The organism is Marinifilum sp. RC60d5 (genome assembly GCF_052400665.1).
In the GTDB taxonomy this organism is placed as follows: domain Bacteria; phylum Bacteroidota; class Bacteroidia; order Bacteroidales; family Marinifilaceae; genus JBQTGK01.
Genome location: NZ_JBQTGK010000016.1, coordinates 1 through 45,893, shown reverse-complemented (window position 1 = coordinate 45,893; position 45,893 = coordinate 1). Strand labels below are relative to the sequence as shown.

The window sequence follows — 45,893 nt, the reverse complement described above, 5'->3', positions numbered from 1 at the left end:
ATTGCTTCACTGCGTTCGCAATGACAGTGCAAATTACCCGTCATTGCGAAGGAGGAACGACTGCGGCAATCCGTTAGCAAAGAATAAAGAGATTGCTTAGCGCCTTGCAATGACATACAAATTACCCGTCATTGCGAAGGAGGAACGACTGTGGCAATCCGTTAGCAAAAGGAATGAGATTGCTTCACTGCGTTCGCAATGACAGTGCAAATTACCCGTCATTGCGAAGGAGGAACGACTGCGGCAATCCGTTAGCAATAGTTAAGAGATTGCTTCGTACCTCGCAATGACATACAAATTAACCGTCATTGCGAAGGAGGAACGACTGCGGCAATCCGTTAGCAAAGAATAAAGAGATTGCTTCGTACCTCGCAATGACAGCGAAGGAGGAACGAGCGCGGCAATCCGTTAGTAAAGAATAAAGAGATTGCTTCGTACCTCGTAATGACAGAAAGGAAAAAAAATGAAACAAGGATTCGTATACATACTAACTAATAAAAATAACACCACGCTTTATGTTGGGGTAACTGCTAATTTGCAAGAGCGTATAGCACAGCATAAAGAAAAGCTCGACAAAAAATCGTTTACAGCAAGGTATAATTTGAGTAAGCTAGTGTATTATGAAACATTTCAAACGATAGGCGATGCTATAAGTAGAGAAAAACAATTAAAGGCAGGCAGTAGGGCAAAAAAAATAGAATGTATTGAAAGTATAAATCCCAATTGGCAGGATTTATACGAAAACATAATGTAAACAATTTATGCACCAATCAGAAGCTATATTAGAAAATAAACTAATCAAACAATTAGTTGATTTAGGCTACCAATCTGTTAAAGTAATGGATGGTGATGTACTTGTGTCTAATTTAAAGAGTCAGCTAGAAGCTTTTAATAAAGCCAGCTATACCGATAAGGAATTCGACGGCATCCTAAACCATTTGGCAAAAGGTAATGTGTTCGAAAAAGCCAAAACCCTACGAGATAGATTCAGCTTTACCCAGGACAATGGCGAAATTGCCTATGTTCGCTTTTTCGATTCCGAAAACTGGAACAAGAACCTATTTCAGGTAACCAATCAGGTATCGCAAGAGGGCTCTTTTAAAAACCGCTACGATGTTACCTTGTTGGTGAATGGTTTGCCACTGGTTCAAATAGAACTCAAGCGCAGAGGTCTGGAAATTAAAGAAGCCTTTAATCAAATTAATCGTTACCAAAAACATTCGTTTTGGAGCAATCATGCCTTGTTTCAGTATGTACAGTTGTTTGTAATTAGCAATGGCGCAAACACCAAGTACTTAGCCAATAACGAATTGCAATCGGTCAAACAAACCTTCTTTTGGGCCGATGCCAACAACAAAAACATTACCGAGTTGGATGCTTTTGCTGCTGCATTCCTCAATCCCGATCATCTGGGTAAAATGATTGCCAACTACATTGTTATCAACGAAACGCATAAGGTGTTAATGGTGCTAAGGCCTTACCAGTACTTTGCTACCGAGGCCTTAATTAAGCAGGTAAAAACCTGTACCGATAATGCCTACATCTGGCACACCACAGGTTCGGGTAAAACCTTAACTTCGTTTAAAACCAGTCAGATTTTAATGGATTTGCCCGAGGTGTACAAAGTGGTGTTTGTGGTCGATCGTAAGGATTTGGATTATCAAACCATGCAGGAGTTCAATTCTTTTAAGGAAGGAAGTGTTGACTCTACGGACAACACCACCAGCTTGGTGAATCAGTTTTTGGGCAAGTTTAAAGATAAAAAGGGCGTACGCAAAGAATCCGATTTAATTATTACCACCATTCAGAAACTTAACAATGCCATTTCGGATCGTTACGCTAAGCAATTGGCGCATCTGAAAAAGGAGCGTTTAGTTTTCATATTCGACGAATGTCACCGTTCTCAGTTTGGCGAAACCCACGAGAGAATTACCAAATTCTTTGCCAGGAGCCAATTGTTTGGTTTTACAGGAACACCTATTTTTGCTGAGAATGCATCTAAAAATGATAAGGGAAAGCGAACCACCAAAGATTTATTTGGCAAGTGCTTGCACAAATATGTGATTACCGATGCCATACGCGACGAAAACGTCTTGAAATTTGGTATAGAATATTACAGCGTTTTTAAGCATAAAAACAAACCACAGTTCGACCAAATGGTTGAAGATATCAATAAAAAAGAAGTTTTTGAAGATCCTCAATATCTCGAAAGTGTTGTCGATTACATTATTGCCAATCACAATAGAAAAACCTTTAGTAAAGACTACTCCGCCATTTTTGCGGTAAGCGATATCGATGCAGCCATTGCCTATTATGAGCTATTCCAACAAAAAAAATTGGCAGGAGAGCACGATTTGCGCATTGCCACCATTTTTACCTATGGAGCCAACGAGGAGGATGAAAATGCCCAGGATTATTTGCCTGATTTTGAATTTGCTCAGGCTGCTGAAGCACAGGTGGCATATCAATCGAGCCACTCAAGAGATAAGCTGGAAAGCTTTGTTGGGGATTACAACAAAATGTACAACACCAACTATACCACTAAGGACTCTAAGCTTTTCGAAGGCTATTTTAAAGACATCAGCAAGCGTTTAAAGGATAGAGAGAAAACCACATTTAACGATGAAAAAGATCGATTAGACCTTGTTATTGTTGTTGGCATGATGTTAACGGGTTTTGATGCGAAAAAGGTCAACACCTTGTATGTGGATAAGAACCTAAAGCAACATGGTTTAATACAAGCCTTCTCGCGTACCAATCGTATTTTTGGCGAGCAAAAGTCGCAAGGTAATATATTGTGTTTCCGTAATTTGAAACAAGCTACCGACGATGCCATCACTTTGTTTTCGAATAAAGAGGCTATCGAAGTGGTTGTGATGCCCGAATATAAGGATATCGCTAAGCAGTTTGATGAGGCGTTTAAAGGTTTAAAAGAAATAGTACCTAGCTACCAATCTGTAAACGAACTAGAAAGCGAAGAAGAGGAAGCTGCTTTTGTGCAAGCCTTCCGAAGACTGATGCGTAACCTCAATGTTCTGCAATCGTATACCGATTTCGATTGGGACGATTTGCCTTTGGATGAGCAGGAGTACGAAGACTACAAAAGCAAGTATCTCGATTTGTACGAAAAGGTAAAACGGGAGAAGCAAAAAGAAAAGGTTTCGATTTTAGATGATATCGATTTTGAATTGGAATTGATCCACAGAGATCGTGTGAATGTGGCCTATATCATTAAGCTACTAGCTAAGTTAAAGCTTAGCGATCCAACGAGTGCCAAAGCTCAGAAAAAAGCCATTGTCGATTTACTGGGGGGCGATGTGATGCTGCGTAGCAAACGAGAACTCATCGAAAAATTTATTGAAGAGAATCTGCCGGCGATTCACGATGCTGATAAGATAGAAGAGGCGTTTGATCAATATTGGCAAGACCAAAAAGTATTGGCTTTGGGTAAAATCTGCGAAGACGAAAGTCTGGATAAAGCTCAGTTTAAATCCTTAATCGATACCTATATCTATAGCGGACAAGAACCCATTCGCGATGATGTTTTTAAATGTTTAGACCACAGACCTAGCATATTGAAAGCAAGAGAAATAGGCGTAAGAATCCTTAACCGAATGAAAGAATTTGTGGAGGTTTTTGTTCATGGCATGGTGGGGTAGAAAAGTGTTACTTACAATGTTTTAAGTCAAAACCATAAATTAGTTTTCCTCGATTTTCAATTCACAACAAAGAAGGTTTGTACCTGATTCGTTTTGTCACGGTCTATTGGATCGATGTTTTTGTTCGTGAGCACTATTTTGCGGCAGTAGCCAAAAGTGTAGAAATTTGTTGCGCGAACAAAGGAATGCTTATTAAAATCTATCAGGCCGATAAAAGAAGTGCAAAAATGCTTTGTAAGCATGATTTCGGATTAGTTGTTGCAATGTAGTATTGCGTGTATTGCATAAAAAAAACACCCAATCGTTAAATTGGGTGTTTTTATTGGGGGTGGGCCCACATGGGCTTGAACCATGGACCCCCTGATTATGAGTCAGGTGCTCTAACCAGCTGAGCTATAGGCCCTCGAAAAACAAAGAAAATAAAACTGATGTTTTGTCTTTGTTTTCGGTGTGCAATATTACATATTTGTATTGAATAATTCAATAAATAAGAGAAAAAATTTATGCAAAAATACAATTCAATCCCCAATATAATCTTCGATTTCGGAGGTGTTCTTATGAATATTGATCCTCAAAAGGCAGTTGACAGTTTTCAGCAAATTGGTTTAGAGGATGTTCGCTTAATAAAGAGTGAATATCAAAAAAATGGTTTATTCGATAAACTTGAAAAAGGAATTAGTAGTGCCGACCAATTTAGATTCGAAATTCGTAAGCATATTAGTCGAAAAGTAAGCGATGAAGAGATTGATTTAGCCTGGAATTCCATGTTACTTGATCTTCCTTTTGAGAGATTAGAGCTTTTAAAGCAATTAAAAAAGAGCCATAGATTGTTTCTATTAAGCAATACAAACATCATTCATTGGACTGCTTATATGCGAAAAATTAAAGAGACTCATGGGGTTTGTTTGTCCGACTTTTTTGAAAATGATTATTACTCGCATAATATGGGGCTTCGTAAACCTGATCCTAAGATTTATTCTACAGTTTTGGAAATGGAAGGTTTAGTAGCCGGGGATACTTTATTTATCGATGACATGATCGCAAATGTTGAAGGAGCAAGATCGGTAGGAATGAAGGCACATTTTCTGGATTTGGAGAATGGGGAAACAGTATTAGATTTATTTGAGAGGAGTTAGATCGGTTATCTTTTTTTGAAACTGTCCATGCTATTATCGTAATTTATATAGTACAAGCCAGATTGATGACCTTTTAAATTGATTTTAGCCCCATAGCCTTTTAAAATAATAGCCCCATAGCTATCATATATTTCATATAAAGTCGAGTCTGAAAACAGTAAAACATCTTTTATTTTTTCAGGGCCATAGCTAACTTTTTTTTGTTTCGACTGATAGATGATTGGTGAAGAATATCGGGGTATTCCACTGTAGTCGATCTGGCATAATCGAAAACTATTTTTACCAAAATGCAGTCGAACATTTACTTCATACTCATTGCTTTTACGATTTCCTTTGCCATCTATTTTACCAACAGTAATCCATTTGTTCCATCTAAATTGCTGTACAATAAATGGTATCGATCCTATTTCATTAGAAGTTGTCCAATGTAGGGTGCCATTCTCATCTACGTTTGATTTTTGTACGATAAAAGATGATGTTGGCTGAATTACTTCCGGATTCATTATTTTGGGAAGGCATCCATTTTTATAGTAGAGGATGACTGTTATTTTATCTCCAAACTCAAAATTGAATTGCCCTAAATCGATTTCGAATGCACTACTGTTAATTTCGTCTGAAGAAGTTTGTCCGTTGATTGTTATTTCGTATACGCAAAATCCAACTCCCGAATCGGCAAAGTTATTCATTACATACAAGTTCTTTCCTAAATATACTCCGCTTAATTCAAATTTATCGGCATAGGCGAATGAGATCAGGAAGCTGAAAAATACAAGTAGGACTCTTTTCTTCACACTAATAATTTTATGATTAGGTAGTTGTGCAAGTTATAAAATTATGTGAATAAAAAAATCAATTTATCTTTTATTCTTTATTATCGTTAATCCAATCGCCATTGTTTTTAATTATTTCTTTTAGCTCTTCAATCGCTTTATCGCTTGCAATATTTTTTCGAACGACTTCATGACCTTTGTAAAGCCATACTTTTCCAGGTCCTGCTCCTACATAACCATAATCTACATCTCCCATTTCGCCCGGACCATTTACAATGCATCCCATAACCCCAATTTTTAAGTGTGTTAGGTGAGCAAATTCTCTTTTAACCTGAGCAACTACATCTTGTAATTTAAATAAAGTTCTGCCGCAACCCGGACAGGATACAAATTCAGTTTTACTGGTTCGAACTCTTGCAGCTTGCAATATTCCGAAAGCGGTAGACAGAACATCTTTCGGATTGAGTTTTCCGTCGTTTTTAATCGATATTCCATTGCCAAATCCATCGAAAAATAAAGCTCCTAAATCTGCAGAGGCTTTAATTTGCAGATCTTCCAGATGTACTTCCGGAAAATATCTTTTAAAAATAATTGGAGCATCGCAATTGGCCTCAATTAAGCGCAAAGCAAATGCTCTTTGTTCTGCAAATGCATTTTTATGATTCGATTTACAGATGAGCACTACTTTTTTATTTGCATTTACATTGGCAATAAACTCGTCGGTAAGATCGCTATACGAGCATTCTACAAAATGAATATCGCAGCAAAAAGCCAATGGGTTAAGACGCATGAACGCTTTACTTTGAAATAAAGGGTACGATTTGTCGGTAAACTGATCAGTCTGTTGCCAGCATTCCTGATCTACAATTAGTTTAAGATCTTTTGGATAGTCAGCAAATATTGGGTCATATCCGTTTACATAAATAAAATCGGCGGCAAGCTTTCCTTTTTCCCATTCAAAGTTATCCTGATTAAGTACATAACCTGCCTGTTCGGGTAAATCAGCGGTTAGGAATTTCTCATGGCTTAAATCAGAAATTACTACAGGAACTTTTTTACGACCAATATTTTGAACCATACACGTGTTTCGCTTATAAAAATCCAGTAGGTTTATATTTGTATTTTTAAGGGGCGCAATTAAAGTATGATTTTCTTTTTCGAGTACATAATCAACCAGTTTTTTTCCAACGGGAGATTCAATCTCAGGATTTTCGGTGAGAGAAATTCTTATGGTATCGCCAATGCCATCGTTTAGTAATGCTCCGGTTCCTACTGCCGATTTAATTCGTCCATCTTCTCCTTCTCCAGCTTCGGTTACTCCTAAATGTAAAGGAAAATTCATATTCTCTTTTTCCATTTCCACAATCAATAACCGAACGGTTTTTACCATCATAACCGTATTGCTCGATTTAATAGAAATGGCAACATCCATAAAGTTCTGTTCTTTACAAATGCGTAAAAATTCTAATGTCGACTCAACCATTCCCTGCGGTGTGTCACCATATTTAGTCATTATCCGGTCGGATAAAGAACCATGATTGGTTCCAATTCGAATGGCCGTATTAAACTCTTTACAGATGGTAAGAAAAGGAATAAAGGCCTCCCGAATTTTTTCCAGATCTTCACGATATTGAGCTTCGTTGTATTCCTGACTTTTAAAATCAGCTCGTTTATCTACAAAATTTCCAGGGTTAATTCGAACTTTATCAACATATTTAGCAGCAATAGAAGCTGCCTTTGGATTAAAATGAATATCAGCCACTAAAGGTGTATGATAGCCTTTTTTAAGCAATTCGGCTTTTATAAATTTTAAACTCTCGGCCTCTTTAATCCCTTGGGCGGTTAATCGTACATATTTAGCACCCGACTCAATCATTTTTATTGTTTGTTCAACACTGGCTTCAATGTTATTTGTATCGGTGTTGGTCATCGATTGAACCTGAATAGGGTTTTTTCCTCCCAGGGGAGTCGTTCCAATGTTTACTTCGCTCGATTTGCGACGAGTGTAGTTAAAAAGATCGTTACAAAACTGTGTATGCTGTGAAAAACTCATTTCCTTTGATTTGAATTGAATCACAAAGGTAGTTATTAATTAAGAATTATGATTTCTTTCGAAAAAGAAGAGAAGAATTAGTAAATTCATGCTCAAATTGTAGGAATCAGGTATTTTATATTTTTTAAAACAATACGTGTAACGAGTAAGTGCTTATAACTCTAAGTATTTGAGGCGTTTTATTTAAAAGTACTTGTCAATAATTTATTGTATGTCGATAAAAGTTCAGGAAGTAAGCAAACGATACGGAAAACAAAAAGCACTCGATAATGTTAGTTTTGAAATTCACGAGGGCCAGGTTGTAGGATTTTTGGGTCCTAATGGGGCGGGAAAATCTACGATGATGAAAATTATTACAGGTTACATTCCTCAATCTTCAGGAATCGTTGAACTTAATGGCATTAATATAGAAGAAAATTCTCTGGAGGTAAGAAAGCAAATTGGTTATTTGCCAGAGCATAATCCCCTTTATTTGGAAATGTATGTGAAGGAGTATTTAGATTATGTTGCATCGATATATAAATTGGGTAAGATCAGGAAAAATAGAATTGCCGAAATGATTGATTTGACCGGTTTGGGCTTGGAACAGAATAAAAAAATAGCTTCTCTTTCGAAAGGATATCGTCAGCGGGTAGGTATTGCACAGGCTTTACTACACGATCCTAAAGTTTTAATTTTAGACGAACCCACAACAGGATTAGATCCAAATCAGCTAATCGAAATTAGAAAACTAATACAGGATATTGGTAAAGAGAAAACAGTAATGCTTTCGACTCACATTATGCAAGAGGTTGAAGCCTGTTGTCAGCGTGTTTTAATTGTAAATAAAGGAAAACTTGTAGCAGATAAAAATATTGAATTCCTAAGCTCCAATATCGAATCTAAATTTATTAGTGTTGAATTTGATACAGAAGTATCATTAGCTCAGCTTGAACAGATTAAGTGTTTAGATGAAGTTACCTATTTGGGAGAAAATAAATACAATTTTCTATCGAATAAGGACATCAGAAAAGAGATATTCAATTTTGCTGTGGCAAATCAATTTGTAATTCTGGAAATGAAATCTCAGAATAAAAATCTGGAAGATATTTTTCATGAACTTACCTCTTAATTAAGACTCTCAGCTCTTAATTGAGGTGGAAGTGCCTGTTTTTCAGCTTCGATTTTTGGTGAAATATTGTAAAAGCAGAGACTCAATTTTGTTTCTTTCCAAAATAATTACTTCCTTTGCGCGAAATATATGTGGAAAGATTTGGCTGCTTGCAACCACGGAAAAAAATGCTAAATGGTGAATCACATGCTTTTCTGCATGTTTACAATCGACCATTGCTTTCCCGTATCGTTTACACCATTATTTTTTATAATGGAGACAACAAACAACAAAATTGATAGTTTTTGTTTGCAGGCTTATAGCTTATAGGTAAACAGTTTGTAACTAAAAAATATCAGTTCAACTAAATTATTATTAAAATATTATGGGATATTTATTCACATCAGAATCAGTTTCAGAAGGACACCCAGATAAAGTTGCTGATCAAATATCAGATGCTTTATTGGATAAATTTTTAGCTTTCGACCCAAATTCGAAAGTTGCTTGTGAAACGATGGTTACTACAGGGCAGGTTATTCTTGCTGGTGAAGTAAAAACAACAACCTATATCGATGCTCAGGATGTAGCTCGCCAGGTAATTAATCGTATTGGGTATACCAAAAGCGAATATCAGTTCGATGGCGCTTCTTGTGGTGTATTGTCGGCAATTCACGAACAGTCTGACGATATTAACCGTGGGGTCGATCGTGAAGATCCTATGTCGCAGGGTGCCGGAGATCAGGGAATGATGTTTGGTTATGCTTCTAAGGAAACCGATGATTATATGCCTTTGTCTTTGGAGTTATCGCATCGTTTGCTAATTGAGTTGGCTGCCATTCGTCGCGAAGAAAGACAGATGACTTATCTTCGTCCCGATTCTAAATCGCAGGTAACCATTGAGTACAACGATAATGATATGCCTGAAAGAATTCATACCATTGTGGTTTCTACTCAGCACGACGATTTTGGCCCTAACGATGAGCTAATGCTTGCTAAAATCAAGAAAGATGTTCGTAATATCCTAATTCCTCGTGTAATTAAACAGTTACCGGAGCGTGTTCAGGCAATGTTCGACGAAGATTTTATTTTGCACGTAAATCCTACCGGAAAATTCGTAATTGGCGGACCTCATGGCGATACAGGATTAACCGGACGTAAGATTATTGTTGATACTTATGGCGGAAAAGGGGCTCATGGTGGTGGTGCTTTTTCAGGAAAAGATCCTTCGAAAGTAGATCGTTCTGCGGCTTATGCTTCTCGTCATATTGCAAAAAATATTGTGGCAGCTGGTGTTGCCGATGAAATACTAGTTCAGCTTTCTTATGCAATTGGTGTTGCCGAACCCGTAGGTGTTTTTGTCGATACTTATGGAAAAGCAAATGTATCTTTAAGCGATGGTGAAATTGCCGAAAAAATTAAAGATCTATTCGATTTACGTCCTGCAGCTATCGAACAACGATTAAAATTACGTAATCCTATTTACGAAGAGTCGGCGGCTTATGGTCACATGGGACGTACTCCTCGCATGGTTACCAAAAAATTCTATTCTCCATATTCTGGAGTTATCGAAAGGGAAGTAGAATTATTTACCTGGGAGAAATTAGACTATGTAGATAAAGTGAAAGAAGCTTTTACTTTGTAAACAACTAATAGAATATATAGTGAAGCCATTCCTTACGAGGAGTGGCTTTTTTTATTATAAATGGATTTAATTATCAAATAAATGGAATCTATTCTATAAAAAATAGAATATAATCACAGATAAATGTAATCAAACCACAGAAAAGTAGAATCAAACGACAGATTAATAGAATGTAACTACGAAAAAGTAAATTGTACTACTACTAAATAGGATATCACTTATTGAAAATGGAAGTTAACTAGTAGTTAATAAAGATAATGCATAAAATATGGTGTAAATTCGTTAAATTGTAGACCAGAACCTATTAAAAGATAAAATAATGAAAGTTTCGTCTAAAGAATCTACCTCTTTGCATGTGAACGATTTAATCATAGAGGAGATGAATCGGCAAGGAGTAAGCGCTGTTGAATTGTCTAAAAAACTAGGAATTAACGTAAATACAGTTTATCAAACATTGAAGCGAAGGAGCATTCATACAGATAGACTTTGGAAGATATGCGAAATTCTGCAGGTAAATTTCTTCAAGATCCTTGCCGATAAAGTAAATATTGAAAATCCGGTTGATGAACAATTGGCAATACTTGAATCTGAAAATAAAACCTTGAAAGAGGTAATAAAGATGTTGGGAGGAAAAGGTTAAAATGATTAGGTGTAAATCTTATCTCCACAATTATTAGAACGACTCATGAAGTTGATAAAACGGAAATTTATAATGGAACTGAAAAGGCACTGAAGAAACAAATGATGAATACTAGTAAGATTCAAATCGGTAAATAAGCATCTTCAGAGCTGAAAACCACTGAAAGGGTACCGTGTTTCTTTGTGGTTAATTTTATCTTTTCACCTTTGCTTTCATCGGATAATGTTGCACAGTATCTTTAATACTCTTTTCAATTGGGATAAACTCAAAGTTTAAAGCTTCTTTTATTTTTTGATTGGAGTAGTTGTGAATATTGTGAGCCGATTGGGCATTTTCTTTTGTAAGGCCAGCGGACTTAAAAAGAAAAATCTTTTTCAAATAGGCCAATCGCCATGCAATTTCGGTCATTTTTCTAGTGGCATATTTTGTAGGGCCTTCAATCCCAATATATTTTGCGATGGTTTTAAATATGAATTCGAAAGAACAGTCTTCGCTGTTTAAAATAAAGCGTTCGTTTACAATATTGCTTTCCATTAATTCTATCATGGCGCGGCTCACATCTCTAACATCAACATATCCGGTAACGCCTTTTGTGTAGTATTTTAATCCATTACCCACAGCATTAAAAAGTTGAGAACTGCCCTTTTCCCATTGTCCGGGCCCCAGAATAATTGATGGATTTACAATTACAGCATCCAAACCTTCTTCAATTCCTCTCCAAACTTCCAGTTCCGATTTGAATTTACTTACAGAATAACTCGAGTGTTTCTCTTCCGGACTCCAGGCCGTGTTTTCTGTAGTGGTATTCTCACCTTCTTCGGGTGAACCCAAAGCAGCTACAGAGCTTACCATGCAAAACTTTCGAATAGTAGCATCTAAACAGGCATTGATTAAATTGCGGGTTCCTTCAACATTAATATCCAACATGTTTTTTTTGTCTTCCTTTCGGAACGATACCAAAGCAGCACAATGATAAACTTCTTTTATTCCTGCCAAAGCATCTTTCAATGAAAAAATGTCTAACATATCTCCATCAATCCATTCAATTTTATCGAACAAATCATTTTGATTGTCTGTATAGTACGAAAAAGTAGTGCGAACCAATTCAATACTACTGTTAGCTCTTTTTAATGCACGAACTTTTTTTCCTTTCGACAGTAAATTAAATAGTAAATGTGAACCAATAAGGCCGGTTCCTCCGGTAACTAAAATCATGCTTAATAGGTTAATAAGGGATGAAACGCCAAGTCGCGAAGACGCAATAAAGAATACATCTTCGCGTCTTGGTGTCTTCGCGTTCTATTTTTTTGTGTTTTATTTTTTCCAGTTCATTAGAATTGTTTGCTTCATATTGTCGTGTACACTCAAAGGTACAGGGCTGGTACCAGCAACCGATTCGATAATTTTCTTTTGCTCATCGGTATAATCCTTATCCGGAAAAGTAAACTCAACAATAACTTCGGCAACTCTGCGAGGATCGCTGGCCATAATTTTGGTAATGTCCAGTTCGGTTCCAGCAATGTCGATGTTGTTATCACGGGCAACAATTCCCATAATTGTCATGATACAGGAACCAAGCGAAGTTGCCAAAAGATCGGTAGGCGAAAAAGCTTCTCCTTTTCCCTGATTATCGGTCGGAGCATCCGTAAAAATTTTAGTACCCGATTGCAAGTGAACACATTCTGTTCTTAAATCACCCAGGTATTTTGATTTTATAGTTGTCATGATATTTTGATTTAAAATTTAAAGCTAAATATATCTAATAATTCCGAATTATAAGTAAGATGCTTGAACTACAAAACGATCATCATTGATATGCTGATTAAAAACTGTTTAGCACTCTGAATATGTAAAAAATATGATCGTTGAATCTTCTATTTTTTCTATATTTGTAAACTTTTTGTACCAAATACGAATTTGAATTGGGTACAATGACCATAAACAATGCGTTGAATTAGGTTTAAGTTTTAGAATCTGATTGATGTAAATGTGAATCAAAAATAGCGAATACTAGATAAAATAAATATAAATGAGCACGAAATTTCCAGAGCACAAAGGGCTTGATCTATCCCAGATCAATAAAGACATACTAAAGGATTGGAACGAAAATAAAACGTTCGAAAAGAGTTTGGAAACTCGAGAAGGTAATCCTTCTTTTGTTTTTTACGAAGGACCTCCTTCAGCAAACGGAATGCCGGGAATTCACCACGTAATGGCTCGTGCTCTTAAAGATATTGTTTGTAGATATAAAACTCTTAAAGGCTTTCAAGTAAACCGTAAAGCAGGTTGGGATACTCATGGTTTGCCTGTTGAGCTTGGTGTAGAAAAAGAGCTCGGAATTACAAAAGAAGATATTGGTACTAAAGTTTCGGTTGACGAATACAACGAAGCATGCCGTACCAATGTAATGAAATATACCCGCGAGTGGGAAGATTTAACTTCTAAAATGGGGTATTGGGTAAATATGGATGAGCCATATATTACGTACGATAATCGTTATATTGAAACTCTTTGGTGGTTGTTAAAGCAAATGTTCGAGAAAAATTTGCTTTACAAAGGATATACAATCCAGCCATTTTCTCCTGCAGCAGGAACAGGTTTGTCAACTCATGAGCTGAACCAGCCGGGATGCTACAAAGATGTAAAAGATACCACAGCAGTTGGTATGTTTAAAGTTGCACGCAACGAAAAAAGTGAATTTATATACGAAGGAATTGATTGCGATGCCTATTTTATTGCCTGGACAACGACTCCATGGACATTGCCATCGAATACTGCTTTGGCTGTAGGTCCTAAAGTTGATTATGTTCGTGTTCGTACCTTTAATCCATACACAGCCGAACCTTGTGTTGTTCTTATTGCGAAGGATTTATTTTACAATTTCTTCGATAAAAAATACGAAGGTCTTGAGTTAGGAGAATACAAAGCAGGCGATAAACGCTTAACTTTTAAAACTCTTTCTGAACACAAAGGAACCGATTTAGAGGGAATTAAGTACGAGCCTATTATGCCACTGGTTAAGCCCGAAGGCGATGCTTATCGTGTAATTCTTGGCGATTTTGTAACTACCGAGGATGGTACCGGTATTGTTCACATTGCTCCTACTTTTGGTGCCGATGATGATAGAGTTGCAAAAGCAGCTGGTATTTCTCCATTAATTCTTCGTGACAAAGAAGGTAAAATTCAACCAATGGTTGATCGTACCGGAAAATTCTTTTTAATTGAAGATTTAGATCCAGAGTTTGTAAAGAACTATGTAGATGTTGAGGCTTATGGTGAGTATGCTGGTCGTTTTGTGAAGAATGCGTACGATCCTACTTTAACAGATAAGGATGCAACTTTAGATATTGATATCGCAGTAGCATTGAAAAAAGATAGCCTGGCATTTAAAGTGGAGAAACATGTTCACAACTATCCTCATTGCTGGAGAACTGATAAACCCGTATTGTATTATCCATTAGATTCATGGTTTATTAAATCAACAGCAGTTCGTGATCGTATGATCGAGCTAAATAAAACCATTAACTGGAAACCACAATCTACTGGTGAAGGTCGTTTTGGAAAATGGTTAGAGAATCTTCAGGATTGGAACCTTTCTCGTTCTCGTTACTGGGGAACGCCATTGCCAATTTGGGTAAGCGAAGATCGTTCAGAAATAAAATGTATTGGTTCGGTTGCAGAATTAAAGGCTGAGATTGAAAAATCGATAGCCGCTGGTTTTATGACTGAAAATATTCTGGCTGATTACGTAGAAGGAGATAATAGCAAAGAGAATTACGAAAAATTCGATTTACACCGTCCGTATGTCGATGGTTTAATTCTTGTGAGTGAGACTGGTCAGAAACTGGTTCGTGAACTCGACTTAATTGATGTGTGGTTCGATTCAGGTGCAATGCCTTATGCACAGCAGCATTATCCGTTCGAAAATAAAGAGAATTTTGACAAGCTGTTCCCAGCTCAGTTTATTGCTGAGGGAGTAGATCAAACTCGTGGATGGTTCTTTACTTTGCATGCTATTGCAACCATGTGCTTCGATGGGGTTGCTTTCGAAAATATTATTTCTAACGGATTGGTGTTAGATGCCAAAGGTAACAAGATGTCTAAACGTCTTGGAAATGCTGTTGATCCATTCTCAACTATCGAGAAATATGGTTCTGACCCATTGCGTTGGTATATGATTACAAATGCACAACCCTGGGATAACCTGAAATTCGATTTAGGTGGTGTTGAAGAAGTTCGTCGTAAATTCTTTGGTACGCTTTATAATACTTACAGTTTCTTCCAATTGTATGCTAACATCGATGGATTTAACTATTCAGAAGCTGATATAGCAATGGAAGAGCGTCCTGAAATTGATCGATGGATTCTTTCCCTTCTTAATTCATTAATTAAAGAGGTAGAAGAATGCTACGAAGCTTACGAACCAACACGTGCTGGTAGAGCAATACAGGATTTTGTGAATGAGAACCTTTCGAACTGGTACGTTCGTTTGTGTCGCAAGAGATATTGGGGTGGCGAGTACGATGCCGATAAGATTTCTGCTTATCAAACGTTGTACAAGTGTTTAGAAACGATCTCGGTTCTTGCATCACCAATTGCACCATTTTATATGGATCAGCTGTTTAACGATTTGAATTCTGTAACTGGTCGTTTTACCGAAGAATCTGTTCATCTAGTAGATTTCCCTAAATACGATGTAGAGGTGATAGATAAAGCATTGGAAGAGCGTATGGATATGGCTCAGAAGATTTCTTCTATGTCCTTAGGTTTACGTCGTAAAGTGAAAATTCGTGTTCGTCAGCCATTGCAGAAAATCATGATTCCTATTTTAGATGAGGCAGTTATACCTCAGCTGGAGGCAATTAAAAGCATTGTTCTTTCAGAAATTAATGTGAAGGATATGGAGTTTATTACTGATACTTCGGGAGTATTAGTGAAGAAAATAAAGCCTAACTTTAAGACTTTAGGTCCTAAGCATGGTAAAATTATGAAGCAAATTGCTGCTGCTATTGGTCAAATGACACAGGAAGATATTGTTGCATTTGAGAAGGCCGGAAGCTACGCAATTACTGTTAATGAGCAGAATATCGACCTTAGCATGGAGGATGTTGAAATTATATCTGAAGACATACCAGGATGGTTAGTTGCCAACGAAGGGAAACTTACTGTTGCAATGGACGTAAACATTACCGACGAGTTAAAACAAGAAGGAATTGCTCGTGAATTTATCAATAGAATTCAAAATCTAAGAAAAGATAGCGATTTTGATGTGACTGATAAAATTAAGCTGGAGATCATGAAGCATGATTCTATTAACGATGCGGTTCTTGCTCATAAAGAATACATTGGAAGTCAAACTTTAGCTGTTAGCGTTGAATTGGTTGAAAAATTAGCCGGGAATGATGCGAAAGCAGTAGAGATTGAGCAGGGTGTAGAGAGTTTTATTAGAATTGAAAAGATTAGTAAATAATCGATTTTTTGTTATCTTTAGACAACCATAGAAAACTTTAGAAACAATGACAGAAAAGAAGCGATATACAGACGAGGAGTTGCAGGATTTTAAAGATTTGATTCTTGAAAAACTAGCAAAAGCCAAAAAAGATTTTGAGACATTAAAGGCAGTCATTTCAAATAGCTCAGGAAATGATATTGAAGATACTTCGCCTACATTTAAGGTGTTGGAAGAAGGAGCTTCGGTCTTGTCTAAAGAGGAGGCTGGGCGTTTAGCACAGCGTCAGGCAAAGTTTATTTCTCATCTGGAGGGAGCTTTAATTAGAATAAAGAATAAAACGTATGGTATTTGCCGTGAAACTGGAAAGTTGATTAGCAAAGAGAGGCTAAGAGCTGTACCGCATGCTACATTAAGTATAGAGGCTAAGAAAAAGCAATAAATTATTCTAAAGAATATAGAAAATGATTGGAAGAATATTCTTCCAATCATTTTTGTTTGGAACAAAAGCTTTTCATTTCTTTATCAACGAAAAGTAAAAAATAAACATTTAAAGATAAGATATGTCGTTATTTAAAAAATCGGTAGCACTAATTGTGGTACTTCTGATTTTGGATCAGACACTAAAAATTTGGATTAAAACCAATATGATGTTGGGCGAAGAGTTCTCTGTTTTTGGGAATTGGTTTCTGATTCATTTTATCGAGAATAATGGAATGGCATTCGGTATGGAACTTGAAGGCGAGTGGGGAAAAATAGTACTCAGTCTTTTCCGTATTGTTGCAGTTTGCGGAATTGGTTGGTATCTGCGTGATATTTGTATAAAGAAAGCACCATTGGGACTAATTATATCTATTTCTCTGATATTTGCCGGTGCCATGGGTAATATCATTGATAGTGCTTTTTACGGATTAGTATTTAATGATAGTTATTATCAGGTGGCAAGTTTTTTACCTGACGGTGGTGGATATGCGAGTTTTTTACATGGAAAAGTAGTTGATATGTTGTATTTTCCATTAGTTGAGGGCCGATTTCCAGAATGGTTTCCAATGTGGAGCGGAGAACATTTTATTTTCTTTCGACCCGTTTTTAATGTTGCCGATTCGTATATTACAATTGGAGTAGCTTTTATCCTACTGTTTCAACGAAATTATTTTGTGAAAGAACATTAGAATATGATATAAAAAAGAAAAAGCCCTAAAGGGCTTTTTTTTATGACTTAGCTTTGGCGGCTTTTCTTTTTCGCTGAGCTCTAAAGTAGTTAATCTGACTTCGTAAACTCCAGATACCTCCCAATATAACGATTAGAAAAATCCATTGTTTTCTACCCCAGCTTATATCGCCAAGAATTCCTTTTGTAAGCATTACTAATGAAGTAATAATAAGTAGCGTAGTAAGTAAAGCTGCTACATGACCAATGGCCGAATTTTCGTTTCTAATGCCGGGTGTGCAGAGATATAATATTACTCCAAAAAATAAAGGAATAAGAGCGGTGAATTGCCAATCTCTTACTTGGTAATATCTGGCAAGAAAACCAAATGCTCCTACCAGAATTAAAACTAAAGAATAAACTTTATTAATTTGATATGCTTCTTTCATGTTATTTGTTTATTTTTATTTAGAAAAAATCTAAATAAAAATAAACAAAAACTCCCGAACAAACAAAATGGATTTTAAGTTTTTACAAAGAAGAAAGGCTGCCCTCCTGGACAGCCTTTCTTTGACAACCTTAAAACTCAACCATGAATTGATTATCGTACCGCTACTACCAGGTATTTCGAAGATTTCCAAAATTCAACCGGATCCAGGATAGTAATACCTTCAACTTTTTCAACTCCCTCAACCTTATAAGAGTTACTTGGATGACTGGTTACTAAACTAATCTTCTTCCCGCTTACCGGGATCGTGGTAGTTTTGGTGATATCAATTTTCTTAAATTCACTTGTATTAAAATCTTTACTAAGAACGGCGGTTTTACCAATGCCAATAAAGCCACCATCTTTTGTAATTACTTTCTTTTCTTGTAATTCTTTGTTGCTACCGCACACATAAAAGCCTGTGTTTAATTCTTCTATTTTTGCTTTTATCTCTTTAGTTTTTTCTTCGTTCTCAGTATTTAATGCTAAAACGGTTCCATTTAACTCGGTTACCTGACCATTAAGATTTTCAACTTCGATATTTAATTTGGAAACTTTTGTATTTAAAGCTATAATTTCAGTTTCCTTGTTACTTATTTCAGTCTTTAAACGATCTGTGAGTTTTCGTAATTTCGAGTTTTGATACCAGCTATTATTTAACTTGTTATCTAAATCGGCAATTTTTTCTCTGTTTTGCTCCAATAAGTTATTTATTGAAGTTATGTCACTTGCAATTTTTTGTTTTTGTGATTTATTTGGATTCTCAGAATTAACTGCAATTATTTTTTCCTTCTTTTTAATAATCTCAAGATTCTCTTCAATTGTGTTTAAAGATTCGATAAAATCATTCATCGTTGAATCTTTTTGTTTGGCCATTGAAGTTAATTGTTGATTTTGCTCTTTTAACTGTTTTAATTCTTTTTGATTACAGCTAATAAAAAAAGGAATAATCAATAATGCTAGATAAATACGTTTCATATAAATTATTTTAGAGATTAGGTTTCAGTATTCTGTTACCTTAAACAAGTGAATATCGTGCCGTAATTTTTTATCATTTAGAGTTAATTGAGATAATAGTGCTTAATTGTCAGTAAACCAATTGTTAAAATATTTTTTTAAAAATATAATAAAATAGATTTATTTCATTTTGTAGTATAAAATTTGGGGAATTTATCTACACTTTTCGGGTAATTATTCCACAAAGAATAAATTTTGTAATGGCTTGTATTTATAGGTAAAAGCAGACTTCGGAAAAATCTTTATAACTTTACAGGTAAGCGAGTATATCTTTAAAAGAATTGACAAACCGATGAAATCAGAAAATAGAAGTAGCATTAAGGTCAAAGTAATTTTGGGATATATTTTTGTATTCCTGGCTATAATTGCTTCTATGTTGATAGCCTATCAGGCTTACAATAAGCTTCTCGACTCTGTTGTTTTTTTATCGAAACCCGATTCTGAAATTGCCAGAATGAATAGAGTTCTTACCAATCTTTCGGAGGCTGAGAATAAAATTAGAATTTATTCGCTAACCAAAAAAGAACGTTATCTGGCTCATTATGCCGAAAATATTATAGAAATTCAAGCTAATTTAGATTCCCTAAGAACTTATAGTGCCGATAGTAGTAAGTCGTTTTTTTTAATCGACTCGATGTATGTTTTGCTGGAAGAGCGAGCCGATAAACTGGAGCGATTTGTTCGCTTAAAAAGAGCAAAAGAAAAAGAGAATCTTTCTCAAATTGCAATGCAGCAATTAAGTAATGCTTCCGATTCGGCAAAAACTAAAATTAAAACCACAACTACCACAACTACTTTTTTAGATACTCTTGTTACTCCAAGCGAAACAAAAGAGAAAAAAAAGGGACTCTGGGCCAAATTGTTCAGTAATAAAAAAGATACCGAAAAGGCCGATTCAATTGAAACGGTAATTAAAAGAACCGAAATACAGGTTGATACAAGTTATCTTCCGCAGTCGGATAGTTTACTGCGAAGTTTGGAGAATATGTTATTGCTTGCGCAGGCAAAAGAACAGCTTAACAGAGAAATTGTTTCGAAAGAAGAATTACGCTTGGTTGAGGAAAATTCCATTATGTGGGATAAAATTAAAGTGTTATTGCAGCAGTTAGAAGATGAACGTTTGGTACAATTAACTAAAGAATCGGATAAAGCCAAACAAATAGCTAATAACTCAATATTTGTGATATCTGTAATCATTATTGTTGGCTTTGTGCTGGGAATTCTTTTTATCATTTTTATTTTAACCGATCTTACAAAAAGTAATTATTACAAATCGGAACTTATTATTGCCAAAAGAAAAGCTGAAAAATTAGCCAAGGTAAAAGAGGAATTTTTGGCTACCATGAGTCACGAAATCAGAACACCATTAAATGCTATTATTGGTTTTACCAATCAGTTAAGTAAAACATTTTTGCATGAAAATCAGCGTAACTTTGTTGATATTTTAAAGAGTTCATCGAAACATTTACTCGGCTTGGTAAACGAAATTCTCGATTTATCGAAAATTGAAGCTGGTAAATTAAATATCGAAAGCATAAATTTTAATCCGAAAAGTTTAGTGACTGAAGTTTACGATTTGTTAAAAGTAAATGCTGATAATCGAAATTTGGAGTTTACAATTTATTTTTCGGGAGATGAGAATAGTATCCTAAAAAGTGATCCGTTTCGTATTAAGCAAATTTTATTAAATATGGGATCTAATGCCATAAAGTTTACAGAAAAAGGTTCCGTGAAAATTGTGGCCTCCCTTGTTCCTGAAGGAGATTTATATTTGTTTGAAGTTAATGTGGAGGATACCGGAATTGGAATTGCTGATGATCAGTTGAATACTATATTTGAGGATTTTAGTCAGGCTGATACTTTTTCGGCAAGAAAATATGGTGGCACAGGATTAGGTTTAGCCATAAGCCGAAGGTTATCGAAATTATTAGGGGGAGATTTATTTGTTCATAGTGAGTTGGGGAAAGGCTCATGTTTTACGCTTCGAATTCCTTTAAGTCAGGCTTCTGAAATAGTAGTTGAAGAGAGTTTTAAGGCGAATAGTGAGTTGTTGTCAGTAGTAAGCGAAAAACAATTTCTAATTGTTGATGATGATGATTATAGTTTATTGCTTTTGAAAACAATTTTTTCTGACTGGGAGCTAAAAGCAGATTTTGTAGAAGATGGAGAACAGGCATGGTCTTTAATTCAGGAGCAAAAATACGATATGGTTTTAACCGATATTCACATGCCTAAAATGGGAGGATTAGAGCTTTGCAGAAAAATTAGAACCCTGGAAAATTCTGAACAGGCAAACATCCCAATTATTGCTTTAACGGCTAATGTTAGAGAATCGGACCTAAAAGAATATATTGCCTCGGGTATGACCGAGTGTTTGGTGAAACCTTTTAATGAGAAAATATTAAACTCTATGCTTGCCGAGCTTTTATTGAAAAAGCCAAAAAATACTGAAAATAAGATTTTAGATGAGGATATTGAGGAGGATGAGGATTTGTATGATTTATCACAAATAGAACAATTTACATCCGACGATTCCGACTTATTTAAACAAATACTTAATCAATTTATATTTTCGGCAGAAGAGAGTTTGTATAAACTTAGACTTGCTTTCGATAAATCTGATTATTTAGAAGTGGGTTCGATTGCTCATAAAATGCTAGGCTCATTTACTCAGCTAAAAGTTGTTAACCTTATTCCACTATTAAAAGAACTGGAAGAGTTACTGCATAAAAAAACCGGAACAGTAGACGATCCGGATTATATATTGGAATTGGTAGAAGAATTGGAACAAAATTCTAAAATTGTAATTTCATCTATTAAAAGCGAAATGTCTGAATTGTAAAATTACTTGTCACATACTTGCCTTTATCATTTAAACTTCGATACCGTACTGTTTTATCTTGTTGTAGAGTGTTTTTCTATCGATATTTAAGAGTCTGGCCGCTTTCGATTTATTAAAATTAACTTTTCGTAGCGTGCTAATAATTAATTCTTTTTCGTTGGCTGCCTGAATCAATTTAAGATTCGATCCTTCTATAGTGGTATCACTTTGAATTTTATCATTCATTATCTCCATTGGTAAACTAACTAGCTCAACAATGTCTCCTTGAGTTAAAAGAACCGAACGACGAACAATATTACGAAGCTCTCTTAAATTACCTGGCCAGGAGTACGATTTAAATTTGTTAAGTACATCATCAGAAAATTGAGAAACATTCTTATTCAATTCATTATTCGATAAATCGAGAAAATAATTTGCAAACAATTCAATGTCTTCTTTACGGTTTCGAAGTGCAGGAACTGTTATTTTAAATTCATTTAAGCGATGATATAAATCTTCTCTAAATGCACCATTGTTTACCGATAAAGCCAAATCTTCGTTGGTGGCAACAACGATTCTTACATCAACATCAACATCTTTATTGCTGCCTATTCTGCGTACTTTTCTTTCCTGTAAAGCCCGTAAAAGTTTTACTTGAATTTCGTAAGAAAGATTACCAATTTCATCTAAAAAAAGAGTGCCTCCTTTGGCAGCTTCAAACTGTCCTTCTTTATCGGTTATTGCTCCGGTAAATGAACCTTTTATGTGGCCAAACAATTCACTTCCAGCCAAGTCGGCAGACAAAGCACCGCAGTCTACAGCTACAAATATTTTGTTGTTCCTTTTGCTCTCAGAATGAATTCTTCTTGCAGCAATTTCTTTTCCAGTTCCACTTTCTCCTTCAATAATTACCGACATATCGGTTGGGGCCACCAATTTTATGTATTGATCAATTTGAAGAGAGCTAGGACTTTCGCCACGAACAAAATCGATAACAGGTTTTTTCTTTTTCTCGATTTTTTTAGGTGCTTCGTGTTTTTCTTCTGCTTTTTCTAATGCCGAGTGAATTAATAATAATATTTCATCGGGATTTAAAGGTTTTGTGACATACTCAAAAGCACCCATTTTAATGGCACTAACAGCGGTTCTAATATCAGCATAAGATGTCATTATAATTACTGGTACGCGAGGATGAATAGCCTTAATTTTTTGCAGTAATTCAAGGCCATCAAAATCGGGCAAACGAAAGTCGCTTAATACCAAATCGAAGGTTTCATTTTCCAATTTTTTGATCGCTTCTCCAGCTGAAAAAACGGTGTCGGCATCAAATTTTTTACGTTTAAGTAATCCCTGCAGCATTAGGCAGATGGTAGCATCATCATCGATAATTAGAATTCTCTTCATTTGGAATGATATTGTTGTTTTTGATATCTGTTTTTGTAATAGCCCATATTACAAGCCCTTCAATCAAAATTACATAAAAAGAGTGGATGAAAGAAGCGAAGCGGATTCTTTTATGAATTATTAAGTAATCGAAATTAGTTTCGTAAATCATTAAAGAATCCGGAACTTATATTTTAGAATTCTTTTTTTACATCAGGTAAAACAAAATCAAGTTGTTTCGCTACTAAATTGGCTTTTGCAACTCGTATTGATATTTTGTCGCCCAATTGATAAATCTTTCGATGATGACGACCTACAATGCAATAATTATCTTCATCAAACTCGTAAAAATCATCTTCTAATTCACGAATTGAAACCATTCCTTCGCACTTGTTTTCGTCTAATTCTACATAAAAACCCCATTCGGTAACACCCGATATTGTTCCTTCGAATTCCTGACCCAAATGTTCCTGCATGAACTCTACCTGCTTGTATTTTATTGATGCACGTTCGGCGTTAGCGGCTTTTTGTTCCATTTCGCTACAGTGTTGACAGAATTCTTCATATTTATCAGCATTTACCGATTTACTGCCACTAAGATATTTTTCCAGCAGGCGATGAACCATCATATCGGGATAACGACGAATAGGAGAAGTAAAATGTGAGTAGTGGTCGAAATGTAGTCCGTAGTGACCAATATTTACTGTCGAATATTCAGCCTTGGCCATAGAGCGGATTGCTAAAGTTTCCACTAAATTTTGTATGTTTTCTCCTTTTACCTGATGTAGTAAATCATTCATAGAACTCGAAATTGAGTTGGTATTCGAGGTTTTAATTCCGTATCCAAATTTGCGAATAAACTGATTAAAAGAGTTTAGCTTTTCAGGATTTGGTTGATCGTGAGTTCGGTAAATAAAAGTCTTTGCTTTTTTTCCTTTTGAGACTCTACCAACCGATTCGGCAACTTTTTTATTTGCTAAAAGCATAAATTCTTCAACTAATTTGTTCGAATCTTTCGACTCTTTAAAGAAAACACGAGTTGGTTTTCCTTTCTCATCAATTTCAAATTTAACTTCAAATCGATCAAAATCAATTGCTCCTTTTTTAAAGCGTTTTTCCCGAAGCAGTTTTGCAAGTTTATCCATGCAAAGAACTTCTTCTTTAAAGTCTCCTTCACCTGTTTCAATAATCTCCTGAGCTTCTTCGTAGGTAAATCTTCTGTCCGAATTAATTACGGTTTTACCAATCCAGGTATTTAGAACTTCGGCCTTACTATTCATCTCAAAAACGGCAGAGAATGTTAATTTTTCCTCTTTTGGGCGTAGCGAACAAACACCATTCGATAATCGTTCCGGTAGCATAGGAACAACCCTGTCTACCAGGTAAACAGAAGTGGCTCTATCGAATGCTTCCTGTTCAATTATACTTCCTTTTCGAACGTAATGAGTTACATCGGCAATGTGAACACCAACTTCCCAATTTCCATTTTCCAGAGTTCTTATTGACAATGCATCATCAAAATCTTTCGCATCATGCGGGTCGATGGTAAAAGTTGTAATATCTCTAAAATCTTTACGCAAAGCGATTTCTTCTTTGGTAATTTCATCGGAAATCTCTTCGGCCGCTGCATTTACTTTTTCGGGGAATTCATAAGGCAAATCGAATTCTGCAAGAATAGCGTGCATTTCAGTGTCGTTATCGCCAGGTTTTCCAAGTACGTTAATGATCTGGCCAACCGGATTTTTTGATTTTTTAGGCCATTCAGTTATTTGAGCAATGGCTTTATCTCCATTGTTAGCTCCGTTTAGTTTGGTAAGCGGAATAAAAATATCGTAAGGCATCTGTCTTCCCGAAGAAACCAAAAAGGCATAATTTTTTGATATCTCAAGAACACCAACGAATGTAGTTTTTTTGCGTTTAACAATTTCAACAACTTCTCCTTCGGGTTGTTTGCTTTTTTTGCGTGCATATAAATATACATTAACCACATCGCCATGCAAAGCTCGGTTTAGGTTCGCCTGAGAAACAAATACATCTTCATCTAAATCGTCGCACACAATAAAAGCTGCACCTCGGGCTGTCATGTCTACAGTTCCTGTAACATTCCCCATTTTCGATTTTAATTTAAATTTTCCGGTTGATAATTCATGAAGAAAATCAAGATCAATTAAATCGTATAATATACCAACGATTAACTGCTTAACTCCCATGTCTTTTATTTCCAGTAATCTGGATATTTGTTTGTAGTTGAAAGTTTTATCCGGATTATTGCTAAAAATTCCTACAATTAATTTTTCCAGGCTCTTACGAGAATGTCTCGGACCTGATTTTTTATGTTTTTTTGTCATTTTTTTAATCTATGTTAAGATTGCTGTGAAAACAGACTTCCATTTTAATTTATGAATAATATTTGTAATTCGACCGATATCTGTCTTAATTAAACTTTAAGAAATTTCGATGTGATCGGAATTTATCGTTGGAAGTGCTTTTCAAAAATAATTTAAGTCAATATAAATAGCCTTTTCTTTATTGTTTTTAATTTGATTTTTTCAATCTATCCCAGAGAGCAGGTATTAAGGATAGGCTAATCTTGTTGATGAAGAAATCTAAAACAAGGATATTGGATAGAATATTGTAACGGTGCAAAGATACAAGAAGGAAACTATATAGACAATAAAAATCGTGAAATATGAAAAAAACGATATTGATTTAGTTTGTATTTAATGTTAAATGCATCATTAAAATCAACTTTAAGTGTGATAGTTTACAAAAATAGAATTGTCTTTTGGTATAAAAATAGCTTCTATAAAGGGGCTATCTATCAGAATTATAAAGTTATTAGTGCGATTATTTATTCTGTGAAATAATTTTTTATAATTTTACATCCCCAATACAAATTCGAAATATTTTAACGGATATGGAAAACAAGCTATTCATATATAATACACTACATCGGAAAAAAGAGTTGTTCGAACCCATTAATGCACCACATGTTGGTTTGTATGTATGTGGTCCTACAGTATATGGCGATGCGCATTTAGGACATGCTCGCCCGGCAATTACTTTCGATTTATTGTTTAGGTATCTTACTCATTTAGAGTATAAAGTGCGTTATGTGAGAAACATTACCGATGTTGGTCACCTGGTTAACGATGCCGATGAAGGAGAAGATAAAATTGCTAAAAAAGCAAGATTAGAGCAGCTGGAACCTATGGAAATAGTTCAGTACTTTACCGATCGTTACCATAAGGATATGGATGATTTGAATGTTCGTATGCCAAGTATCGAGCCTCGCGCATCGGGACATATTATCGAACAGATGGAGGTAATAGACCGATTACTGGAAAATAATTTTGCTTACGAAAGTAACGGATCAATTTATTTTGATGTTGAGGCTTACAGCAAGAAATATGAATACGGTAAATTATCGGGACGTAAGATAGAAGACTTAATCGCGAATACTCGCGAGCTTGCAGGTCAAAGCGAAAAGAAGAATTCTTTCGATTTTGCTTTGTGGAAAAAAGCAGCTCCCGAACATATTATGCGCTGGCCTTCGAAATGGAGCGATGGTTTTCCGGGATGGCACCTGGAGTGCTCGGCAATGAGCCAAAAATATTTAGGTGCCGAATTCGATATTCATGGTGGTGGATTGGACTTACAATTTCCGCATCACGAATGTGAAATTGCACAATCGACAGGAGCTTATGGAAAAGAAGCTGTAAAATATTGGATGCATAATAATATGATTACCATTAACGGACAGAAAATGGGAAAATCATTAGGTAATTTTATTACCCTTGGGACCATGTTTTCTGGCGAAAATGATGTATTGGAGCAGGCATACAGTCCAATGACTGTTCGTTTCTTTATGCTTCAGGCTCATTATCGTAGTCCGCTCGATTTTTCTAACGATGCTTTAAAAGCTGCAGAAAAAGGATTCAAGCGATTGATGACTGCTATTGCAAGTCTAGATAAAATTCAGGCTTCAGATTCATCAAGTGTTTCGGTTCAGGATTTAAAAAGTAAAAGTTACGATGCTCTTAACGACGATTTAAATACACCTATTTTAATTGCTCATTTGTTCGATGGCGTTAAAATGATAAATTCTTTGCTTGTTGGAAAAGAGAAAATTACAGCAAGCGATCTGGAATCCTTAAAAACACTATACCGATCTTTAGTTTTTGATGTTTTGGGATTAAAAGATGAGGGCGACGAAGAAGGCGACAATGAAATGCTGGATAAGGTAATTTCTTTGCTTCTTACAACCCGAAACGAAGCTAAAAAGAATAAAGACTGGGCTACAGCTGATAAAATAAGAGATGAGTTAACCAATTTAGGCATCGCGGTAAAAGATACTAAAGATGGTTTTGAATGGGAAATCATAAAATAATTGAAACTGTCCTAAGTAATTGGGACAGTTTTTTATTTTTTAGCTAAATTTATCTATCACCATCGTAATTGATCTTATAAAAAACAATCCAATGAAATTCCAGATTTTAATACTTCTATTTTCTTTTTTTCTGGCTTACGGATGCAACGGAAAAGGTTCTGGCTCTGACAAACCTGCTAATAATGTATCAGAAAAACCTGCTGCGAAAGTTATTGAGTATATCAGTAGTATGCGTTTAAAATCGCCACATCGAGGTGATATGTTTACTTATGGAGATGAAATTAATGTGCTAATGCATGCGAAAAAACGAGCTGGTGATATTGATTCGGTCCAATTAATAGGTGATGGAAAATTAGTTTCTACATTAAGCAAAAAACCCTGGGTTTGGAAATGGATTCCTGAGAAAGAAAACATGGGCAGACATAATTTAAAGCTAATGGCATATCACGAAAGTGGAGAAATTGGATTATTAACTACTCATGTTAATTTAAAATCGAATAAAGCTCCAGATGAATATTCTTTTGAGATTATAAAATCGTATCCTCACGATAAAAGAGCTTATACTCAGGGTTTGTTTTATCGCAAAGGTTTTTTATACGAAGGAACAGGTCGAAATGGAGAATCAACTCTTAGAAAAGTTAAACTAGAGAACGGAGAAGCTATTTCTGTTAAAGGATTGGAACAGCAGTATTTTGGTGAAGGAATTTGTTATTCGAACGGAAAAATTATTCAGTTAACCTGGAATTCAGGAAAAGTATTTGTGGTAAATCCTGAAACTTTTGAGCAAGTAGATTCTTTTGAGCCAAACACAAGCAATAATCAGGGATGGGGAATAACAGCAAATAATAATGAGTTGATTATATCGGATGGAACCAATTTGTTAACTGTTCTGGATGCTGAAAATTATAGTAAAAAGCGGATTATTGAAGTTTATGACAATGCAGGAATGCTTACCAATTTGAATGAATTGGAATATATCAACGGTAAAATTTATGCCAATGTATGGTTAACCGATCGAATTGTGATTATTAATCCGGAAACGGGAAAAGTAGAAGGGAATATTAATCTTGAATCGATTTTAAAACATTCGGAGAAGAGTAAGTTAAATCATGATGAGGTTTTAAACGGTATTGCCTGGGATTCGGAAAACGAAAGATTGTTTGTTACTGGTAAACATTGGTCTAAATTGTTCGAGATTAAGATTGAAAAAAAGTAAAAACTAGTCTTCGATATCTAAATTGCCCTTTCGTTTTTTAAAGAAGGAGTTTTTAGAGTTGCGCAGACCTTCGTAGGAATCCAGAACACCCTTTACGCTGCCAACCAGTACTTTTGCTTCAACCATAATGGGAATTCGGTTATTGTCGTTGCTAAGCCAAACAGTCATATCTTCGCCGCCTTTAAACATTGTACCTTCTACCAATAGTGGCGAAAATTTAAGGCACTCAAACCGTTCTCCCGATTTGGTTTTAATAATATCTATGCCGCGGTAGCGAATATATAGGGAGTGTATTTCGTTGTCAATAAGCATAGAGATAGGAATTTTATCTCCCTTTTTGTATTTGGAAAAATTAAGATTACGAACGTAGTAGGCTATCGATAAAATATCGAAAGTGCAAGCTTTGTTTTTAAGAGTATCATGTTTTACAGGCTTTTCTCGTTTCTTAATTTTAGAGAATATTGTACTGTCATTATTATTAAACCAATACTCATGATGAGCATGATATTTTGCCTCATGAGTACGTCTGTCGAAATACATTGGAGCAAGAGTCTCCATTTCGGCATAGGCCGTAAGTGTATCTCTTAAATGAAAAAACCAATCAAAAGCCTTAAGATTTTTTCCAGTTCCAGAAAACAGAAATGCATTTTTGTTTTTATAGGTACTTTTTTCAACACTTAAATTAACCTCGCCTGCAGCTACCCAAATAAATCCCCAGTTGTAATATCCGCGAAAGCTAAGCTTTTCACCTTCCCGAAATGCGAAATTTTTTTCGATACATTGTGCCAACGCACGATTCCCCGTTGCCATTGGCAATAGCAGAATAAATAGGAATACATATTTTATTCCAAGTGAGGCTACCAGTTTTTTTAACAATGCTTTCTATTTTTCCTAATTATTTATCTGCTTACTTGTCCAATTTTACTTTCAATAGCTTCTACTTTAGTTTTCAGGCGATTGTTTTTCCCTTTCTGAATATCGATATTCATTGTAGAGTATACACGTTTTGAATCTTCGCTTAAAATATTGTAAGAACGATTCACGATATCAAGAGCCTCGGGTAGGGTATCAGTCTCAATTAAAGTACCCATTGCAGTAAGCTGGTAATTAACACCGCTTTCGCGGATTAAGTTGATCACTTTGCTTACTTGTTTACTTACGCTATCGCCTTTATCAGTTGGGAATATGGCAAATTCAAGAAGTACAGACATATCTTTATTTTTTAGTTTTTTTACGTTTCATATTTTTATCAGATTTCTTCTGATCTTCCTTATCATGATCATGCTCGTGTTCTTTTTCTTCTTTCTGAAAAATAAATTCCGATTCCGAAGGAATTACTAAATCTTCATCAACTTCCCAATTCGATCTTATTTTTATTTCTTTTCTGAAGAAATAAACCTGCTCAGGCTGAATTCCTTTCTCGTAGTTTCCAGTATCCCAAATGCCATTGTCATTTGTATCCTCAATAATCTTAATAATATAGGTTTTAGGATATACAAAGTCGAACAAAACAGTTTGATTGGATTTTATTTTTTGAGTTTGTGATATTTTTTCACTTTTTCCACTTTCTAACAATTGTACCAGAGTAGGTGTTTTTACTCCAGTAATATTTAGGAATAATTTACCATAGTATTCTTTTTCCCGGGTTGTTATTTTTCCTTCAAACGAATCGCTGTATAGTCCGTAAACATTTTGAAAAGCAGTAGAATCGGCAAGTAATTTGTATTGAGTTTCTGGTTCCCATTTGGTAATCAGATTATATTGTAATAAGTTTTTAGGATCTTGCTCAAGCGAGAATTTTGCAGGAATTTCTACCGTATCTTTCATTTGAAAGAAATGAATACTATCCATATTTATGTTTGCCAATGGTTCTTCAAAAGTAATTGACAGGAATTTATTAAGATCTTGTGTAGAACTGGTCTTTACTTTAAATTGGTAAGTTGGCTTTTTAATTTTTGTTTGTTTTTTCTTCTTTTTAGTCTTGCCTTTGCCTTTTGTTTGTTTTGCCTTTTTTGGATCCTTAAAATTTAATTTTACGGTATCCTTAAAGTTCACTAATGCTCCAGTGGTGTCGGTTTTAAAATATTGTAAAGCAGCCAGTAAAGTGTCTCGTTTATAAATACTCGAATCAATAATCCAATACGAAAGAGTGTCCTTAGTTTTGTTTTCCTGTTTTAAAAACCAATTTTTATTTTCATTTACATCTATAAAATCAATTTGTAAACTATCGCTTCTCCTGGCATTAAATTGGAAATCAAGTTTTTCTCTTCGGCTTCGTTTGTAGTCAGTTAAATATTGCAATGTGTTTTCTTCCTCGAACATTCTTATTTGAATATTGTTTGGTTCTAGTGCAGTAGCTTCTTTAACAACAAGAGAGTCGTTTCCAATAGAGTCTAATTGTTCAAATCGGTGAGCTGTAGGCACAATTAATTCATCGAAATATCCGATAGCTTCTCCAGGACCATTGTACAGGTAATCTTTATTGCCATCAACAATTGCAAACAATTTATAAGTACCCGATTGTAAGTTGTTAAGTTGAAAATAACCAGCAGAATCGGCTAAAGCAATATAATCGGGAATAGTTGTTAAAGGTACAGAATCGTGAGTGTTTAAGTATGCCATCACCATCGAGTTCGCTAGAGGAAGTTCATCAAAAGCATTATTAACTTTTCCTTTAATACTTAATGAGTCTATTGATTCGCCAGTAGAAAATACAAATTGATACTCTCCCAATGGATTTCCTTCGTTGTTATCAACTATGCCAGTTCCAAAATCTATGGTATAAGTTGTATTTTTCTTTAACTCTTCTTCAAGTTTTACGTATATAGATTTTCCCTTTAGTTTTACCGAAGGAGTTTTTTTGAATGGTGGCGAAATCACAAAGTTTTCACTGATCTTTTCTAATTTCACGAATTCGTCGAAGAAAATTTCTATTTTCCCACCTTTAAAATTTAGTGCAAAATTTTCCGGTTCAGTTTTTACAACTTTCGGAGGAGTTTTATCTAAAGGGCCTCCTGTTGGGTAACCCTGATTTGCACAAGAATATATAAAAGCTGTAATTGCTAATCCAATAAGGATATTAAAAGCTATCTTTTTCAATTTGATTGGTTTTGATAATTGATATTTGGAAACAAAATTACAAAGTTTCAAAACAAAAATAAGTTAATAAAACAAAAATGGTTAATTCAACTGCATTTTCGACTGAAAACAGACAAAAAATATTGGAAGAAGCTACCGGTAATGAGTATGATTTTATTTTTACCAAATGTGGATTTAAAGAAGCCTTATTTACTTTAATTGCTTCTGGATTAGGTTTTAAGTGTGCAATGTTTTGTGAGAATGACTTTGATATTGAACTACATACTGTTGTAAATACAAAGGATGTGAGTAAAAAAACAATTCAAATTTTACGAAATAGTTTTCCTCACCTTATACTACCAGATGAATATTTACACATTCGAAAATCTAAAAACAGATTAAGCGAATTGTTTTCTAACTCGATAAAGTATAAAGATATACCGCGATATGAACCGAATTTACAATTAAGTTCAGAATCATCGGTGGGCATCGATAAAGAATTCAAGATAAATTCGAATCGATTGTTAATGTCTTTTATAAAATCGGCTGTTAATAATGGAGTTACGATTTTAAATTATACTTCTGTTACAACCAATACTAGTAACGAAATTATTGCTTCTGACCTCTTAAAACCAAATAATAGTGGTTATGCATTACAATATAAGCACCTGCTTAATTTTGATAATGCCGGTCAAACCGATGAAAAGGAGGAGCTATACATTCGATTAAATAAGAAAGACTTGTATCTGAAAAGAAGTTTTAAATTTTATGTGGATAATGAACTGGTTAGGTTGATTCGATATCAGGATTATTTTTTATTGATCTGTGAACATAGTAATCAAACAACTAACTTTATTGAAACAGTTTTAAAAGAACTGAGCTCTTTGCTTAAGGAAGACATTTCTTTTAATTTGGATGATATTATATCTACAGATTTAATTTCGATGCGGAATAGTTCAAATTTAAAGGATCAGCTGCTTTTAACAGAGCAATTTGTGAAGCAGTTTTTAAGTATATCATCATCCGATTTTACCGATCGCCTGCATAAGATACCTGTTGTCGATTCTAATTTTGAAGGCAGAAAAGAAATTCAGGAACTAATTGAGTTTGCCGATTTTAAATTTGATGAGGCAAAGCAAACTGGTATTCATCCAATTTCTTTTAAGAATATATTTTATCGTTTTGGTTCGGAAACAGAAATATTAACCGAATTGGCTTATGAATGGAGAGGTAAATATGGTCCGGGAGAAAAATTATGGCAGAATGTGCAGTTGTGGTATTTATACAATAACGAAATGATTTGTAATATGAATGACTATTATGCCAGAATCCATTCCCGAAATAATGAATATAAATTAGATTTACTTATAGATGAAGAGGTAATGAATACTTGTTTATTTGTTTAAAATCAGCTTGATATATGCTGTAGAACATATTTATTTTTTATTATACCTATAATTAGGTATTGTACAGCGTGTTTTATGTCTTTACTTTTGTTTCGAAACAGATCATAAGAGTGCGAAACACGAATGAACAGAATTTTAAAATATAAAATTGCCATACTTAGCATATTGCTGCCAGCCATGATATTGCTGGCGGGTAATGCTGTTTTTAACTGGCACGTTCATAAGTCTTCCGATGGTAACTTAATTGTTCATGCTCACCCTTTTCATAAAACAGGGAATACTCAAAGTTCGAGCAATCATAACCATAGCGCACAAGAATATTTTTCGATTCAGCATTTTACCAGTTTTTTCTTTGTTCTAGCTGCATTTTTGTTTGTAAGCTTATCTTTAGGAAAAATAATCGAGGTTTCGAAAGTATATCATTACCATGTAAAAAAACGTCTGTTAGCCACTCTTTTACCTAACCGGGCTCCTCCGGCATTGGCTTAACATTTTTCATTTTCAGACTTCTAATACTTTATAGGAGTTTAAAATTTTGCTTACATAAATAATTGGGGTGGACTTAAGTTATCATTCTTAATATTATGTATGTATTTCTTTTGTAATACAACCAAATAACAAACAATAAAATCTAAGTAATGAGAAATTTAACTCATCTGCTTATCAGCATATTTATGTTGGTGGGTATGTGTAATTCTGTGTTTGCCGAAAATCTTAGGGCAAGTATTAAAGGAAAAGTAATTGATGTGAATAGCAAGGAACCTATTCCTTATGCAAGTGTTGCTATAGAAGGTTCGGCTATTGGAGCGGTTACCAATTTTAATGGCGAATTTGTAATAGATAATGTACCAATGGGACATTATCATGTAATAGCAACATGTGTTGGCTATAAAATAAATATAAAAGAATGTGATTTAAAAGGAGGAAAGAATGCTGCTATCGATTTTAAAATCGCCGAAGATTTTATTGGATTAGATCAGGTAGTGGTTACTGCCGATAGAAATAATATACAGCGTAAAGATGCACCTGTAGTTGTGAATTCAATATCTACAAAACTATTAGAGCAAACTTCGGCCGCTACTTTGGCCGATGGTTTGGTGTTTTCTCCAGGATTACGAGTTGAGAATGACTGTAACAACTGTGGATTTTCACAAGTAAGAATGAACGGTTTAGAAGGTCCTTACACACAGATATTAATTAATAGCCGTCCTATTTTTAGCGGATTAGCTGGTGTTTACGGATTAGAGCATATCCCTGCAAACATGATTCAGAGAGTAGAAGTTGTTCGTGGTGGTGGATCTGCTTTGTTTGGTGGAAATGCAATTGCCGGAACAATTAATATTATTACAAAGGATCCGGTAAGCAATTCTTTTAAAGCTGGATTAAAATATGGCTTAATTGGTGTTGGTGTCGATGATGCAGGAAGTGCAGCAAATGATTTTACTGCCGATTTTAATGCTTCTGTAGTATCTGAGGATCACAAAAGTGGAATTTTTATTTTTGGAATGAACCGTCAGCGCGACGATTGGGATGCGAACGAAGATGGATATTCTGACATGGTAAAAATTGAAAATTTAAGTGCTGGATTGCGAGCTTATCGTAGATTTTCCGATTTAAGTAAACTTACCTTCGAGTATCATATTGTTGATGAATACAGAAGAGGGGGAGATCAACTTAGTTTACCAGCTCATCAGGCAAATGTGGCAGAACAGGTCGAGCACAGAATTAATTCAGGAGGTGTTGTTTGGGATCAATACTTAAATGAAAACAGAAATAGTAAATTTTCAGTTTATGCTTCTGCTCAGCATATTGATAGAAAAAGTTTTTATGGAGCAGCAAGTATTAACGAGGATAATGGTACTATAATTCCCGATTTAAGTTCTTACGGTAAGACCAACGATTTGGCTGTTTCAGTTGGTGCTCAGTTGCACACTACAGCAGAAAACTTGTTATTTTCGCCAGCAGATCTCACTTTTGGTATTGATAATACTTATAATAAACTAAAAGACGATAAATTAGGTTATTATGATGTGATTGACCAAGCTTTTGTTCCAACAACAAACATTGCCGATCAGAAATCAAATACCATAGGAGCTTTTGCGCAGAGTAAATGGGATTTAGGATTCGTTAATTTTTTGTTGGGAGTGAGAATGGATTCTTATGATATTAAAAATGAGGAAAATGGTGAGGAGAATTCGAATACGGTATTTAGTCCTCGTGCAAATATTCTTTTTAAATTATCGGAACCAACTCAGTTGCGCTTAAGCTATGCTCGCGGATTTAGAGCTCCTCAAATCTTTAATGAAGATCTACATATCGAAGCATCTGGCGCAAGAAGAATTATTCACGAGAATGATCCGAACTTAAAAGAAGAAAGCTCGAATAGTTTAACGGCATCATTAGATTTTACTAAAACCATAGGAAAAATTCAGACCTATTTATTGCTCGAAGGATTTTATACAGACTTAAAAGATCCTTTTGTAAGTGAGTTTAGTGATCCTGATAGCGATGGGAATGTGATTTCGCTAAGACGAAATGCTAATGGTGCAGTTGTGAAAGGTGCTAATATCGAATTTAAACTAGCACCTTCTTACAAGTTAGATTTTCAAATGGGTATGACTTTACAATCAAGTAAATATGATGAATTTATCGATCAGGGTGATGATGATAATGAACTTAACAGCTCTACCGATGAAATTTTAAGAACACCAGAGCATTACGGATATTTTGCCATGAACTGGAAGCCTAAGCATGAATTTACAGCTACTTTAAGCGGATCGTATACTGGTGAAATGAACATTATGCACCTTGCCGGAGGATTAGATGCTAATAATATTTTGATAGAAGAAGAAAGCCTGGTAAAAACTGATAATTTTATGGATCTAGGAATTAATTTTGCTTACCATTTCGATTTGGGTAGAGAGGTAAAGCTTCAGTTCGATTTAGGAGTGAAAAATATTTTTAATTCTTATCAGGATGATTATGATAGAGGTCCAAATAGAGACGCAAGTTATATTTATGGACCATTAAGTCCTCGAACAATTTATTTAGGTGTGAAAATTGGTAACTTTTAGTAGAAAGTTTCTACAATAATATATTGTAGCCAATAGGCTTAATCTAACGGGATATCCTTCTTTTTAAGAGGTTTATCCCGTTTTTTTTTACTCAGTAAATTTAAATGGTATAAAAATTGAAATTATCTGTTTTGATAGTTAAAAATATAAGAGTTAAACAAATGTGAATCAAAGAATCTTATTTTAAAAAAGATAAGTAAATTTGCACGAAAGTATAAAATCAGATAGAATTATTAAAGTATCATGGAAAACGAAAAAAAAGATAAAATTTATAAAGGAGTATTAGTTGGCCTTGGAACAGTTTTATTGATTGTTGCTGTAATGTATTTTATGGAACATCGCGAAAACAAAAGATATATAGGTGAAATTACGACAGAGAAACTTGGTTTAGAGAATGAATTAAAACTACTTTCTCAGGATTATGATTCTTTGCAAACGAGCAATGATACGCTTAATGTTCAACTGAAAATGGAGCAGGAAAAAATTGCTGAATTATTAGATCGCATGAGGGTTTTTCGCAATAATTCTTACGCCGAAATTAATAAGTACAAGCGAGAATTAGGAACACTAAAAGGTGTATTAAGAGATTATATTGTGCAGATTGATTCGCTGAATACCCGAAACCAGTTGCTCACTGCCGAGAATAGAAAGGTGAAAAAACAAATTAGCTGGGTGAAGGAGCGAAACGAGAAATTACAGGAATCAACCGAAAATATGAAAGAGGTAATTAGTAAAGCTTCTGCTCTCGATTTAGTAGACCTTACTTGTTATCCGATTAATAAAAAAGGGAAAACAGTTAAAAAAATATCTAAAACCAAAAAGTTAAAATCTAGTTTTACAATTCAGAAAAACATTACAGCATCAACAGGAGTAAAAGAAATTTTTATTCGTTTAACACGTCCCGATGAAGTTGTATTGGGAAATCCACAAAATTTATTGTTCGATTATGAAAATACTAAATTGGTATATTCTGCTAAACGTGAAATAGATTTTGAAGGAGATGCACTCGAAGTGGCTATTTTTTGGGATAACGATGGTAGTTTAATTGCCGGAGAGTATAAAGTAGATGTATTTACTGAAGGAAATCACATTGGAAATGCAACATTCCTGCTAAAATAAATTATTATAGATATATAAAAAGAGCTTGTTAGAAATGACAAGCTCTTTTTGCATTTGTTAGTGTTTATTTAAATATCGTTCTCGATCCAAAAGCTCTAAATCCAACAAGAATAGATACGCAACCACTTTCCAGTTTCGTTTTATTACTGTTTTCTGGAACTAAAATCCGAATTATAAAATCATCGGTACTTTCTACCATAAAATCCCATAATTCAATAAAATCTTCATCGGAATTGTCGTAAAGAAGATTGTAGTCGGTATCGAAAAGCTGAAATTGTAATTTGTCTAAATTAGCTTCCCCTTTTACCAAAATTCTATATTCCTGATCTTTATAAAACGTAAGTTGTAATTCTGCAGTTTCTCCTTGAGATAAAACCGCATTATTAAGCTGACCATTAAAAGTATATGGTGATAAAAGAGGAATACATTCCTTTTTCGTGTACTCATTACATTGTGCAAAACCATGTCCTGATAAGCAAAATACAAAGAGTAGTAATATTGTATATTTAGTTATTTTCATCTATATCAAGTTTTAGATCGAACAATTATAATTCGGTTAGTCTGGCTCTAATACGATTATTTATTTCTGTAATTTCTTTAATGGTTTTATTCGAGGCCTTAAGAGTTATTTTATTGTGGATAACTGTTTTGCCATTTTTCGATTTTAAATTTGCCGGAGTTTTTTTAACCTGCTCAATTTCACGAAACTTAGAATCTAACTTTTTTAAATCAGGTAAAATGCTAATTATTTTAGGGTTGTTGCGATACTGATTTAATAAGCCAATAAGATTTTTAACAGAATATTTTTGTTGCGAAATTAAATCGATCATTTCCTTCTTAGGGTTTTTTAAATCGATAATATTGGTTGCTAAATAAAGTGTTTCTATCCAACCTCCAAAAACAATTAGAGCTGCGGTTCCACCTCTTTGATTTTCCTTTAAATAACTATCCGATTTAGTAAATGTTTCTGATATAATATTTAGCAGTGAATCCTGATTTTCGATATTCTCTTCTACTCTGCGGGCTGTTTGTTTTTCCCGTTCTTCAGGTATACCTAGTTCGCGCGTAAACTTTTTTATTACTGCTAAATATCTGGCTGCATCCTGAAATTGTTCATAAATACGAATGTAACTTAAATCGGCACCATAAATTCCAATATTTATTGCCATATCCGATTGTGATAAATAATTATCGGAGTTATTTACCGAATTCATTAAATCAGGTTGATATGGAAGATCCATTTCTTTCATAATTTCAGTTACCTCGATAGGACTTGGAATATTATAAAATAGATTTTTTACAGTTCCAATTTTTTGAATTTTATCCTTGCTGATTTCACTTTCTTTTTCTTTTACAGACTTGTTATTTTGACAAGCACAACATAAAAGAGAATTAATGAAAATCAGTAAAAAACTAATTATTTTAATAGATGTTTTAAACATAATTATCGAATTTACTCTTTGTAACATTTACGCATTAAACCTAAAGTTATATTTTTATACATAACTAACAAACAAAAATCTAATATATCGGCACTTCTGTAAAAAACTTTCAGAAAGCAGAAACAATTGGTCTTTATAATCGTAAATTGTAAGTTAAGTAAAGGAAAAATGTTATGAGAATAGGTATATTAATTGGCCGTATAGGTGGAGTTGATGGGGTTGCATTGGAAACTGAAAAATGGATTAAAGTATTTCAAAAAATGGGACATGAAGTCTTTACTTTGTCAGGTCAGTTCGAAGAAAGAAAGCTTGATTCTAAATGGGAGACCTTAGTTTCTGAGATGTCATTTTTTTCGCCAGAAGGTTTTTGGGGGCAAAAAAAAGCTTTTCATTTTCCAGATAATAACTTACCAGAGCTTCTCGAGCACATTCATTTTTACGAAAAATTAATTTGCGATAAAATTACCGATTGGGCAAGAGATAAGAAGATTGAAGTTCTTGTTTCAGAAAATGCATCGGCACTGCCTGCTCATTTAGAAATGGGACTGGGAATTAGAAAGGCGATTATAGAACTCGATTTACCAACTATTACTCATGATCATGATTTTCATTGGGAGAGAGGCTCAAGGTATTTGTCGCCATATCCTGAAATTAATAAAATTGTTGATGATAATTTTCCTTTGCGTTTGCCTAATGTGTTTCATGCAGTAATTAATACCTATGGTAAAACAACTTTAAGTGAACGGTTTAATCGAAATTCTATTGTTGTTCCCAATGTCATGAATTTTGATTTGCCTTTTGGAGATATAAATAGTTCTAATATCAATTTAAAGCAAAATTTAGGCCTTCAAAAAAATGATTATATTCTCGCTCAGGTTACCAGAATTGTGCGCCGAAAAGGCATTGAAACGGCTATTCGATTGATTCAGATGCTGGAGGATAAACATGCTAAATTGGTAATTACTGGAAATCATTCCGACGATGAAGGAAGTTTGTATTATAACGAGCTGATGGATTTGATACATGAACTTAAATTAGAGGGACAAGTTCTGTTTTCTTCACATATTATAAAAAATTACCGACGACAAATTCCCGGAAGTAATGCTTATTCATTATCGGATGCCTATGCTCATGCAAAAGCAAGTACTTATTTTAGTACTTATGAAGGTTTTGGAAATGCTTTTATCGAATCGGTTTTGGCTAAATGTCCTGTTTTTGTGAATAATTATAAGCCTGTTTATTGGCCCGATATTGGCAGCAAAGGCTTTAAAACGGTTATGCTCGAAGATAATAATATCACCAATAAAACTTTAGCAGATATGAAAGAAATTATTCATAATGAAAAGCTGAATCGTGAAATTGGTGAATTTAACTATGAACTTGGTAAAAAACACTTCTCTTTCGATACTTTAGAAGAAAAGTTAACAGAATTACTTGATTTGGCTGTTAAGTATAAATCTTAACTGCTAATTTGAGTTTTAAAGCCTGCAGCTTCAACTTTTTTTGCAATTTCCTGTAATTCTTCCAATCCGATTTTTTCCAGATTATCGCTTGGAGTATCGCGCGATATGGTATAAATCATGACTTCTTTAGGCTGAATTTTATGCAAATGTTTAATCCATTCACTTATTTCATTTTCAGAGGTGTTATCAATAATATTTCCATTATATTCTCCTCTAATAAATAAGGTCTGAATAATTAAATTTCCTTCAAATTTTGATAAAAGATCTACAGTTCGAATCAAATCATATTTTCCTACTGGCTGATCTAATTTAAGAATAGTTTCTTCCGTACCACCATCTAATTTAAGGATATTGTCGTCTACTTTATTTAAAGCATTAAATACCGATTTTTTGTGGATGGTTGAAGCGTTTGAAAGTACTGCAATACGTGCCTTAGGAAATAATTCGTCTCTTACCTCAATTGTATAATCTATAATCTTATCAAATTCGGGATGTAAACTTGGCTCTCCATTTCCTGCAAAGGTAATTACATCGGGAGCTTCCTTATTGGCTTTCATTTCGCTTAATTTTTCTCTTAAGCGCTCTTTTACCTTATTTTTAGGGTGAAAACTTATTTTCTGATCTTTTTTATCGGGGTTCCAGCCGCATTCGCAGTAAATACAATTAAAACTACAAAGTTTACAATCGTTAGGAAGTAAATTAATACCTAAAGAAACTCCTAATCGTCTGCTTTTTACCGGACCAAATATAATTTTATCGAAAAGAAAAGTTGCCATATCTTATTTTATTTAGTTGGCAAATTTAGATAAAATACCGGTTTGAGCTTAGAATTCACATGAAAATTAAAGAAGTACTTTTAATAGGCTATTAATGCTAAGTTTTTGATTTTTAAAATCCATCCCCGAAATTAAATTTAAACCTGGTTTTTTACCAATTTCCAGGCTACCTAATTCCTTACTTAAGCCTAAGTATTTTGCCGGATTTAAACATCCCCATTTTAATAAATCTTCTAAATTTATATTTTGGTTTTTTTCTTGTATTGCTTTTAATTCTTCAAATACCGATAGTTTCTGATGGGTCCCTAACGAGCCAGTTCCCACGCAATATCTACTGGAAAATTCAGACTTATTTGTATTGCAATTGCCACTTGTATATCTATTAATAAGAATAGGCGAATCGGTATCTTGTAAATTTATATTCGCAAAAACATTAAGTTCAGAAAATAATGTTGAGAAGTCGATGTTTTGAAATAATACATTCGATTTAGCTTTTTTGTCTGCATAATTCGATTGAGGCAAAATATCGGCAGCTCCTTTTGTTCCAAAAGCTTCTAAATGATTTATTCCTTTTTGAGTAGAATTAATATCAGGATTTAATTCAGATAGTTTATTGGTAATATTGTGAATGAAATTATTATCCAGGCAATCGGAAAAATTGTTTTGAGTAAAGGAACTCCACGATAACATACAAAATGCATCAACGAAGCCAGGAACAATTATACCTCCATAAAATTCCAGATCCTGGATTTCTTGTAATTTTCCTTTTGTATCTATTATATCAATAATACGATCGGTATCATCCAGAATAATAATACCATTTTTTAAAGGTTTGGAAACAAGAGTGAAAATATAATTTGCAGTTATTTTTCTCATTTCATTTCAAATCTTAGTGCTTCGTGATTCAAATGTTTTTGAATTTCCTTTTCCAATTCAATACTATCAGGCTTTATTTCAGGATTATAAATCATAATATCTTTAATTTCATATTCCTGTGTAAATTGAGGTAAGTCATTATCCCAGTCCAAAACACTTCCTCTTAGTTCGGTGTAGGTTGTATCGGGATATTCCAATTGAATACTGTAGGTTTTGAATATGGAGTCTTTTATAATTTCAAGAGGTTCAAAATGTACTTCCTGAGGGCCATTTATTGTGTCTTTTTTCCAAAAATAAGCTGTCATCTTAGTATTTTCAGATTGATCTTTTTCCGAAATTTTTATTCGAGCTGATATGGTATAAATTCCTTTTTGATTAACAGGAATTATAAAATTGAAGCGTGGTTTCCCATTTTTAGGAACAATCCAATGATCTTTCTTTTTCCAAAGGTTTACAGTATCCTGTTCTAATTTGGCATTTTTAATATCAATACGATATTTTGTTTCTAATCTGTTTAACGAATCGATTACAACATCATAAATTTTAGTAAAATTTTTTGTGTTTGCCGCATAGTAGGATATGCAGGAGTCAAATTCGACAGGAGTTAAATTGTATTTTTTGTAAATAGAATTGTAATAATAGCTTGGTCGCTGATTATTTCCCGCTCGGTAAATATTTTGAGCCGATAGTGTTCCATCGGCAATATGAATATCAATTAATAATTTAATGAATTCATTTTCGTTTAATTTAGGAGCCTCTTTTTTGTCATTACAAGAGGAAAAACATACCAGTAGGGCTATACTTATTATGAGAAGGAATTTATTCATCGAAAAAAGATTCTTTATTTATTGTAGGGCAAAGATATAAAACAGATCGATAAAGATTTAATTTGGAAGCTATCAGCTCGATTTTTTAATCTTTTTATACAATTCTGATGCAAATACAAAATCGTTTAAAGCCTGATTATCGGTATCGAAAATTTCATTTTTATTTCCTTCCCAGGCTTTGTGTCCTTTACTAATGAAAAGAATTTTTTCACCAATTTCCATTACCGAATTCATATCGTGAGTGTTAATAATAGTTGTCATATTATACTCTTTGGTAATTTCTTGTATTAAATTATCAATTACTATTGCGGTAACAGGATCTAGGCCTGAGTTTGGTTCATCACAAAACAGATATTTCGGATTTAAAGCTATGGCACGCGCAATGGCAACTCGTTTTTGCATACCACCGCTAATTTCGGCAGGGTACAAATGATTGGCATTCTTTATATTCACACGGTTCAAACAAAAATTAACCCTGTCAAGTTTCTCTGTATTGCTCATTTCCGAAAACATATCTAGTGGAAACATTACATTTTCCTCAACATTTAAAGAGTCGAAGAGTGCACCTCCCTGAAAAACCATGCCCATTTCTTTTCTTATTTCTTTTTTCTTTTTTAAATTAAATGAGGTAAAATCTCTATCGTTATAAAAAATATAACCAGAATCTACTTCATGCAATCCAATAATTGATTTTAGCAGCACGGTTTTGCCCGATCCACTTTGGCCTATTATTAAGTTGGTTTTTCCTTCTTCAAATGTTATCGAAATATCATTAAGGACTTTTAAATCGTTAAATGATTTATTTACGTTTTCAAGCCTTATCATTTTAAAAGTATTTGTGTTAAAATTAGGTTTGTTAAAAGTATAAGAATACTACTATTTACAACTGCCTTTGTACTTGCTTTTCCTACTTCTAGAGCTCCGCCATTTACATAATAACCATAGTACGAGGGAATTGCTGTAATTATAAAGGCAAAAACTACAGTTTTTATAAGTGAGTAAGTAATGTAATATTGAACAAATGAGTATTGAACACCATAAATATACTCTGATAATGGAACTGTTTCGCTTAAATATCCTGCAAGTAAACCTCCAAGAATACCCACTGTTACACTTAAAATATATAAAAATGGATTAATGAACATTGCTGCCACAATTTTTGGTAATATCAGATAACTGGCAGAATTAATCCCCATAATTTCTAATGCGTCAATTTGTTCGGTAACTCGCATCGATCCAATTTCTGATGCAATATTAGAACCTACTTTTCCAGCTAATATTAAGCCTACAATTGTTGAAGAAAACTCTAAAATCATGGATTCACGAGTGGTATAACCTACCAAATAATCGGGTAGAAAAGGGTTTAGCATGTTATATGCTGTTTGTAAGGAAATAACCGCTCCCATAAATAATGAGATGATAACGACTATTCCAATGGAGTTAATCCCTAGTTTATGGATTTCCCTGATAATTTGAATGAAAAATGATTTGTTTTTTTCGGGCTTTGAAATTACCAAAATCAGGAATCTTGAGAATTTACCTACGTGTTCGAACAAGTTCATACGGTATAATGTTTAGGATAAAATTACAAATAATTTGTTTACATTCTAAAGCTCTTTAATATTGTCGAAGAATCAGCAATCAATTTTTGAATTGATCTGAGATTTCTGTATTTTAGAATATCAAATTTTTATCTGCATATCATTAAAAATCAATATGGATACAAATAATTATTGTGTGATTATGGCTGGCGGGGTAGGAGCTCGCTTTTGGCCTTTGAGTAAAAATAACCGTCCTAAACAATTTTTAGATATTCTTGGTACCGGAAAAACTTTAATCAGACATACTTTTGAGCGTTTTGCTTCGATATGTCCTGTTGAAAATTTTTTAGTTGTCACTAATGCTATTTATAAAGATCTGGTTTTAGAACAGATTCCTGAAATAAATGAAAATCAGGTGCTTTTAGAGCCTTTACGAAGAAATACAGCTCCTTGTATTGCTTACGCAAATTTTAAGATTTTAAAAATTAACCCCAATGCTTCTGTTATTGTAACTCCTGCCGATCATTTAATCTTAAATGAAGTAAAGTTTCATACTGTTTTGTATGAAGGATTAGGCTTTGTTAAGGATAACGAAAAGCTGTTAACACTTGGAATGAAGCCTTCCAGAGCCGAAATAGGATATGGATATATCCAAGTAGGTAAAAAATATACTCCCGAAAGTGACAGTATTTTTCCTGTGAAAACATTTACCGAGAAACCTCATGCAGAATTAGCTAAGGTATTTTATGAATCGGGTGAGTTTTTTTGGAATTCTGGAATTTTTATCTGGTCATTGGCAGCTATTCACAAGGCTTTTGGGCGCTTTTTACCCGATGTAAATGCTTTGTTTAGTTCAATTATGAATGAGTTAGGTACAGATTCAGAACAAGAGGCTATTGATAAAATTTATCCTGAGTGTCAGAATATTTCAATCGATTATGGGATTCTAGAGAAAGCAGATAGTGTTTTTGTTTACTGTACTGAGTTTGGGTGGTCCGATTTAGGTACTTGGGGGTCAATGTATGAACACTCATCTAAGGATAGTAATCAAAATGCCGTTCAGGGTGATAATGTTATGGTTTATGAATCGAAAGATTGTCTAATTAATGTCAATAAAGATAAACTTGCGGTAGTTCAGGGGTTAAAGGATTATATTGTTGTTGATACAGATAAAACTTTATTAATCTGTAGAAGACAAGATGAACAGGAAATTCGAAAGTTTGTAAATGACGTTAAAATAGCTAAAGGTGAGAAATTTATTTAGTAGAAATATCATAGAAATAAAAAAGGACCTTTAAAGGTCCTTTTTTATAGTAGTATCCCATAAAGTGTGTAAGTAAAGTTATTCTGATTTTTTCGGAGCCTTTTTCTAGCTCAAGAAAAAAATT

36 protein-coding genes and 1 tRNA gene are annotated in these 45,893 nt (G+C 34.2%); 18 read left to right on the top strand and 19 right to left on the bottom strand.

The genetic code is table 11. The annotated features are described in order from the left end of the window. Positions 1–463 precede the first annotated feature (463 nt). Positions 464–754 carry a GIY-YIG nuclease family protein gene (locus tag ACT3CE_RS18170; protein WP_444711185.1) on the top strand — a complete coding sequence of 97 codons (291 nt, stop codon included), beginning with the start codon at positions 464–466 and terminating at the stop codon, positions 752–754. 7 nt (positions 755–761) lie between these two features. Further along, the gene (locus ACT3CE_RS18165) at positions 762–3,659 is read left to right on the top strand and encodes a type I restriction endonuclease subunit R (protein ID WP_444711184.1); all 2,898 of its coding nucleotides are present in this window, start codon (positions 762–764) and stop codon (positions 3,657–3,659) included. Positions 3,660–3,988: 329 nt separating this feature from the next. Here the strand turns inward: ACT3CE_RS18165 and ACT3CE_RS18160 are convergent. Continuing rightward, positions 3,989–4,062: transfer RNA gene (locus ACT3CE_RS18160), tRNA-Ile, on the bottom strand. A gap of 100 nt (positions 4,063–4,162) precedes the next feature. Here ACT3CE_RS18160 and ACT3CE_RS18155 point away from each other — a divergent pair. Further along, positions 4,163–4,795: an HAD family hydrolase gene (locus ACT3CE_RS18155; RefSeq protein ID WP_444711183.1), complete on the top strand. Its 633-nt coding sequence runs from the start codon at positions 4,163–4,165 to the stop codon at positions 4,793–4,795. Between the two features lie 5 nt (positions 4,796–4,800). On the opposite strand, the gene ACT3CE_RS18150 is transcribed toward ACT3CE_RS18155, so the two are convergent. Beyond that, the gene (locus tag ACT3CE_RS18150) at positions 4,801–5,586 is read right to left on the bottom strand and encodes a hypothetical protein (RefSeq protein WP_444711182.1); all 786 of its coding nucleotides are present in this window, start codon (positions 5,584–5,586) and stop codon (positions 4,801–4,803) included. A gap of 70 nt (positions 5,587–5,656) precedes the next feature. Beyond that, entirely contained in the window at positions 5,657–7,618 is a 1,962-nt protein-coding gene (gene ispG / locus ACT3CE_RS18145) for a (E)-4-hydroxy-3-methylbut-2-enyl-diphosphate synthase (protein WP_444711181.1), read from the bottom strand. A gap of 211 nt (positions 7,619–7,829) precedes the next feature. Between ispG and gldA the strand changes: the two genes are divergently transcribed. The 3 genes from gldA (at position 7,830) to ACT3CE_RS18130 (ending at position 10,990) form a co-directional block, all read left to right on the top strand. Further along, positions 7,830–8,729 carry a gliding motility-associated ABC transporter ATP-binding subunit GldA gene (gene gldA, locus ACT3CE_RS18140; RefSeq protein WP_444711180.1) on the top strand — a complete coding sequence of 300 codons (900 nt, stop codon included), beginning with the start codon at positions 7,830–7,832 and terminating at the stop codon, positions 8,727–8,729. Between the two features lie 364 nt (positions 8,730–9,093). Further along, positions 9,094–10,350 (top strand): methionine adenosyltransferase, encoded by a 1,257-nt coding sequence (gene metK / locus ACT3CE_RS18135; protein WP_444711179.1) that lies wholly within the window; start codon positions 9,094–9,096, stop codon positions 10,348–10,350. A gap of 319 nt (positions 10,351–10,669) precedes the next feature. After that, positions 10,670–10,990, top strand: coding sequence for a helix-turn-helix domain-containing protein (locus ACT3CE_RS18130; protein ID WP_444711178.1), 321 nt, complete (start codon positions 10,670–10,672; stop codon positions 10,988–10,990). A 192-nt stretch (positions 10,991–11,182) separates the two neighbouring features. Here ACT3CE_RS18130 and ACT3CE_RS18125 read toward each other — a convergent pair whose 3' ends face one another. Together ACT3CE_RS18125 and ACT3CE_RS18120 are read right to left on the bottom strand one after the other, a co-directional pair. Beyond that, on the bottom strand, positions 11,183–12,205 hold the full coding sequence (locus ACT3CE_RS18125) for an NAD-dependent epimerase/dehydratase family protein (RefSeq protein WP_444711177.1): 1,023 nt from the start codon (positions 12,203–12,205) through the stop codon (positions 11,183–11,185). A 99-nt stretch (positions 12,206–12,304) separates the two neighbouring features. Then, positions 12,305–12,715 (bottom strand): OsmC family protein, encoded by a 411-nt coding sequence (locus tag ACT3CE_RS18120; RefSeq protein ID WP_444711176.1) that lies wholly within the window; start codon positions 12,713–12,715, stop codon positions 12,305–12,307. A gap of 304 nt (positions 12,716–13,019) precedes the next feature. Between ACT3CE_RS18120 and ileS the strand changes: the two genes are divergently transcribed. The 3 genes from ileS (at position 13,020) to ACT3CE_RS18105 (ending at position 17,611) form a co-directional block, all read left to right on the top strand. Then, positions 13,020–16,460 carry an isoleucine--tRNA ligase gene (gene ileS / locus ACT3CE_RS18115; RefSeq protein ID WP_444711175.1) on the top strand — a complete coding sequence of 1,147 codons (3,441 nt, stop codon included), beginning with the start codon at positions 13,020–13,022 and terminating at the stop codon, positions 16,458–16,460. A gap of 46 nt (positions 16,461–16,506) precedes the next feature. Further along, positions 16,507–16,881, top strand: a complete 375-nt coding sequence (locus tag ACT3CE_RS18110; protein WP_444711174.1) for a TraR/DksA family transcriptional regulator — start codon at positions 16,507–16,509, stop codon at positions 16,879–16,881. A gap of 121 nt (positions 16,882–17,002) precedes the next feature. Next, positions 17,003–17,611: a lipoprotein signal peptidase gene (locus ACT3CE_RS18105; protein WP_444711173.1), complete on the top strand. Its 609-nt coding sequence runs from the start codon at positions 17,003–17,005 to the stop codon at positions 17,609–17,611. Positions 17,612–17,651: 40 nt separating this feature from the next. On the opposite strand, the gene ACT3CE_RS18100 is transcribed toward ACT3CE_RS18105, so the two are convergent. Beyond that, a complete protein-coding gene (locus ACT3CE_RS18100; protein ID WP_444711172.1) occupies positions 17,652–18,038 on the bottom strand; it encodes a hypothetical protein in 387 nt (128 codons plus the stop codon). Between the two features lie 152 nt (positions 18,039–18,190). Continuing rightward, complete coding sequence (locus ACT3CE_RS18095) at positions 18,191–19,054, bottom strand: Cbp1 family collagen-binding glycoprotein adhesin (protein WP_444711171.1); 864 nt, start codon at positions 19,052–19,054, stop codon at positions 18,191–18,193. 331 nt (positions 19,055–19,385) lie between these two features. Between ACT3CE_RS18095 and ACT3CE_RS18090 the strand changes: the two genes are divergently transcribed. Further along, entirely contained in the window at positions 19,386–21,935 is a 2,550-nt protein-coding gene (locus ACT3CE_RS18090; protein ID WP_444711170.1) for an ATP-binding protein, read from the top strand. Between the two features lie 30 nt (positions 21,936–21,965). Here the strand turns inward: ACT3CE_RS18090 and ACT3CE_RS18085 are convergent, their stop codons facing one another. Together ACT3CE_RS18085 and rnr are read right to left on the bottom strand one after the other, a co-directional pair. Further along, positions 21,966–23,318, bottom strand: a complete 1,353-nt coding sequence (locus ACT3CE_RS18085) for a sigma-54-dependent transcriptional regulator (protein WP_444711169.1) — start codon at positions 23,316–23,318, stop codon at positions 21,966–21,968. A 173-nt stretch (positions 23,319–23,491) separates the two neighbouring features. After that, positions 23,492–25,645, bottom strand: a complete 2,154-nt coding sequence (gene rnr / locus ACT3CE_RS18080; protein WP_444711168.1) for a ribonuclease R — start codon at positions 25,643–25,645, stop codon at positions 23,492–23,494. A 569-nt stretch (positions 25,646–26,214) separates the two neighbouring features. Here rnr and cysS point away from each other — a divergent pair. Then, positions 26,215–27,687 carry a cysteine--tRNA ligase gene (gene cysS / locus ACT3CE_RS18075; RefSeq protein WP_444711167.1) on the top strand — a complete coding sequence of 491 codons (1,473 nt, stop codon included), beginning with the start codon at positions 26,215–26,217 and terminating at the stop codon, positions 27,685–27,687. Between the two features lie 91 nt (positions 27,688–27,778). Then, positions 27,779–28,903, top strand: a complete 1,125-nt coding sequence (locus ACT3CE_RS18070) for a glutaminyl-peptide cyclotransferase (RefSeq protein WP_444711166.1) — start codon at positions 27,779–27,781, stop codon at positions 28,901–28,903. Between the two features lie 3 nt (positions 28,904–28,906). On the opposite strand, the gene ACT3CE_RS18065 is transcribed toward ACT3CE_RS18070, so the two are convergent. The 3 genes from ACT3CE_RS18065 to ACT3CE_RS18055 are packed head-to-tail and all read right to left on the bottom strand — an operon-like array spanning position 28,907 to position 32,002. Next, positions 28,907–29,779: a DUF3108 domain-containing protein gene (locus tag ACT3CE_RS18065; RefSeq protein WP_444711165.1), complete on the bottom strand. Its 873-nt coding sequence runs from the start codon at positions 29,777–29,779 to the stop codon at positions 28,907–28,909. Positions 29,780–29,802: 23 nt separating this feature from the next. Then, positions 29,803–30,114, bottom strand: a complete 312-nt coding sequence (locus ACT3CE_RS18060) for an MTH1187 family thiamine-binding protein (protein ID WP_444711164.1) — start codon at positions 30,112–30,114, stop codon at positions 29,803–29,805. Between the two features lie 4 nt (positions 30,115–30,118). Next, entirely contained in the window at positions 30,119–32,002 is a 1,884-nt protein-coding gene (locus tag ACT3CE_RS18055) for an Ig-like domain-containing protein (protein ID WP_444711163.1), read from the bottom strand. Positions 32,003–32,079: 77 nt separating this feature from the next. Here ACT3CE_RS18055 and ACT3CE_RS18050 point away from each other — a divergent pair, with 77 nt between their 5' ends. The 4 genes from ACT3CE_RS18050 (at position 32,080) to ACT3CE_RS18035 (ending at position 37,580) form a co-directional block, all read left to right on the top strand. Further along, the gene (locus tag ACT3CE_RS18050; RefSeq protein ID WP_444711162.1) at positions 32,080–33,387 is read left to right on the top strand and encodes a hypothetical protein; all 1,308 of its coding nucleotides are present in this window, start codon (positions 32,080–32,082) and stop codon (positions 33,385–33,387) included. Positions 33,388–33,510: 123 nt separating this feature from the next. Further along, a complete protein-coding gene (locus tag ACT3CE_RS18045) occupies positions 33,511–33,876 on the top strand; it encodes a hypothetical protein (RefSeq protein ID WP_444711161.1) in 366 nt (121 codons plus the stop codon). A gap of 149 nt (positions 33,877–34,025) precedes the next feature. After that, positions 34,026–36,461, top strand: coding sequence for a TonB-dependent receptor (locus tag ACT3CE_RS18040; protein ID WP_444711160.1), 2,436 nt, complete (start codon positions 34,026–34,028; stop codon positions 36,459–36,461). A 243-nt stretch (positions 36,462–36,704) separates the two neighbouring features. Next, positions 36,705–37,580, top strand: coding sequence for a hypothetical protein (locus ACT3CE_RS18035; protein ID WP_444711159.1), 876 nt, complete (start codon positions 36,705–36,707; stop codon positions 37,578–37,580). 64 nt (positions 37,581–37,644) lie between these two features. On the opposite strand, the gene ACT3CE_RS18030 is transcribed toward ACT3CE_RS18035, so the two are convergent. Then, the gene (locus tag ACT3CE_RS18030; protein ID WP_444711158.1) at positions 37,645–38,100 is read right to left on the bottom strand and encodes a hypothetical protein; all 456 of its coding nucleotides are present in this window, start codon (positions 38,098–38,100) and stop codon (positions 37,645–37,647) included. Between the two features lie 25 nt (positions 38,101–38,125). Continuing rightward, positions 38,126–39,022 (bottom strand): hypothetical protein, encoded by an 897-nt coding sequence (locus ACT3CE_RS18025; protein WP_444711157.1) that lies wholly within the window; start codon positions 39,020–39,022, stop codon positions 38,126–38,128. A 173-nt stretch (positions 39,023–39,195) separates the two neighbouring features. Here ACT3CE_RS18025 and ACT3CE_RS18020 point away from each other — a divergent pair, with 173 nt between their 5' ends. Further along, positions 39,196–40,485, top strand: a complete 1,290-nt coding sequence (locus ACT3CE_RS18020; protein ID WP_444711156.1) for a glycosyltransferase — start codon at positions 39,196–39,198, stop codon at positions 40,483–40,485. Here the strand turns inward: ACT3CE_RS18020 and ACT3CE_RS18015 are convergent. The 5 genes from ACT3CE_RS18015 to ACT3CE_RS17995 form a co-directional block, all read right to left on the bottom strand. After that, positions 40,482–41,261 carry a radical SAM protein gene (locus ACT3CE_RS18015; protein ID WP_444711155.1) on the bottom strand — a complete coding sequence of 260 codons (780 nt, stop codon included), beginning with the start codon at positions 41,259–41,261 and terminating at the stop codon, positions 40,482–40,484. The genes ACT3CE_RS18020 and ACT3CE_RS18015 overlap by 4 nt on opposite strands. A gap of 66 nt (positions 41,262–41,327) precedes the next feature. Then, the gene (locus ACT3CE_RS18010) at positions 41,328–42,137 is read right to left on the bottom strand and encodes an amidohydrolase family protein (protein ID WP_444711154.1); all 810 of its coding nucleotides are present in this window, start codon (positions 42,135–42,137) and stop codon (positions 41,328–41,330) included. Then, positions 42,134–42,964: a DUF4296 domain-containing protein gene (locus ACT3CE_RS18005; protein WP_444711153.1), complete on the bottom strand. Its 831-nt coding sequence runs from the start codon at positions 42,962–42,964 to the stop codon at positions 42,134–42,136. The genes ACT3CE_RS18010 and ACT3CE_RS18005 overlap by 4 nt, the downstream gene beginning before the upstream one ends. A 72-nt stretch (positions 42,965–43,036) precedes the next feature. After that, the gene (locus tag ACT3CE_RS18000; RefSeq protein WP_444711152.1) at positions 43,037–43,789 is read right to left on the bottom strand and encodes an ABC transporter ATP-binding protein; all 753 of its coding nucleotides are present in this window, start codon (positions 43,787–43,789) and stop codon (positions 43,037–43,039) included. Continuing rightward, complete coding sequence (locus tag ACT3CE_RS17995) at positions 43,786–44,526, bottom strand: MlaE family ABC transporter permease (RefSeq protein WP_444711151.1); 741 nt, start codon at positions 44,524–44,526, stop codon at positions 43,786–43,788. Before ACT3CE_RS17995 ends, ACT3CE_RS18000 begins: the two co-directional genes overlap by 4 nt. A 154-nt stretch (positions 44,527–44,680) precedes the next feature. Here ACT3CE_RS17995 and ACT3CE_RS17990 point away from each other — a divergent pair, with 154 nt between their 5' ends. Then, complete coding sequence (locus ACT3CE_RS17990; protein ID WP_444711150.1) at positions 44,681–45,769, top strand: mannose-1-phosphate guanylyltransferase; 1,089 nt, start codon at positions 44,681–44,683, stop codon at positions 45,767–45,769. Positions 45,770–45,893 lie beyond the last annotated feature (124 nt).

Excerpts from the sequence above, each read along its gene's own strand:
- ACT3CE_RS18030 (WP_444711158.1), bottom strand. The coding sequence starts at position 38,100 with ATGAAAATAACTAAATATACAATATTACTACTCTTTGTATTTTGCTTA.
- ACT3CE_RS18155 (WP_444711183.1), top strand. The coding sequence starts at position 4,163 with ATGCAAAAATACAATTCAATCCCCAATATAATCTTCGATTTCGGAGGT.
- ACT3CE_RS18005 (WP_444711153.1), bottom strand. The coding sequence starts at position 42,964 with ATGAATAAATTCCTTCTCATAATAAGTATAGCCCTACTGGTATGTTTT.
- ACT3CE_RS18010 (WP_444711154.1), bottom strand. The coding sequence starts at position 42,137 with ATGAGAAAAATAACTGCAAATTATATTTTCACTCTTGTTTCCAAACCT.
- ACT3CE_RS18090 (WP_444711170.1), top strand. The coding sequence starts at position 19,386 with ATGAAATCAGAAAATAGAAGTAGCATTAAGGTCAAAGTAATTTTGGGA.
- ACT3CE_RS17990 (WP_444711150.1), top strand. The coding sequence starts at position 44,681 with ATGGATACAAATAATTATTGTGTGATTATGGCTGGCGGGGTAGGAGCT.
- ACT3CE_RS18100 (WP_444711172.1), bottom strand. The coding sequence starts at position 18,038 with ATGAAAGAAGCATATCAAATTAATAAAGTTTATTCTTTAGTTTTAATT.
- ACT3CE_RS18095 (WP_444711171.1), bottom strand. The coding sequence starts at position 19,054 with ATGAAACGTATTTATCTAGCATTATTGATTATTCCTTTTTTTATTAGC.
- ACT3CE_RS18000 (WP_444711152.1), bottom strand. The coding sequence starts at position 43,789 with ATGATAAGGCTTGAAAACGTAAATAAATCATTTAACGATTTAAAAGTC.
- ACT3CE_RS18070 (WP_444711166.1), top strand. The coding sequence starts at position 27,779 with ATGAAATTCCAGATTTTAATACTTCTATTTTCTTTTTTTCTGGCTTAC.
- ACT3CE_RS18040 (WP_444711160.1), top strand. The coding sequence starts at position 34,026 with ATGAGAAATTTAACTCATCTGCTTATCAGCATATTTATGTTGGTGGGT.
- ACT3CE_RS18060 (WP_444711164.1), bottom strand. The coding sequence starts at position 30,114 with ATGTCTGTACTTCTTGAATTTGCCATATTCCCAACTGATAAAGGCGAT.
- ACT3CE_RS17995 (WP_444711151.1), bottom strand. The coding sequence starts at position 44,526 with ATGAACTTGTTCGAACACGTAGGTAAATTCTCAAGATTCCTGATTTTG.
- ACT3CE_RS18050 (WP_444711162.1), top strand. The coding sequence starts at position 32,080 with ATGGTTAATTCAACTGCATTTTCGACTGAAAACAGACAAAAAATATTG.
- ispG (WP_444711181.1), bottom strand. The coding sequence starts at position 7,618 with ATGAGTTTTTCACAGCATACACAGTTTTGTAACGATCTTTTTAACTAC.
- ACT3CE_RS18165 (WP_444711184.1), top strand. The coding sequence starts at position 762 with ATGCACCAATCAGAAGCTATATTAGAAAATAAACTAATCAAACAATTA.
- ACT3CE_RS18170 (WP_444711185.1), top strand. The coding sequence starts at position 464 with ATGAAACAAGGATTCGTATACATACTAACTAATAAAAATAACACCACG.
- gldA (WP_444711180.1), top strand. The coding sequence starts at position 7,830 with ATGTCGATAAAAGTTCAGGAAGTAAGCAAACGATACGGAAAACAAAAA.
- ACT3CE_RS18105 (WP_444711173.1), top strand. The coding sequence starts at position 17,003 with ATGTCGTTATTTAAAAAATCGGTAGCACTAATTGTGGTACTTCTGATT.
- ACT3CE_RS18110 (WP_444711174.1), top strand. The coding sequence starts at position 16,507 with ATGACAGAAAAGAAGCGATATACAGACGAGGAGTTGCAGGATTTTAAA.
- ACT3CE_RS18045 (WP_444711161.1), top strand. The coding sequence starts at position 33,511 with ATGAACAGAATTTTAAAATATAAAATTGCCATACTTAGCATATTGCTG.
- ACT3CE_RS18020 (WP_444711156.1), top strand. The coding sequence starts at position 39,196 with ATGAGAATAGGTATATTAATTGGCCGTATAGGTGGAGTTGATGGGGTT.
- ACT3CE_RS18035 (WP_444711159.1), top strand. The coding sequence starts at position 36,705 with ATGGAAAACGAAAAAAAAGATAAAATTTATAAAGGAGTATTAGTTGGC.
- ACT3CE_RS18025 (WP_444711157.1), bottom strand. The coding sequence starts at position 39,022 with ATGTTTAAAACATCTATTAAAATAATTAGTTTTTTACTGATTTTCATT.
- ACT3CE_RS18130 (WP_444711178.1), top strand. The coding sequence starts at position 10,670 with ATGAAAGTTTCGTCTAAAGAATCTACCTCTTTGCATGTGAACGATTTA.
- metK (WP_444711179.1), top strand. The coding sequence starts at position 9,094 with ATGGGATATTTATTCACATCAGAATCAGTTTCAGAAGGACACCCAGAT.
- rnr (WP_444711168.1), bottom strand. The coding sequence starts at position 25,645 with ATGACAAAAAAACATAAAAAATCAGGTCCGAGACATTCTCGTAAGAGC.
- cysS (WP_444711167.1), top strand. The coding sequence starts at position 26,215 with ATGGAAAACAAGCTATTCATATATAATACACTACATCGGAAAAAAGAG.
- ACT3CE_RS18015 (WP_444711155.1), bottom strand. The coding sequence starts at position 41,261 with ATGGCAACTTTTCTTTTCGATAAAATTATATTTGGTCCGGTAAAAAGC.
- ACT3CE_RS18125 (WP_444711177.1), bottom strand. The coding sequence starts at position 12,205 with ATGATTTTAGTTACCGGAGGAACCGGCCTTATTGGTTCACATTTACTA.
- ACT3CE_RS18085 (WP_444711169.1), bottom strand. The coding sequence starts at position 23,318 with ATGAAGAGAATTCTAATTATCGATGATGATGCTACCATCTGCCTAATG.
- ileS (WP_444711175.1), top strand. The coding sequence starts at position 13,020 with ATGAGCACGAAATTTCCAGAGCACAAAGGGCTTGATCTATCCCAGATC.
- ACT3CE_RS18120 (WP_444711176.1), bottom strand. The coding sequence starts at position 12,715 with ATGACAACTATAAAATCAAAATACCTGGGTGATTTAAGAACAGAATGT.